43 protein-coding genes, 1 pseudogene and 1 riboswitch (2 of these 45 only partly in view) are annotated in these 57,671 nt (G+C 68.4%); of the genes and pseudogenes, 18 read left to right on the top strand and 26 right to left on the bottom strand.

Annotated elements, in window-relative coordinates:
- On the top strand, window positions 1–893 hold the 3' portion of the coding sequence (locus tag AACH06_RS07760; protein ID WP_341425077.1) for a S8 family peptidase. It extends 466 nt beyond the left edge of the window; only the last 893 of its 1,359 coding nucleotides appear in the window; the start codon falls outside the window, past its left edge; its stop codon occupies window positions 891–893.
- A gap of 358 nt (window positions 894–1,251) precedes the next feature.
- On the opposite strand, the gene AACH06_RS07755 is transcribed toward AACH06_RS07760, so the two are convergent.
- The 6 genes from AACH06_RS07755 to AACH06_RS07730 all read right to left on the bottom strand — a co-directional run bounded on the left by AACH06_RS07755 (window position 1,252) and on the right by AACH06_RS07730 (window position 7,412).
- The gene (locus AACH06_RS07755; RefSeq protein WP_341425076.1) at window positions 1,252–1,638 is read right to left on the bottom strand and encodes a hypothetical protein; all 387 of its coding nucleotides are present in this window, start codon (window positions 1,636–1,638) and stop codon (window positions 1,252–1,254) included.
- Between the two features lie 120 nt (window positions 1,639–1,758).
- The gene (locus AACH06_RS07750) at window positions 1,759–2,832 is read right to left on the bottom strand and encodes a sterol desaturase family protein (protein WP_423221992.1); all 1,074 of its coding nucleotides are present in this window, start codon (window positions 2,830–2,832) and stop codon (window positions 1,759–1,761) included.
- Between the two features lie 94 nt (window positions 2,833–2,926).
- On the bottom strand, window positions 2,927–3,562 hold the full coding sequence (locus AACH06_RS07745; RefSeq protein ID WP_341425075.1) for a histidine phosphatase family protein: 636 nt from the start codon (window positions 3,560–3,562) through the stop codon (window positions 2,927–2,929).
- Window positions 3,563–3,634: 72 nt separating this feature from the next.
- A complete protein-coding gene (locus tag AACH06_RS07740) occupies window positions 3,635–3,955 on the bottom strand; it encodes a DUF1840 domain-containing protein (protein ID WP_341425074.1) in 321 nt (106 codons plus the stop codon).
- A 47-nt stretch (window positions 3,956–4,002) separates the two neighbouring features.
- Window positions 4,003–6,114 (bottom strand): EAL domain-containing protein, encoded by a 2,112-nt coding sequence (locus AACH06_RS07735; protein ID WP_341425073.1) that lies wholly within the window; start codon window positions 6,112–6,114, stop codon window positions 4,003–4,005.
- Window positions 6,114–7,412, bottom strand: a complete 1,299-nt coding sequence (locus AACH06_RS07730; protein ID WP_341425072.1) for a cyclic di-GMP phosphodiesterase — start codon at window positions 7,410–7,412, stop codon at window positions 6,114–6,116. The genes AACH06_RS07735 and AACH06_RS07730 overlap by 1 nt, the downstream gene beginning before the upstream one ends.
- Window positions 7,413–7,707: 295 nt before the next feature.
- On the opposite strand from AACH06_RS07730, the gene pcaF reads away from it, so the two are divergent.
- Window positions 7,708–8,910 carry a 3-oxoadipyl-CoA thiolase gene (gene pcaF / locus AACH06_RS07725; protein WP_341425071.1) on the top strand — a complete coding sequence of 401 codons (1,203 nt, stop codon included), beginning with the start codon at window positions 7,708–7,710 and terminating at the stop codon, window positions 8,908–8,910.
- Window positions 8,911–8,953: 43 nt separating this feature from the next.
- Here the strand turns inward: pcaF and AACH06_RS07720 are convergent, their stop codons facing one another.
- Entirely contained in the window at window positions 8,954–11,074 is a 2,121-nt protein-coding gene (locus AACH06_RS07720; protein WP_341425070.1) for a putative bifunctional diguanylate cyclase/phosphodiesterase, read from the bottom strand.
- Between the two features lie 406 nt (window positions 11,075–11,480).
- Window positions 11,481–12,413 carry a helix-turn-helix domain-containing protein gene (locus AACH06_RS07715; protein WP_341425069.1) on the bottom strand — a complete coding sequence of 311 codons (933 nt, stop codon included), beginning with the start codon at window positions 12,411–12,413 and terminating at the stop codon, window positions 11,481–11,483.
- A gap of 95 nt (window positions 12,414–12,508) precedes the next feature.
- Between AACH06_RS07715 and pobA the strand changes: the two genes are divergently transcribed.
- Genes pobA through AACH06_RS07700 form a run of 3 tightly spaced genes read left to right on the top strand, consistent with a single transcriptional unit; the run spans window position 12,509 to window position 15,333 of the window.
- Window positions 12,509–13,693 (top strand): 4-hydroxybenzoate 3-monooxygenase, encoded by a 1,185-nt coding sequence (gene pobA, locus AACH06_RS07710; protein WP_341425068.1) that lies wholly within the window; start codon window positions 12,509–12,511, stop codon window positions 13,691–13,693.
- Between the two features lie 57 nt (window positions 13,694–13,750).
- Window positions 13,751–14,809 carry a homocysteine S-methyltransferase family protein gene (locus AACH06_RS07705; protein WP_341425067.1) on the top strand — a complete coding sequence of 353 codons (1,059 nt, stop codon included), beginning with the start codon at window positions 13,751–13,753 and terminating at the stop codon, window positions 14,807–14,809.
- Window positions 14,806–15,333 carry a cysteine hydrolase family protein gene (locus AACH06_RS07700; protein ID WP_341425066.1) on the top strand — a complete coding sequence of 176 codons (528 nt, stop codon included), beginning with the start codon at window positions 14,806–14,808 and terminating at the stop codon, window positions 15,331–15,333. Before AACH06_RS07705 ends, AACH06_RS07700 begins: the two co-directional genes overlap by 4 nt.
- A gap of 51 nt (window positions 15,334–15,384) precedes the next feature.
- On the opposite strand, the gene AACH06_RS07695 is transcribed toward AACH06_RS07700, so the two are convergent.
- On the bottom strand, window positions 15,385–16,626 hold the full coding sequence (locus AACH06_RS07695; RefSeq protein ID WP_341425065.1) for an HD-GYP domain-containing protein: 1,242 nt from the start codon (window positions 16,624–16,626) through the stop codon (window positions 15,385–15,387).
- Window positions 16,627–16,750: 124 nt separating this feature from the next.
- Entirely contained in the window at window positions 16,751–17,410 is a 660-nt protein-coding gene (locus AACH06_RS07690) for a hypothetical protein (RefSeq protein WP_341425064.1), read from the bottom strand.
- A 93-nt stretch (window positions 17,411–17,503) separates the two neighbouring features.
- A riboswitch (S-adenosyl-L-homocysteine riboswitch) is annotated at window positions 17,504–17,630 on the top strand.
- A gap of 69 nt (window positions 17,631–17,699) precedes the next feature.
- On the opposite strand from AACH06_RS07690, the gene metH reads away from it, so the two are divergent.
- Window positions 17,700–20,474: a methionine synthase gene (gene metH / locus AACH06_RS07685; RefSeq protein WP_341425063.1), complete on the top strand. Its 2,775-nt coding sequence runs from the start codon at window positions 17,700–17,702 to the stop codon at window positions 20,472–20,474.
- Between the two features lie 56 nt (window positions 20,475–20,530).
- Here metH and AACH06_RS07680 read toward each other — a convergent pair.
- The 4 genes and pseudogenes from AACH06_RS07680 to cysQ all read right to left on the bottom strand — a co-directional run.
- Window positions 20,531–21,364, bottom strand: a pseudogene (locus AACH06_RS07680) (capsular biosynthesis protein); the annotation flags it as partial.
- A 667-nt stretch (window positions 21,365–22,031) separates the two neighbouring features.
- Entirely contained in the window at window positions 22,032–24,167 is a 2,136-nt protein-coding gene (locus AACH06_RS07675; RefSeq protein WP_341425062.1) for a capsular polysaccharide biosynthesis protein, read from the bottom strand.
- The gene (locus AACH06_RS07670; protein ID WP_341425061.1) at window positions 24,151–25,704 is read right to left on the bottom strand and encodes an alkaline phosphatase D family protein; all 1,554 of its coding nucleotides are present in this window, start codon (window positions 25,702–25,704) and stop codon (window positions 24,151–24,153) included. Before AACH06_RS07670 ends, AACH06_RS07675 begins: the two co-directional genes overlap by 17 nt.
- A 55-nt stretch (window positions 25,705–25,759) precedes the next feature.
- Window positions 25,760–26,542, bottom strand: coding sequence for a 3'(2'),5'-bisphosphate nucleotidase CysQ (cysQ, locus tag AACH06_RS07665; RefSeq protein ID WP_341425060.1), 783 nt, complete (start codon window positions 26,540–26,542; stop codon window positions 25,760–25,762).
- Between the two features lie 1,094 nt (window positions 26,543–27,636).
- Between cysQ and cysD the strand changes: the two genes are divergently transcribed.
- The 9 genes from cysD to AACH06_RS07615 all read left to right on the top strand — a co-directional run bounded on the left by cysD (window position 27,637) and on the right by AACH06_RS07615 (window position 42,645).
- Window positions 27,637–28,536 (top strand): sulfate adenylyltransferase subunit CysD, encoded by a 900-nt coding sequence (gene cysD / locus AACH06_RS07655; protein WP_341425123.1) that lies wholly within the window; start codon window positions 27,637–27,639, stop codon window positions 28,534–28,536.
- Between the two features lie 119 nt (window positions 28,537–28,655).
- Window positions 28,656–30,557, top strand: a complete 1,902-nt coding sequence (gene cysN / locus AACH06_RS07650) for a sulfate adenylyltransferase subunit CysN (RefSeq protein WP_341425059.1) — start codon at window positions 28,656–28,658, stop codon at window positions 30,555–30,557.
- Window positions 30,558–30,704: 147 nt separating this feature from the next.
- Window positions 30,705–32,621 (top strand): DUF1800 domain-containing protein, encoded by a 1,917-nt coding sequence (locus tag AACH06_RS07645; RefSeq protein WP_341425058.1) that lies wholly within the window; start codon window positions 30,705–30,707, stop codon window positions 32,619–32,621.
- A 30-nt stretch (window positions 32,622–32,651) separates the two neighbouring features.
- Entirely contained in the window at window positions 32,652–34,184 is a 1,533-nt protein-coding gene (locus AACH06_RS07640) for a DUF1501 domain-containing protein (RefSeq protein WP_341425057.1), read from the top strand.
- A 75-nt stretch (window positions 34,185–34,259) separates the two neighbouring features.
- Window positions 34,260–37,169 carry a glycosyltransferase family 61 protein gene (locus AACH06_RS07635; protein ID WP_341425056.1) on the top strand — a complete coding sequence of 970 codons (2,910 nt, stop codon included), beginning with the start codon at window positions 34,260–34,262 and terminating at the stop codon, window positions 37,167–37,169.
- Window positions 37,166–40,078 (top strand): glycosyltransferase family 61 protein, encoded by a 2,913-nt coding sequence (locus AACH06_RS07630; protein ID WP_341425055.1) that lies wholly within the window; start codon window positions 37,166–37,168, stop codon window positions 40,076–40,078. Before AACH06_RS07635 ends, AACH06_RS07630 begins: the two co-directional genes overlap by 4 nt.
- Window positions 40,068–41,180: a DegT/DnrJ/EryC1/StrS family aminotransferase gene (locus tag AACH06_RS07625; RefSeq protein WP_341425054.1), complete on the top strand. Its 1,113-nt coding sequence runs from the start codon at window positions 40,068–40,070 to the stop codon at window positions 41,178–41,180. Before AACH06_RS07630 ends, AACH06_RS07625 begins: the two co-directional genes overlap by 11 nt.
- Window positions 41,177–41,977, top strand: coding sequence for a class I SAM-dependent methyltransferase (locus tag AACH06_RS07620; protein WP_341425053.1), 801 nt, complete (start codon window positions 41,177–41,179; stop codon window positions 41,975–41,977). The genes AACH06_RS07625 and AACH06_RS07620 overlap by 4 nt, the downstream gene beginning before the upstream one ends.
- Window positions 41,974–42,645, top strand: a complete 672-nt coding sequence (locus AACH06_RS07615) for an HAD family hydrolase (RefSeq protein WP_341425052.1) — start codon at window positions 41,974–41,976, stop codon at window positions 42,643–42,645. Before AACH06_RS07620 ends, AACH06_RS07615 begins: the two co-directional genes overlap by 4 nt.
- Before the next feature lie 34 nt (window positions 42,646–42,679).
- Here the strand turns inward: AACH06_RS07615 and AACH06_RS07610 are convergent, their stop codons facing one another.
- Complete coding sequence (locus tag AACH06_RS07610; protein ID WP_341425051.1) at window positions 42,680–44,122, bottom strand: aminotransferase-like domain-containing protein; 1,443 nt, start codon at window positions 44,120–44,122, stop codon at window positions 42,680–42,682.
- A 64-nt stretch (window positions 44,123–44,186) separates the two neighbouring features.
- The gene (locus AACH06_RS07605) at window positions 44,187–44,771 is read right to left on the bottom strand and encodes a LysE family translocator (protein ID WP_341425050.1); all 585 of its coding nucleotides are present in this window, start codon (window positions 44,769–44,771) and stop codon (window positions 44,187–44,189) included.
- Between the two features lie 168 nt (window positions 44,772–44,939).
- On the opposite strand from AACH06_RS07605, the gene AACH06_RS07600 reads away from it, so the two are divergent.
- A complete protein-coding gene (locus tag AACH06_RS07600; RefSeq protein WP_341425049.1) occupies window positions 44,940–45,908 on the top strand; it encodes a threo-3-hydroxy-L-aspartate ammonia-lyase in 969 nt (322 codons plus the stop codon).
- Between the two features lie 377 nt (window positions 45,909–46,285).
- Window positions 46,286–47,053: a hypothetical protein gene (locus AACH06_RS07595; RefSeq protein WP_341425048.1), complete on the top strand. Its 768-nt coding sequence runs from the start codon at window positions 46,286–46,288 to the stop codon at window positions 47,051–47,053.
- A gap of 23 nt (window positions 47,054–47,076) precedes the next feature.
- Here AACH06_RS07595 and AACH06_RS07590 read toward each other — a convergent pair whose 3' ends face one another.
- The 8 genes from AACH06_RS07590 to rfbC all read right to left on the bottom strand — a co-directional run bounded on the left by AACH06_RS07590 (window position 47,077) and on the right by rfbC (window position 55,786).
- Window positions 47,077–47,496, bottom strand: coding sequence for a sugar 3,4-ketoisomerase (locus AACH06_RS07590; RefSeq protein ID WP_341425047.1), 420 nt, complete (start codon window positions 47,494–47,496; stop codon window positions 47,077–47,079).
- Window positions 47,497–47,565: 69 nt separating this feature from the next.
- Window positions 47,566–48,537 carry a GNAT family N-acetyltransferase gene (locus AACH06_RS07585; protein WP_341425046.1) on the bottom strand — a complete coding sequence of 324 codons (972 nt, stop codon included), beginning with the start codon at window positions 48,535–48,537 and terminating at the stop codon, window positions 47,566–47,568.
- A gap of 44 nt (window positions 48,538–48,581) precedes the next feature.
- Window positions 48,582–49,367, bottom strand: a complete 786-nt coding sequence (lpxA, locus tag AACH06_RS07580) for an acyl-ACP--UDP-N-acetylglucosamine O-acyltransferase (protein WP_341425045.1) — start codon at window positions 49,365–49,367, stop codon at window positions 48,582–48,584.
- Window positions 49,368–49,402: 35 nt separating this feature from the next.
- Window positions 49,403–50,665: a porin family protein gene (locus tag AACH06_RS07575; RefSeq protein WP_341425044.1), complete on the bottom strand. Its 1,263-nt coding sequence runs from the start codon at window positions 50,663–50,665 to the stop codon at window positions 49,403–49,405.
- Window positions 50,666–50,725: 60 nt separating this feature from the next.
- Window positions 50,726–52,120: an undecaprenyl-phosphate glucose phosphotransferase gene (locus AACH06_RS07570; RefSeq protein ID WP_341425043.1), complete on the bottom strand. Its 1,395-nt coding sequence runs from the start codon at window positions 52,118–52,120 to the stop codon at window positions 50,726–50,728.
- A 121-nt stretch (window positions 52,121–52,241) separates the two neighbouring features.
- Window positions 52,242–53,696: a mannose-1-phosphate guanylyltransferase/mannose-6-phosphate isomerase gene (locus AACH06_RS07565; RefSeq protein WP_341425042.1), complete on the bottom strand. Its 1,455-nt coding sequence runs from the start codon at window positions 53,694–53,696 to the stop codon at window positions 52,242–52,244.
- A 168-nt stretch (window positions 53,697–53,864) separates the two neighbouring features.
- Window positions 53,865–55,214 (bottom strand): UDP-glucose dehydrogenase family protein, encoded by a 1,350-nt coding sequence (locus tag AACH06_RS07560; protein ID WP_341425041.1) that lies wholly within the window; start codon window positions 55,212–55,214, stop codon window positions 53,865–53,867.
- Between the two features lie 26 nt (window positions 55,215–55,240).
- Window positions 55,241–55,786 carry a dTDP-4-dehydrorhamnose 3,5-epimerase gene (gene rfbC / locus AACH06_RS07555; protein ID WP_341425040.1) on the bottom strand — a complete coding sequence of 182 codons (546 nt, stop codon included), beginning with the start codon at window positions 55,784–55,786 and terminating at the stop codon, window positions 55,241–55,243.
- A gap of 124 nt (window positions 55,787–55,910) precedes the next feature.
- Between rfbC and AACH06_RS07550 the strand changes: the two genes are divergently transcribed.
- Window positions 55,911–56,618 (top strand): helix-turn-helix transcriptional regulator, encoded by a 708-nt coding sequence (locus AACH06_RS07550; RefSeq protein WP_341425039.1) that lies wholly within the window; start codon window positions 55,911–55,913, stop codon window positions 56,616–56,618.
- Window positions 56,619–56,661: 43 nt separating this feature from the next.
- On the opposite strand, the gene rfbA is transcribed toward AACH06_RS07550, so the two are convergent.
- Together rfbA and AACH06_RS07540 are read right to left on the bottom strand one after the other, a co-directional pair.
- A complete protein-coding gene (gene rfbA / locus AACH06_RS07545; protein ID WP_341425038.1) occupies window positions 56,662–57,555 on the bottom strand; it encodes a glucose-1-phosphate thymidylyltransferase RfbA in 894 nt (297 codons plus the stop codon).
- Window positions 57,552–57,671, bottom strand: the end of a protein-coding gene (locus tag AACH06_RS07540) for a WecB/TagA/CpsF family glycosyltransferase (RefSeq protein WP_341425037.1). 777 nt of this gene lie beyond the right edge of the window; 120 of the gene's 897 nt are visible here — the last part of the coding sequence; its start codon lies beyond the right edge, outside the window; it ends in the stop codon at window positions 57,552–57,554. The genes rfbA and AACH06_RS07540 overlap by 4 nt, the downstream gene beginning before the upstream one ends.

Below are 57,671 nucleotides of genomic sequence, written 5' to 3'. Positions count from 1 at the left end.
AAGGCGCCGGCATTCGCGTGGCGGTGCTCGACACCGGCGTTGACCCCTCCCACCCGGCCCTGGCCGGCAAGCTGTTGCCGGGCCGCGACTTTGTCGATGGCGACAACGACCCGCGCGAAGAAGGCAGCACCGACAACGGTGGCTTCGGCCATGGCACGCACGTCGCGGGTTTGGTGGCGCTGGCCGCGCCCGCGGCGAAGATCATGCCGATCCGCGTGCTCGACCCCGATGGGCGGGGCGATGTCTGGAAGCTGGCCGATGCCCTGGCTTACGCGCTCGATCCGGATGGCAACCCCGCCACCGATGATGGCGCTCACGTCGTCAACATGAGCCTCGGCACGCTCGACCGCACCAGCATCCTCGATGCCGCGATGACGCTGGCGGCCTGCGCGATCCCGAAGCCCACCAACGACCCGGCCACCGATTTCACCGACCCCGGCTACGACAAGGACAAGGCGCGCTGCGCGACGTCCCAACGCGGGGCCGTGATCATCGCCGCCGCCGGCAACGATGGCAGCCGCGACGCACGCCAGTACCCCGCGGCAGAGAACGTCTATGGCCTGCTGCCCATAGGCGCCACCGCCGCCAACCACCGCTATGCCGCGTTCAGCAATACCGGCTCGTGGATCGACGTAGCCGCCCCTGGCGACCACATCACCAGCTCGGTGCCCGGTGGTCAGTACGGCACCTGGAGTGGCACCTCGATGGCCGCACCGCTGGCGGCGGGTGTCGCCGCGCTGGTGCGCTCGCGCTCACCGAAACTGAACCCGGTGGATGTCACCCGCCGGCTGGAGCGGACCGGCGCCGCCTTGTGCGGCAACGTGAAGGCCGTGCAGATCGACGCCTGGGCCGCCCTGAAGAACAAACCCGCGCCGGATCTGTCCTGCCTCTGACATCGACGCACCGACCTCTCCCGCACACAGCACGGGCCGCGAAAGCGGCCCGTTCCTTTTTGGGAACCAGCGTGACCGTCCGAGGGTGCGAGGTGAGCACTGCAGCGAAGTCAAGGAGGAGGCGGCGGCCGGCGGCCGTCGCCGGGGGACATGAGCGAAAGTGCTCCCCTCGGACCCTCCGCCCGCGCCGCCCTCCACCCCATCTCGCAATCACACCCGGGTCCTACCCCACCCGCCGCAGCAGTCCGATCGTTGCCGATCGCACAGACAACCTCGACCTGCATGGCCCCAAGCGCCCAAAAAGAACAAGGCGGCCCGCAGGCCGCCTTGTTCATCGAGCGAGTCGCGTGCTGTTCGATCAGCGAGCGCGGCAGGTGACGGTCTTGGTGGCGACGACCTTGCCGCCGGCGTCCAGCAGCGAGCCGGTGGCCGTGCCGCCGACGATGAAGTCCTTGGCGATCGGGGTGGCACCTTGCTTGATGTCGCGCTTGTTGCTGTCGAAGTCGAATTCGACTTCGTCGCCAACGGTGTGCTCCACCGGGCTCTGGGCGGTGTTGCTGCCCGAGCTGAAGACGGCAGAGTAGTTGCCCGAAGCCAGGTTCTGGCCATCCACCGAACCGCTCGAACGGCCGGCGCGGGTTTCACACTTGACGCGGATGGTGGCCGCAGCGGCGTCGACCGACACGACGCTCAGGGCGGAAAAGGCGGCGATCAGGGCCAACGAACGGTTCAGGGTCTTGCTCATGGTTTTCTCCGGTGTGGTTGCAGTGGGCCGAGGCCTTCGCTGCCCCGGTGACCCACAGAGCGGCCGCCGCGCGCCCTGATACGCCAGCCGTCGAAAAAATCTGCAACCGCGCGCCGCGGCCTATGTCGCCAGCGGTGGCGGCGAGCACGCCTTCCCGGCCATCCACAGCAACGCGAGCACCGCCACCGATGCGCCCAGCAGCCCGGCGAACGGCAACGTGTGGGCCCACCACAGCAGCACCAGCGTGCCGACCATCGCTGCGAGAAACAGGGTCACGGCGGCCACCTGGCGCGCCTTGGACAGCGGCGGGTCATAGGGCTGGCGGTGCAGATCGAACGGCTCACCGGGGAACATCACCGCCACATCGGCCGGCCGCCAGCCGGGCGGCGCCGCCCATCGCTTGAGCTTGTCGGCCCATGAACGGGTGTGCCACACATCGCGCAGGATCTCGCCGTAGAAGCTCCAGTTCGCGACGATCGGGTTCCAACTGCGCAATGGCTTGATGGTGCCGTAGACGCACGGCTCGGCGTCGTCTTCCTCGATGAAGCTGCCGAACAGCCTGTCCCAGATGATCAGGATGCCGCCGTAATTCTTGTCGAGGTACTTCTCGTTGACGGCATGGTGCACCCGGTGGTTGCTGGGCGAACAGAACCAGCGGTCGAACCAGCCGAGCTTGCCAATCTGCTGGGTGTGCACCCAATACTGGTACAGCAGGTCGACGAGGGCCACCACGCCGAACACCAACGGCGGGAAACCGATCACCGCCATCGGCAGGTAGAACACCCAGCCCGCGATCCAGCCGCTGGAGGTCTGCCGCAGCGCGGTCGACAGGTTGTAGTCCTCGCTCTGATGGTGAATGGAATGGGCCGCCCAGAACAGCGCCATCGTGTGGCCGAAACGGTGCAGCCAGTAGTAGCAGAAGTCGTAGGCCAGCAACCCCAGCCCCCACACCCACCACGCATCGGTGGGCAGGCGCGTCAACGCCGCATGCTCATACACCCAGGCATAGAGGCCAATCGCGGCCAGCTTGGTGAACAGCCCCACCACCTGGCTGAGCATGCCCAGACCGATGCTGCTGATCGCATCGGCCAGCCGGTAGGTGTTGCGCCCTCGTCGCCAGCCGACGAACCACTCGATCGCGATCAGGCCGAGAAAGACCGGCGTTGCCAGAACGATGACCTGGGCGGGCTGCATGCGACGATGATGCGGCCAAGCGGCCGGCCCGCGGCGGCCGCCCTGGGGAAAGCCCGCTCGGGACGATCGCGAGCCACCTCGCCCTGCGGCGCGCTCAAAGCTCGTCGAGCGCGCGGTCTTCCAGGTGTTGGACGTCCGCCCAACCCACCAGCGTGAAGCCTTCGCCGGTGTAGAGCAGGCGGTTGACGCCCGTGTTCGCCAGATCCCAGGTGCGCGGCGCGTTCAGCGGGATGCGCGAGGCGGCGCGGTACAGGCAATCCAGCACGCCGCCGTGGGTCACCAGCAGCAGCGTGCGGCCAGGGTGGGCGCGCGCCAGCCGCTCGGCGGTGGCCACGCAACGGTCGTAGAAACCTTGCAGCGTTTCGCCGCCCTCAGCGCCGAAATCCGGTTCGCGGCGCCGCCAGCGCGCGCTTTCCTCCGGCCACCGCTGCTCGACTTCGGCATAGGTGTGGCCTTGGAAGACGCCGAAGTGCCGCTCGCGCAGGCCGGTGTCGGTGGCCAGCGGCAGGCCGGTGCGGTCGGCCACCGCCTTCGCGGTGTCACGGGCACGCAGCAGATCGCTGCTGACGATGGCATCGAGCCCCTCGTCGGCCATCGCCTCGCTCAGGCGGCGGGCCTGCTCCTGGCCATTGGCATTGAGAGCAATGTCGATCTGGCCTTGCAGCCGGGTGTCGACGTTCCAGGCCGTCTCGCCATGGCGGACGGCAATGATTCGGGTGATGTCTTGCACAGGGTTCGGCGATCAGGCGCGGACAGGGGGCCGGAGGGCTAGGGCGTTTTCACACGACCTAGGCGACGGGGCTCAGACACCCCAGGTCACCGGCTGATCGGCGGCGTGCGCCCGCTTGAGCATCTCGACCAGCGGCCAGGCGCGCTGGCGCAGCGAGATCGCGTCGCGACCGGCTGATGCGGCCTGACCCTCGTCGGGCTTCTCCGAAGCCGCACGGGCCTCGTCGTCCGCCTTCACCGCGTCGGCCAGGGCCTGGATGGCCGCCGGCATCTGCGCGGGTTCGATGATGCCCTTGGGCGTGACGTCCTTGCCGATCAGGCCCAGAACCTTGTCGCCGGTCGGGCCCATCATGATGACGTCGCCCGCGGCCTTGCTTTTGAACTTGTAGATCATGGCCCGCCGATCATCGCACGCTGGCGAAGCCGTGCCGGGCCTGTGGATCAAGGCTTGACGCGCGCCAGCCCGCCGGATGACTTCTTCTCATGCGCCAGCCGCGCCGGCACACTGGCCGCGTCCAGCGGGCGACTGAACAGGAAACCCTGCCAGCCCGAGATGCCCAAGGCCAACAGCGATTGGCGATGCGTTTCGGTCTCGACGCCTTCGGCGTACACCGCCAGGCTGCAGGCCCGCGCCGCGCCAGCGAGCGCGACCGCCAGCCCGGCCTCCGGCGTGGCGCCGCGGGCCAGGCCATGCACCAGATCGCGGTCGAGCTTCACCGCATCGAGCGGGAAGCGCCGCAGCAGGTTCAGGCATGCATCGCCGCTGCCGTAGTCGTCGAGCACCAAGTGCACACCCAATTCACGCAATGCACGCAGTTGGGCGCGGGTCAACTCGGGGTCGGCCTGCAGCGCGGCTTCATGCAGATCCAGCTCCAGCAACTCGGCCGGCCAATCGGCCACTTGCAGTGCGGCCTCGACACGGCGGGCCAGCCCGGGCTGCAGGCACTGCCACGAACTCAGGTTCAGCGACACACGCCAGACGAAGCCGGCGGCTCGCCACCGCGCCGCCTGATGCAGCGCATGCTCCAACGCCCAGTCGTCCAGCGCCCCGGCCAGGCCGGCACGGGCGGCCAGCGGCAGGAACTGCGCGGGCGGCAGCAAGCCATGCTCGCCATCGTGCCATCGCAGCAACGCCTCGATGCACTGGACGCGGCCCGACACCGCATCGATGCGCGGCAGATAACGCAATCGCAGCGACTGGCCCGCCCCACCTTCGCGCAAGGTGCGGTGCAGGCGCGCGAGACGCTGCCCGTCATCGGTCGCGTCGAAGGCGTGCACGCGCCAGGCCGACGATCCCGCATGACGCGCCCGCTCCATCGCCTTCTCGGCGTGGTCGAGCAGATCTTCCGCGGACAAGCCCGCCTGGGGGTAAGCCGCGATCCCCACCGAGACCATCAAACCCGTGGTCGCCAGCAGACCATGGGCCGTGCGACCCTGATCAACGATGCGCCGCGCGAGCGCCTCGGCCGACGCTTCGCCGCATTGCCGCAGCAGCACACCGAAGCGCGCCCCGCCCAGCCGAGCCAGCTGATGCTGCACCGGCACCAGGGCCCTCAAGCCTTCAACCACATCGCCCATGGCGCGCACCTGCCCCTCGCCCTCGAGTGCAAACAGGCTGTCGCGATCGAACTCGATGCACAGCAGCGCCATGGGCGTGCCATCGCGCCGCGCCAAGCCCACGGCGTCATCGATCTGCGCCACGAAGCCATTGCGCTCCGGCCAGTGGCTGGATTCATCGCGCACGCCGCCGCGCTGCAGACGCGGCGCGCCGCGCCGCTGTGGGTTCAGCTCCCGAAACGAATACACGCGCCCGATCGGGCGGCCCCGGCTCCACTGCGGCTGGATGTGGCGCTCCAGCCGGGCGCCATCGAGCAGGTGCACCGTGTCCACCGCCGACAACAGCGCATGCGCCTCGATCTCGGCGAGTCGCGCCTGGTAGCTGGCGGGCGCCACGGTCTGCGCGCTCATCCAGCGGTGGATGGCCTCGTCGTCACGCTCTGCCAGCGCCGATTCCGGCAGTGACCAGAGCGCCGCGAAGCGCCGGTTGAAGGCCTGGATGCGGCCCTGAAGATCGGTCACCAGGATGCCGTCGGCGGTCGACTCCAAGGTGGCACGCAATTCCGCCAGCAGAGAGTCGCGCTGGCGCTCGGCACGGTACTCCTGGCTGCGATCCCGGAGCGTCACCAGAAACCCCCCGGGCATCTGGCGCCCTGGCAACGGCGTGCCGATCGGCATGATGCGGCGATGCGCCCAGACGATGCGCCCGTCGGGCCGCGTCAGCTCGGTCTCGCTGTTGAGCGCCACCACGACACCGTTTTGCACATCGGCCCAGAAGGCCGCGTCTTCCAGTGTCGTCAGCAGGCTGTCGGCGCGGCGGCCCGCCATCTGGCCCCGATCGACGCCGAACCAGTCGGCCGCCGCCTGGTTCGCGTGCAGCACCTGCCTGTCGTTCGCATCGACAAGCCAGGCCGGATCGTCCAGCATGTCGAGGAGTTCGGCACGCGCACTCGTCTGGCCGGTGAGCCAGGCGATGCCGGCGTCGGATCCGCTCATCACAACTGCTCTTCGACGGTCGGCGTGGCCGAGACATCGAAAAAGTACGCCACACGTTGCCGGGGGGCCAGCACCTCTGCGGCCCGTGCCGGCAGCTGGCTGGCGCGCAGGCTGCGGCGGATGCCGAGGTCGGGGCACTCTTCCAGGTTCAGGTGCAACGCACGCCCGTCTCGGGTCGGGTCGCACACGCGCACGTGGGGCTTGAGCGGGCGGGCCGAATTGACCGAGGTGACCATGGCGTAGCGGTCGTCCGACAGCTGCACCAAAGACCCCGGCGGGTAGATGCCCATCATGTGGATGAAGCCGCTCAAGATGGTCGCGTCAAACTTGTTGCGCGACTGGGCAAACATGCGCGACAGCGCCTCGTGCGGCGTGAGCGACTTCGACGGCGTTGCCGCGTTGCACAGGTTGTCGTAGTAGTTGACGAGCGAGACGATGCGCGAGCCCACCGACATGCGCTCGGCCGTCACGCCCTTGGGAAAGCCCGAACCATCGGCCAGCTCGTGGTGTTGCGCCACCACCAGCAGGGCGCCCGGGGCCAGGCCCATGCGGCGGCCCTGGGTGATGCCGAAGCCGACATGGTCACGGTACAGCGACGCTTCGGCGGAGGTGAAATCGTCATGCGGCAGGCGCACCCGATCGGGCAGCTCGATCTTGCCCATGTCGTGCAGCAGCGCACCGGTGCCGAGATCCGCCATGTCGGATTCGCTGAGCTTGAGCGCACGCGCCAGCAGCAGGGAAACGACGGTGACGTTGATTGCATGCGCCGAGTGGCGATCGCCGACGGGCTCGCCCAGCACACGCACACACAGCTCGGCATCGATCAGCATCTTGTCGAGCAGGGCACGCGCCAGCGCCTGGGCGCCGGCACGGGCGCGCTCGGGCTCGCCGCCGATCGCGTCGTTCACGCGGCGCAGGTCGCGGCAGGCTTCCTGGTATTGACGCTCGCACACCCGCAAAGAGGCCGCCTCCGCCTCGGCACGCGCCGCGGCGAGCCGCCGGGCCCGGGCCGCGGGGTCTTCCGGCGCGGACGAGATGACGACGATCGGCTCCTGCGGCGGCGCCTCCGGCACCGGCGCCTCGTCACCAGCCTTCGCCGTGGTGGCCGGCTCGGTGGGCAGATCACTGCGCTCGGGGCTCCAGCGCAGCTTCTTCAATCCGAGCGAGCGGATCGTCTGGATCTGCTCTTCGCTGCTGATCTTGAAGCTCGACAGTGGAAACGGGTGCGACATCCACCCGCCGTCCAGATGAATGAACATGCCGATGCGCAGGTCCTGCGGTTCAACAGTGCTGGTCATGTCGCAAATCGTCCCTGAGATCCTGGCAACGTCCGGGGTCTGTGGTTGGTGGAATCCGGTACGCCGCTGTTGGTGACATCGGCGCGAAGCGGCGCGGGTCGCGCCAGCCCGCACCGGGCCTCACACCGTCAACATCGGCACGCGTTCCGACCAACTTGAGCGTGGGGTCGGCGTGCCGCTCACACCTGCTTGCAGATGCCGGCCCGTTCGCGGCACGCGATAGCATCGCCCCACGCTGAAACAGCCACTTTTGTTCAACACTTCACGTTGGCCGCCTTTGGCGACCACCTCCACCATGACCCACGCCTACATCTGCGACGCGCTTCGCACCCCTTTCGGCCGCTATGGCGGCGCCCTGTCCTCGGTGCGCGCCGACGATCTCGGTGCGGTGCCGATCCGCGCGCTGATGGCCCGGCACCCGAACCTCGACTGGACGGCGATCGACGACGTGCTGTACGGCTGCGCCAACCAGGCCGGTGAAGACAACCGCAACGTCGCGCGCATGTCGGCGCTGCTGGCCGGCCTGCCGGTCGATGTGCCGGGCAGCACCATCAACCGTCTGTGCGGATCGGGCATGGATGCGGTGGGCTCGGCCGCTCGCGCGATCCGTGCCGGTGAGGCCGAGTTGATGATTGCCGGCGGTGTCGAGAGCATGAGCCGCGCGCCTTTCGTGATGCCCAAGGCCACCACGGCTTTCGCCCGCGACAACGCCGTCTACGACACCACCATCGGCTGGCGCTTCGTCAACCCGAAGATGAAGGCGCAGTACGGCATCGACTCAATGCCCGAGACCGCCGAGAACGTGGCCGCGGACTTCGGCATCTCGCGTGAAGACCAGGACAGGATGGCGCTGGCCTCGCAGCTGAAGGCGGTGGCGGCGCAGCAGCGTGGCTTCTTCGACGCCGAGATCGCCCCGGTGACGATCACGCCGAAGAAGGGCGACCCGATCGTCGTCAACCTGGACGAGCACCCGCGCGAGACTTCGCTCGAAGCGCTGGCCAAGCTCAAGGGGGTCGTTCGGCCGGACGGCACGGTGACCGCCGGCAACGCCTCGGGCGTGAACGACGGTGCCTGCGCGCTGCTGATGGCCAGCGAAGGGGCCGCATCGCGTCACGGCCTGGTGCCCCGTGCGCGGGTGGTGGCGATGGCCACCGCCGGCGTGCCGCCGCGCATCATGGGCATCGGCCCGGCCCCGGCGGCGCGCAAGGTGCTGGCGCTCGCCGGCCTGTCGCTGTCGCAGATCGACGTGATCGAGCTCAACGAAGCCTTTGCCGCCCAAGGCCTGGCGGTGCTGCGCCAACTGTCGATCGCCGATGACGACCCGCGCGTCAACCCGAACGGCGGCGCGATTGCGCTGGGCCACCCGCTCGGCGCCTCGGGCGCCCGACTGGTGACGACCGCGATCAACCAGTTGCATGCCACGGGCGGCAAGCGCGCGCTGTGCACGATGTGCATCGGCGTGGGCCAAGGCATCGCCCTGGTGCTCGAACGCGTCTGACGCGCATGGCGGCGAGGCGGACGACGCTCTCGCCCGCGCGCCCTTAGACGGGCGCGCCGCTCGCCGCCGCGGGCGTGGCCGGCTCGGCCGGCGTGCCCGCCGCAGTCGGCGCGGACGCCGGCGACCCCGCGGGCTGCTCCGCCTCGACGCGCGCTTCGGCCATCGGTGCCGGCGCGGCCTCTCCCGGCAGGTTCAGCCCCTCCAGCAGCTCCGCAATCGCATCGGTGGCATCGGCGATCGAGGCGTGGGTGAGTTGCTCCACCGGTTGTGGCCGCGCCAGCAGGAAGCCCTGGAATTCATCGCAGCCCTGGGCCCGCAGCGCCTGCAGTTGGGGCTCGGTTTCGACACCCTCGGCGTTGACGCGGATCTCCAGCGAATGCGCCAGCGAAATGATCGACTTGACGATCAGGTTGACCTTCTCGTCGCTGCCCAGGTGCTGGGTGAACGCGCGGTCGATCTTCACCTTGTCGAACGGGAACCGCCACAGGTAGGCCAGGCTCGAATAGCCGGTGCCGAAGTCGTCCATCGCGATCGACACGCCCATGGTCGACAGCGCCCGCAGCGTGCCGAGCACCTGCTCGGTGTTGCTCATCAGCAGCGACTCGGTGATCTCGATCTCCAGCCGTGACGCGGGCAGGCCGGTGTCGTCCAGCGTCTTGGCCACCAGCTCGGCCAGATCGTCGTGGCGGAACTGTGCGGCCGACAGGTTCACCGCGACGGCCAGGTTGTCGGGCCAGGTGGTCGCTTGCGCACAGGCGGTGCGCAGCACCCAGCGTCCCAGCGGCCCGATGAGCCCCGTGTCTTCGGCGAGCGGAATGAACTCGGACGGCGGCACCGGCCCGCGCTCGGGATGGTTCCAGCGCAGCAGTGCTTCGTAGCCGGTCAGCGTCTTGCCGTCGGGGCCCCACAGGGCCTGGTAGTTCAGGCTGAGCTGGGTGCCGCTGCCGATCGCCTCACGCAGGTCGCGGGTGAGCTGGCGCCGGGTTTCGAGCCGCTCGTCGAGCGAGGCGTCGTAGAAACTGAAGGTCGACCGGCCGGACGCCTTGGCGCGGTACAGCGCCAAGTCGGCCTTGTGCATCAGGTCTTCGTCGTTGTCGGCGTCGGTGCCGAAGATGGCGGCCCCCACCGAGCAGCCGCAGATCACCGTCTGGCCGCCCAGCTCGTACGGCCGGCCCAGCGATTCGACGATGCGCTCGGCCAGGCGGGTCACCGCATCGGGGCCATCGACGCCCGTCTGCAGCAGGGCAAATTCATCGCCCCCCAGGCGCGCCACCATGTCGCCATGGCGCACCAGGTCGCGCAGGCGGGCGGCCACCTGGCGCAACACCTCATCGCCGGCCGCGTGGCCCAGGCTGTCGTTGATGTCCTTGAAGCGATCGAGGTCGATGCACAGCACCGCGAAATCCGGCCCGCCGCAGGTCTGGCGCCAGGCGGCCTGGCGCAGGGTCTCGCCAAAACTCGCCCGGTTGAGCGAGCCGGACAACGGATCGTGCCGCGCCAGGTACCGCAGCCGCTCATCGGCCAGGCGGTCGCGCCGCCACTGCCGCCACACCAGGTGGCCGACGATCGCACCGGCGATGGCCAGCAAGGCAAACACCGTGGCGGCCACCCGCATGAAGGCCTGCCGGATGCGCCGCTCGCGTTCGACCTGGTCGACGTAGACCTCCACGACGCCGAGCACCTTGCCGCGCCGCAGCACGGGCACATAGGCTTCGCTGTACACCGCGGGCCAGCCGGCATGCGGGCTGCGCTGCAATTCGATGACGGGCGAGCCATCCACCACCATCTGCCGCACCTCGTCGTTGCCCTCGCCCGCGTCGTGCACCTTCTCATCCGGCCCGGCGGTGCCGGTCAGCTCGTCGGAGGTCAGCACCACGTGGCCCTGGCGGTCGTAGAGCTTGAAGCGGAAGACCTCCTGCGCCTGCAGCACCGTGCGCAGTTGCTGCCTGGCGGCCTCGCGCGCCGGGCCGCCGTCGAAGATGGTGTCGAGTTCAGGCACCGAGGCCTCCACCAGCCGGGCCCAGGCCATCGCCGTCTGCTCGGCATCACGCTCCAGCAGGTGGCCGGCGCTGGTGCGCAGCAAGACGGCCAGCAGCGCACCCGCCAGGCCCAGGCCGACCAGGCAAAGCAGCAGCAATCGACGCTGGTGAGACAAGAACTTCATCGGTGGCTTTTCCGGCGCCTGCCGAAACGGTGGCGCTTGCTACAGGCGACCCACGCGCCCGAATGGCGCGCTCATCGACCCGTTTTCGGCGCGGCCCACCGCCGGTTGAGGGTGGCGAGCCCGCCGCGGCAGTGGCATGCGCCGCGGAAAACGGGCTCAAGCGCCCGGCGGCGTGGCCGATCGCGAGGCCACCACCCGGGCTCGTCGCGGCCTGCGGGGTGGGGAGGCATGACGCCCCTCACGCACTCAGAGGCTGAGAGTTTTTCGGCGGTGCCCGAAAGGGGCACCCAGGCGACCCGGATCGAGGCGCAAAGCACAGCCATAGCTCGGGCTATGGCGAGCATTTGCAACGAAGAGCCGGGGCGTTTGGGGGTTCCAGACGGGCATCGGCGAAAGACTCTCAGCCTCAGCCCTGGTGGGCCTGTGCGCGCCAGGCGCTGGGCGACATGCCGCACAGGCGCTGGAAGAAGCGGGTGAAGTAGCCGGGGTCGGCAAAGCCCAGGTCCATGCCGATGCGTTTGACACTCTGGTGGGTGTAGGCGAGCTGGCGCTGCGCCTCGAGCGCGATGCGACCATGCAGCACATCGAGCGCACTGCGGCCCAGTTGAGCCTGGCATATGCGGTTGAGCTGGGTGGCGCTGATGCCCAGCTCGCCGGCCAGCGAGGCCACGCTGGGCTGCAGCCTGAATCGCGCGTCGACCAGTGCACGGTAACGCGCCAGGTGCGCCGGCGCGCCCGCTGGTGTGCCGGCAGACAGCGTGGGCTGCGCGCGCGCCAGGGCCAGCAGCAAGCGCGTCATCGCCGCGTCGATGGCGGCCTGGCGCCAGCGCTCATGCCCGGCGAATTCGGCCGCCAGTGCCTCCACCGCCAGCGCGGCGTCACGGGGCGAGCCCAGAGCCCGCGGCGCGTCGCCGTCGCCCGGCCCCCAGGCGAATGCCGCCGGGCGCTCGAACACCGGCCACAGCGCGGCGTCGCCGGCCAGAAGCTGGCGCACATGCGGCTCCTGCGCGGTGATGACCCACCCATCGATGCCCGGATCGAAGGCGAAGCCATGGGCCGTGGTGGCCGGCACCGTGACGGCGGCGGGGCCGACCAGCTTCGTCGCGGCGCCATCGAGCCAGGCCCGCGCACGGCCCCGAGCGATGTACAGAATTTGAAAGAGCGCTTCGTGGCGGTGGGGTTGGATTTCCCAATCGTGCAGCCGGCTGCGTGACGAGATCGTCTCCACATGCAGCCGCTCGCCGACCGATGACAGACCAGCCTCCCCATAGAGCTGGTAAGACGGCAGCGTGGCGCCGGCGCGGCGGCCGGCAGTGGGGGCTAGCGCAGATTCAGACATGTTCGAATTGTGCAAGCCTTGGCCGAAATTCTCCATTGTCGGCAACACCCCTGCAGCCTACGCTGGCGGCTCTTGCAGTCCAGGAGCGCTCGCCCATGAATCCCACAACCCGCACCCAGGTGGCCATCATCGGCGCCGGCCCCGCCGGCCTGCTGCTGGGCGCGTTGCTGCACCGGCACGGCATCGATCACGTCATCGTCGAGCGACAAACGCCTGAGTACGTGCTGGGCCGCATCCGGGCCGGCGTGCTCGAGCAGGTCGCCGTCGATCTGCTGGACGAGGCGGGTGTCGGCGAGCGCATGCACCGCGAGGGCCTGCCCCACGATGGCTTTTCGCTCAGCTTCGACGACCGGCACCACCGCATTGATCTGCACGGCCTGACCGGCAAACGGGTGATGGTTTACGGCCAGACCGAGGTCACGCGCGACCTGATGCAGGCCCGCCGCAACGCTGGCCTGACCACCGTGTACTCCGCCGAAAACGTGCGGATCGAGGGTTTCGACGGCGTGCGGCCCACGCTGCGTTACGCGCTGGAGGGCCGCGCCCACGCGATCGAGGCCGATTTCATCGTCGGCTGCGACGGCTTCCACGGCGTGGCGCGCGCCAGCGTGCCCGCCTCCGCGATCCAGACCTTCGAGAAGGTCTACCCCTTCGGCTGGCTGGGTGTGCTGGCCGATGTGCCGCCGGTGCACGAGGAGCTCATCTATGCCAACCACCCACGCGGCTTCGCGCTGTGCAGCATGCGCAGCAAGACCCGGGTGCGCTACTACGTCCAGTGCTCACTCGACGATCACGTCGAAGACTGGAGCGATGCCCGCTTCTTTGCCGAGCTGAAACGCCGGCTTCCGCAGGCCGATGCGGCCCGGCTGATCGAGGGGCCGTCGATCGAGAAGAGCATCGCGCCGCTGCGCAGCTTCGTCGCCGAGCCCATGCGCTTCGGCCGGCTGTTCCTGGCCGGCGATGCGGCCCACATCGTGCCCCCCACCGGTGCGAAGGGTCTGAACCTGGCCGCGTCGGACGTCGGCCTGCTCAGCCGCGCGCTGGCCGAGCACTGCCGAGGTTCGGATGCCGGCATCGACACCTACTCGCAGCGCGCCCTCGCCCGCGTCTGGAAGGCCGAACGTTTCTCGTGGTGGTTCACGTCGCTGATGCACCGCTTCCCCGAAACCGGTGATTTCGGCCGCCGCATGCAGCATGCGGAGCTGGACTACCTGGTGCAGTCCGAGGCGGCCATGCGGTCGATGGCCGAGAACTACGTGGGGCTGCCGCTCGACGCGTAAGCGGTCACGACCCGCGCGGCGCCGCGGGTTTCCATCGGGCTTCCTACAATGGCGCCCATGAAGCCGACCCCTGCCTACACCCGCGGCGCCGCATTGCCCGCCATCCTGGCCCAGCGCATCGCCATCATCGATGGCGCGATGGGCACGATGATCCAGCGCTACAAGCTGGGCGAGGCCGACTTCCGCCATGAGGGTCTGAAAGACCACCCGAAGGATCTCAAGGGCAACAACGACCTGCTGGTGCTGACTCGGCCGGATGTGATCGCCGAGATCCACGGCCAGTACCTCGCCGCCGGCGCCGACCTGATCGAGACCAACACCTTCGGCGCCACCTCCATCGCCCAGGAAGACTACGGCCTGGCGCACCTGGCGCGCGAGATGAACGTGGCGGCCGCCCGCCTGGCGCGCGCCGAGGCCGACCGCCACAGCACACCCGACAAGCCGCGCTTCGTGGCCGGCGCACTCGGCCCGACGCCGCGCACCGCCAGCATCAGCCCGGACGTGAACGACCCGGGCGCCCGCAACGTCACCTTCGACCAACTGCGGGATGCCTACAAGGAACAGGCGCAAGGGCTGCTCGAAGGCGGCGTGGATCTGTTCCTCGTCGAGACGATCTTCGACACACTGAACGCCAAGGCCGCCATCTTCGCGCTCGACGAGCTGATGGAAGAGACCGGCGAACGCGTGCCGGTGATCATCTCGGGCACGGTCACCGATGCGTCGGGTCGCATCCTTTCCGGCCAGACGGTCGGCGCCTTCTGGCACTCGGTGCGCCACGCGCGGCCGCTGGCCATCGGCCTGAACTGCGCACTCGGTGCGGCGCTGATGCGACCGTACATTGAGGAGCTGTCCCGCCTGGCGGATGACACCTACATCAGCTGCTACCCGAACGCGGGCTTGCCCAACCCGATGAGCGACACCGGCTTCGATGAGACGCCGGAAGTGACCGGCGGGCTGATGGAAGAGTTCGCCAAGAGCGGCTTCCTCAACATCGTCGGCGGCTGCTGCGGCACCACGCCCGACCACATTGCAGCGATTGCCCGCCGCGTGAGCACCTACCGGCCCCGCCACCGCAACGACCCGCTGCTGTCGCACCTGGTGGCACAAGCCGCATGAAGCAAGCGCTGTTGGTGATCGATGTGCAACGCGGGCTCTTCGAGCCGGCGCCGCACGAGGGCGAGGCGGTGATCGAGCGCATCAACCGCCTGGCCGATCGAGCCCGTGACGCGGGCGTGCCGGTGGTCTACATCCAGCATGAAACCCGGCAGGGGGCGCTGGCCCATGGCTCAGCGGGCTGGCAACTGGCCGAAGGGCTGCAGGCCCGCGAGACCGACCACCTGGTGCGCAAGACGACGCCCGACTCGTTCCTGCGCACCGACCTGGCCGAGAAGCTCTCGGCCTGGGGCGTCGAGCAGGTGGTGATCTGCGGCTATGCGTGCGAGTTTTGCGTTGACACCACCACCCGCCGTGCGGCCGCCCTGGGCTATCCCGTCATCTTGGTGGCCGACGCCCACACCACGCACGACAAGCCGCACATGAGCGGCGAACAAATCCGAGCGCACCACAACGCCACGCTGCCGAACATCAGCAGCTTCGGCGTGAAGATCTCCGCCGTTCCCGCGGACGACGTGGTGTGGTGAGCCCTGGGGCTGGGCGGCGCGCCCGGCCCTTCCGCGTGATGCGGTCGCGCGTCAGGCGACGCGCGACATCAGCGGCGACAGCCCGCCCGGCACCATCTTCTGCAGCGCCTCGAGATTGGGCTGCACGCGCACCTCGCCCGACGGCACGCCGGCTTCCACCTTGAACTTCGGCATCGCGGTGTTGCGCACCGCCGGCACCGCCAGCGGCAGTCCTTCGCGATTGACCAGGCTGATGACCGTCAGAGGCGCGGTCGGGTGGGACTGGCGCTTCATCACCAACGCGATCTCGCCGCAGGCCAGCTTCACCCAGGCTCCCGGCGGGTGCAGGCCGGTTTCGGCGAGCAGGGCCTGACCGGCTTCATCAGGCAGCCCGCCTTCGTCGAAGAAAGCGGCCTGGGCCGCCGCCTTGGCCGAGAGCGCGGCACGGTTGCGCCGTGTCGACAAACGCGCGGCATAGCGGTCGGCCCGTTGGATCAGCCGAGCCAGGCGAATCGCCGGCTCCAGCTTGGCGAGCGGGCCATTGGGCGCGTCATGGTGGTGGCGCATGGCGCCCAGCCACAGCGGGTCGTCCACGTCCGCGGCCTTCAGCATCTCGACGCCGCGCAACGCATGGGCGTCGACCTGAGCACGCTGCATCGGGCTCAGCGGCTGCGCCTGGCGCACCAGCTCTTGCTGCAAGGTGGTCATGCCGACATTCATCGACAGGGCGGCACGGGTCAGCGGGCGGCGCCATTCAGACTGCCAGCCCGGCAACCGTGGGCCCGCCAACGCACACAGCAGCATCACCAGGATGGCGTGATGCGTCGGGTAGTTCTCCGGCTGGTGGCCGGCCATGTGGATGAAGCGCAGCAGCGTCGCGTCGACATGACGCTCCAGGCGTTTGAGCATGTCGTCGGCGAGCTCGTCCAGTCGCGGCATCCAGCGCGCCGCCCGGGTGTCACCCAACAGCACGCGGGCTCGGCTTTCCAGGTCGGGCCACTCCAGCGGCGGCTCGACCAAGGGGGCGGGCTCGGTGGCGCGCTGGTCGTACTCTGGCCGCAGCGCGGCGATCTCGCCCAGCGTGGCGTCACCGGAGCGGAACATCTGGTCGACCTGCGCATTCAGCTGCCGTTGTGCGAGGCCCTTCTCGGCATCGTCGATGAACAAGGCCCGCGCGAGCAGATAGCCCAGTTGCTGCCGATCGGCGATGGGGGTGCCGCGCTGCACCAGCACGCGACCGTTCACGTCGCGCAGCGAGAAGGGCAGCGGGAAGCCGGGCTCCAGTCCGTCAGGGGAGATGGGAACGAGTTTCATGGTCGCGCAATCGCCACCGCCCGCACAAGAGGCGGACGCGGCTATGGCGCTTTTTCGACCGAAACGCGTGGGGCTTGAGGGCCGGGCGAGGAAAGCCGCCTGTCAGCGTGCGCCCACTGCGCAGCTATCGGCCAGTGGGATTGCTCCCCCGTCCTGACGCGGGCGGCGCCAGGGTGCCGTCTTCCTGCAGGCGCATGCCCACGGGCGGCGCCACCAGTCGCAACAACACCTGGTCGTCGGCGGGCGGCGCCGCGGCCGCCACGCGCCAGCCGGGCACGCCGCGGTTGGCCAGTTGGGTTCGCATGGCGGCCACGCGTTCGGCCGAGCGAGGGCCGGCAGGCGCCGCCGCCTGCAGCTTGGCGGTGGGTTGCCGCTTCAGGCTTTGAGACACCTTGTCCAGCACCGCCAACAACGGCGCTTTCGGTGCCACCGCCGCCTGGGCGCTGCCGGCACCGCCGCCGGGCTGGGCCGTGTCAAAGGCGTACTTCATAGGCACGCTCAAGCGCACGCTGCCATCGCGCTCACCCACCACCTGCACTGGTGTGCCGGCAAACAGCTCGGTCAACCATTTGGCCTCGGCCGCCAACGGCGAATCGCCCGGTGAAGGCGGCTTCACGGCGGGGGCAGGCGCTTCGGGCGCCGGCGTTGTGGCCACCGGCGTGGCGGGCGGCGAGGTCTGACAACCCGGCAAGCCGGCGGCGAGGGCCAGTACGGTCATCCAGAAGCGAAAGCGGGCGGGCTCTGCCGAGGTGGCGCTCGGGCGGCGCTGCGGGTATCTCTCCATGAGCCGATTGGAGCAAACGCGGCACCTGACAAAGTCCACGAGCTGTAACAGCGGTCAGCCGTGGTAAGCCCTCGCTTGCGTAGAATTCAGGCACCGTCCGAGGAGCGTTGCGACGGCCCGTCGGCACAGCGATCGCGTGCGCCGCGCGGCCGCCAGGCTCGGCACGGGCACGCCGCAGGTCCATCCGTCCTGCACCGTGCTTCAACGGCGCTCACCCGGGTCGTCCAGCGACCGTCGCGGTGAGTCGTGGCGGCCCGCGGCCCGTTTGTCCCGACTCCGCCCCGACGCCATGACCGACCGAACCACGCAAGCCGCCGCCGCCTCGCCCGTCAACCCGCCCCCGATGCGGCTGTCGGGGCTGGAGCCTGTCTCGATCGGCGCCGGTTCGCTGTTCGTGAACGTGGGCGAACGCACCAACGTGACCGGCTCGAAAGCCTTTGCGCGGATGATCCTCGCGGGCCAGTATGAAGAGGCCCTGGCGGTGGCGCGCCAGCAGGTGGAAAACGGCGCGCAGGTGATCGACATCAACATGGACGAGGCCATGTTGGACAGCCAGGCGGCGATGGTGCGATTCTTGAACCTGATCGCCGGCGAGCCCGAGATCGCGCGGGTACCGATCATGGTGGACTCGTCCAAATGGAGCGTGATCGAGGCGGGCCTGAAGTGCCTGCAAGGCAAGGGCATCGTGAACTCGATCTCGCTGAAGGAAGGCGAAGCCGAGTTCAAGCGGCAGGCCACGCTGGTGCGCCGCTACGGCGCCGCGGCCGTCGTGATGGCGTTCGACGAGCAAGGCCAGGCCGACACCTTCCAGCGCAAGACGGAGATCTGCGATCGGGCCTACCGCATCCTGGTGGACGAGGTGGGCTTCGCGCCGGAAGACATCATCTTCGATCCCAACATCTTCGCCATCGCCACGGGCATCGAGGAGCACGACAACTACGCCGTCGACTTCATCGAAGCCACGCGCTGGATCAAACAGAACCTGCCGGGCGCGAAGGTGTCGGGCGGCGTGTCGAACGTGTCGTTCAGCTTCCGCGGCAACGAACCGGTGCGCGAGGCGATTCACACGGTCTTCCTGTACCACGCGATCCAGGCGGGCATGGACATGGGCATCGTCAACGCCGGCATGATCGGCGTCTACGACGACCTCGATCCGACCTTGCGCGAGCGGGTGGAAGACGTGGTGCTCAATCGCCGCAAGGATGCCGGCGAACGGCTGATCGAGATCGCCGAAAGCGCCAAGGGCGCGGCCAAGGATGATTCGCAGCGGCTGGCCTGGCGCCAGGCGGGCGTCAACGAGCGCCTGAGCCATGCGCTGGTGCACGGCATCACCGAGTTCATCACCGAAGACACCGAAGAGGCGTGGCAAGCGATCAAGGCCGGCGGCGGCCGCCCACTGCACGTCATCGAAGGCCCGCTGATGGCCGGCATGAACGTGGTGGGCGACCTGTTCGGCGCGGGCAAGATGTTCCTGCCGCAGGTGGTCAAGAGCGCCCGTGTGATGAAGCAGGCGGTGGCGCATCTGCTGCCCTACATCGAGGCCGAGAAGGCGGCGATGGCCGAAGCCGGCGGTGATGTGAAGCCCAAGGGCAAGATCGTCATCGCCACGGTGAAAGGTGACGTGCACGACATCGGCAAGAACATCGTCACCGTCGTGCTCCAGTGCAACAACTTCGAGGTCGTCAACATGGGGGTGATGGTCCCGTGCCAGGACATCCTCGAGAAAGCACGCACCGAAGGCGCCGACCTGATCGGCCTGTCGGGCCTGATCACCCCCAGCCTCGAAGAGATGCAGCACGTGGCCGCCGAGATGCAGCGCGATGCGTGGTTCCGCGACAAGAAGATGCCGCTGCTGATCGGCGGCGCCACCACCAGCCGCGTCCACACGGCGGTGAAGATCTCGCCGCACTACGACGGGCCGGTGGTCTATGTGCCGGACGCCTCGCGCGCGGTCGGCGTGTGCTCGGAGTTGTTGTCCGAGGAGCGCTCGACCACTTACGTGGCCGAGCTGCTCGCCGACTACGAGCGGGTGCGCCAACTGCACGCGGGCAAGAAGGCCACGCCGTTGGTGCCCCTGGCGAAGGCGCGAGCCAACAAGACGAGGATCGACTGGAGCACGCCGCCCGCCGCACCCCGCTTCATCGGCCGCCGCGTGTTCAAGCAGTACGACCTCGCCGAGCTGGCCGCCTGCATCGACTGGGGGCCCTTCTTCCAGACCTGGGATCTCGCCGGCCCGTATCCGGCCATTCTTCAAGATGAGGTGGTGGGCGACGCGGCCCGCAAGGTGCTGGCCGACGGCCAGGCGATGCTGAAGAGGATCATCGATGGCCGGTGGCTGCAGGCCCATGGCGTGATGGGCCTGTACCCGGCCAACACGGTCGACGACGACGTGATCGAGGTCTACACCGACGAATCACGCCAGGAAGTGCTGTTGCGCTGGGCCCCTCTGCGCATGCAAAGCGAGCGTCCCGTCATCGACGGCGTGGCGCGCCCCAACCGCTCGCTGGCCGACTTCATCGCGCCGAAGGGCACCCAGCCTGACTACATCGGCTTGTTCGCCGTCACCGCCGGCCTTGGGGTCGACAAAAAGGCCGCCCAGTTCGAGGCGGCGCACGACGACTACAGCAGCATCATGCTCAAGGCGCTGGCCGATCGGCTGGCCGAGGCCTTCGCCGAGCGCCTGCACCAGCGGGTGCGGACCGAGCTGTGGGGCTATGCCGCGCAAGAGCAGTTGTCCAACGAGGAACTGATCGCCGAAAAGTACAGCGGCATCCGCCCGGCCCCCGGCTACCCCGCATGCCCAGACCACGGCGTGAAGGCCGACATGTTCCGGGCGCTGGCCTGCGACGAGATCGGGATGGGCCTGACGGAAAGCCTGGCGATGACGCCGGCGGCGAGCGTGAGCGGGTTCTACCTCGCCCACCCCGAATCGACCTACTTCAACGTGGGTCGCGTGGGCGAAGACCAGCTGGGCGCCTGGGGCAGCGCGCTGGGCTTGTCGGACGATGCAGCACGGCGCCGGTTGCTGTCGGTGATCGACGGCAACCCGGGTGCTTCGGCATAAAAGCTGGCGTTGAGCTGCGACTCTCGCACGAGGTAGGTGCGAAAGCGCTGGAACAGGTCGACATCCACCGGGCCCGGATCAGCCCAGAAGCTGTCCAGGGGCCCCGGGTGCACCAAGCCTTCGATCGCATACATGCATTCGCCCAGAGGGATCACTGGGGTGCCGTGGTACAGGGCCTGCAGGCCGGTGGTGCTGTTCACCGTGACCACCCCGGTCGCGTGCTTCAGCAACGTGGGCAGGTGTTGATCGTGGATGTAGTGCACGCGTTGCGCAATGCCCAAGCGCTCTGACTCGCTGGCGATCAAGCCGGTGTAGTCGTTGTAGGGGCGATCCAGCGGGTGATGCTTGAACACCAGAAGTTGGTCGGCCGGCGCATGCTGCGCAAACGACACCAGCACCTCATGGATGAACGCCGCGACATCCTTGTAGGGGGAGTGGCGCCGGATCTGGCTGTCGTTGTAGACCTGCAGGGGCACCAGGAAGAAGCGCTTGTGCTGTTCGGGTGCCGCGAGAAAGGCCTGCATGTCGCGCTCGGCGAAGCGGTACCACCACTTGCGCCAAGCCCCGTGGGCCCACTTCACACCTTGACGAAGCGGCGCAATGGAGCGGTGATGCCGGTAATGCGGGTAGCGCGAGTGGCCGAGCGAGCGAGCCAGCGAATAGGTGATCGCGGCACCGGCGACCTTGCTGAAACTCTGCCCGGTCGGCACCGGCGAGGGCACCGGCTCGGCGTTCAGCTGGCGGTAGAACGCCGGGTCGCGCGGGATCGGCGACGCGGCGTTCACGCCGCCCACTTCCAGCGTCACGTAGTCGGGCCGCACATAGCCTTCTTCGAACACGAACACGGTGACGCCCAGTTCGCGGGCCTCATCGATCGCGATCTGGTGCATGTGCCGTGACTGGCCGAACAGCACGATGGCGTCCAGGCGCAGTTCGGCGATCAGCTTGCGCACCTGCGCCGGCCACTGATCGAGGGGCTCGCGATACTGAATCACGCGCTCGTCGCGGTAGAACCAGTCGTCGCCGGCATTGAAATTGACCTTCCACACCTGCTGGCCGTGCGCGCGAAGCGTCCCGGCCAGTCGCTCGAAGAACGACCCCATCGGGCCCTGCAGCAACAGCGTGCGGCGCTGGCAGAGCAAGCGATCGAGTGAGGTGGGGATCATCAAAAGGTCAACGGATTGAACATCACCGCTGCACCAACGGGTGGATTACCCAGCGGCGCAACGCACAACAACTACCGGATGAAGCAACCCGCGTTCCCGCGGTGTCCTTCGCACATGCCACTGTGACGATCCACTGTGACACTCTAGGGAAAGACCGGGAATGTGACGATCCCACGAATGGGTGGCGGTCGTGGGCTGTTTTGATCTTTCTTGACGAACCGGCCGTCACCATCGTTGCCCGGGCTGCAGTGAGGAATTCTGCATGCCCCGCACCACCCAACCGCTCACGGACGTTTCTGCAGCGCCTTGCTGCAACAAATACTTGCCATTCCGGCCAGTTTGATCACCCGGGCCGCGCCTCGGGGTCGCCGCAGCTCCCGCCAGGTGCGCGTCAGGCCGCTTCGCCGCTCCACCAGCGGCGCAGGGCCACCACGTGGCGCAAGGTCCAGCGCCAGGCCCGCCGCCCCGCGGAGACCGGCCGCCGGCCCGCCGCACCCTCCTGGCGCCAGGCCTGCAGTTCAGCCAGGGCACGCTCGGCCGTGGTGAAGTGGCCGGTGACCCGGCTCACATAGGTGGGGTAGAGCAGCAGCACGCCCGCCACCAACTCGTCCAGGCTCAGCCGCCGGGCGCGACGCTCGATCGGCACGCGATCCTGTGTCAGGCCCCAGCCGGCATAGAACGGACAGCCCCAGCACACGACACTCTTGCCGCGCAGCAAGGCCTCGAAGCCAGCAAGCGAGGTCAGCACATGCACCTCATCCACCTGGCGCAACACCTGATCCATCGGCGCATCGACGACGATCTCGTCGCAGACTGAAGCGGCCGCCCCCTCGCCCCGCCCCGCTTCGCGAAGCTGGGCCACCACATCGGGATGGGGCTTGTAGATCAGGTGCGCATCAGGTCGCTCGGCCCGCACTGCTTTCAGCAGGGCCATGTTGGAGCGCAAGCCCGGTGCGCCCAGCCGGATCGACGCATCGGCCTCGACCTGCCCGGCCACCAGCACCACCGGTTTGCTCGTCCGGGGTCGCTGCCAGGGCGACTCGCCCACGTTGTACTTGGTCAGACCGGCGGCCAGGATCCCGTCGCGCAGCTGGCTGGCGCGCTGACGCAGGTGGTCGTCGAATTCGGTCTCGGCCAACAGCCGCTCGAGCGCAGACGGGGCGGTGGCGTCGTAGTACATCCCTTCACCGTCCATCACCCAGGACAGCGGCCGCACCAAATCAGCCCCCAGGCCGACCGAACGCAAAAAGCCATCCTCCAGACGAACCACTGGCGGGGTGCCGTCTTGGAGGGCCGCAGGCGGCACCGGCCGTCGCCCCCACAGAACCAGCCCCGCGCCCGGCGGCACGGGGCGCTTGAGGCTCTGGAAGCGCAAGTCGCTGCCGGCAAAGAACGCGCGAGCGATGGGCTTCTTCCAGCGGGAAAAGCCCATCGCGACCATCTGGGCCGGATACCGCTCGCGCATGCGGCGCTGCAAGCCCATCCACTCGAGCAGTTGCTCGGGCTCGCAGCGTCGGCCGGTTTCAGGGTCGACATAGCGCGGGTAGTCGATCAGCGCCGCGTGGCACAGCGCGTCGAAACCGACAGCGTGGCGGCGCGCCGGGGCGGGCAGCTCATCCGTCGACAGGCCCCATCCGGCGTAGAAGGGCAGGCCAAAGCAGCGCAGCGGACGCCCCCAGAGCAAGGCCTCGAAACCCATCTGCGAGGTGACGGTGTACACGGCGCCGGCCCGCTCCAGCAGGCCGCAGGGGTGGGCCGCGCTGGCCAGCAACTGCACCCGCGCCGCCGCCCCGGGCGACAACTGCGCGAAGTGGCCCCGCTTGCGGCCAGCGATGACATCCGGGTGGACCTTCAGCCACACCCGGGCCTGGGGGTGCTCATCGAGCGCCGCTTCCAGCATCCGGGTGAAGCTGGCCGGGGTGGACGCGCCGTAGGCGATGGATGCGTCGCCGAACGTCTGGTCGATCACCAGGACGTCGCCGTCCCCCACCAGCCCGTGCGCTTCGCGGGCATGGTTGTACTTGGAGACACGCGTCGCCTGCCACTGGGCAGCCAGCGCTCGTGCGCGGGCCTGCTGCTGCGCGTCCAGCGGTTGGGCGATCAGTTGTTCCAGCCGCGATGGGCCGCTCGCGTCGTAATAGATGCCCTGCGGATCGACCACCACGGACAGCGGCGGCTCGTCGGCCCCCAGCCCCACCGACCGCAAGAAGCCGTCTTCGAGCCGAATGATCGGCAAGCCACGCTCTCGGGCCCACGCCTCGGCCCGCTTGGCACTCGGCTTGCGCCCCCAGGCGAGCACACCGTCAGCCCGAACGGTATCCGCCTTGCGGGGGCCCACCAGTTGCAACTCCGGCAGCAACGCGGGCAAGGTTTGCTGGCGAGCCAGCAGCCCCGGGCCATGCACCACCGCCGCGCGCCATCCCGCCAGGGGTTGGTCGCGCGCCGCGACGGGAAGCCCATCGCGACCGGGGTCTCGATCGAACGGCTGGGCAGGTGAATGGGCGGGCGGACTACCGGAAGAGCTCAAGTTTCAGATCGGCAGGTGAACCGTCGGCAGCATAGCCGCGCTTCTGTACGCCATCGGCCGTCATCACCCGGATCGTCACTTGGCTGTTGTTCAAATCCACCCGCACGTAACCAGGGCCCTCGCCGCCCGGCAGCGGGAAGGGCGGCTGCGCCACCGGCGTCACGCGCTTCTTGGAATAGTCCATGCCGAGGCAGGCCACGGGCTCACGCTGGAGGTTGGGCTCCATCAGGCCACCCAGCATCCAGGTGCCCGGCGCGCTGACCAGCAGGCGGCTGTCGGCCGGATCGAGCCGACAGTAGGTGTCGACCCACGTGGACGGCATGTTGGCGTGCGGCACCGACACCTCGGGCAGCCCGGCGTTGCGGCCATCGTCGACGGCGCCGGACGAATGGATGTCGGCACTCAAGACGATCACGTTGCTGATCTGATGATCCTGGATGAAATTGAGCAGCTCCGCACGCTCCGATGGGAACGCTCCCCAGGCATCCCAGGGCTTGGTTCCCGGGTTGAAGGTGACCGGCGACACGATGAACTTCCACACCGCGGTGGAGCGAGACAGGCCGTCCAGCAGCCACTGCTTCTGGCATTGACCCAGCATCTGCCCGGCTGCTGCATTGCGATTGCTGCGCACATCGAGCATGAAGAAGCTGGCCAATTCGCCGTAGTTGAAGCTTTGCCAATCGCCGGTTTCGCCGCACAGCTGGTCACTGCGCAGGCCGTTGTCGGCGGCGGGGAGGAAATAGTCTCTGTAGACCGCGCGCGCCAGGTCGCCGAACGGGCAGCCGATGTCGGCGTTGTTCATGCAGTAGTCGTGATCGTCCCAGGCGTAGTACAGCGGAATCTGCAGCTGCTGCGCCGTTTTCGAGGTGACGAACGCCTTGACGAAATCCGCCCCGAGCGGGGTGGAGGGGTCGCGCATCGCGCGGCGCATCACCCGCAGGTTATGCAGCACCGTATCGGCCTGCTCGATGGGGTAGTACGACTGGGTGTTGGGCTGCCGCGCCGGGTCCGAATGATCGAGGTCACCGACGATGAGCACGAAGTTCGGGCGAGGCGTCGCCGCCGTCCGCAGTGCCTTGCTGGCGCGCTGGCGGGTCATGAAATCACCGAGAACCGAGAAGCTCAGGGTGGTGGGCAGCGTCGGCAGCGTCTTGAAATACGACGAGGCGTTGCGGGTGATCTGGCCCGCGGCTTCGGTGAACTGCAGCGTGTAGCTGTAGGTCGTGCCAGCGGCCAGCCCGGGCAATTCGAAGCGGCCGGTGAAGTCGTGATCGGCGGTGATCTCGATGTCGGGCCCGTCGATCGCGGGCCCTGGGCCGGAAGCCTTGTAGGTGATGCGGGCCGTTCCGGGGCCGTTCCAACGGGCCCACACCGCCGCGCTGTCGACGGTCACGGCGCCCACCATGGGCCCGTGACTGGGCAGCCCCGGCGTCTGGGCCACGGCGGCGGCCCCGAGCAAGCATCCCAGCATCAGCGCCGCCATGCGGCGGCGCCACCCTTGCGGAGCAGGCTCCGCGCCATCAGACCATGTTTTCATGGCCATCCCCCCGTTCTTTTTCGGGCCCGCCGGCCCGCCTGGACGCCCCGTTGCGTCAGGCCAAGCCGCTTGCAGCGAAATGCGGATTGTCAAAACCGGGCTTACCGTAGCGCAAATCGGCGCCGTCGGCTACCACGGTGACCCTGCCACCTGCGGCACGTAGCACGGCATCGCCGGCTGCGATGTCCCATTCCATGGTGCGACCCAGGCGCGGATACAGATCAGCCTCGCCGGCAGCGACCAGGCAGAGCTTCAGCGACGACCCGGCATTGGTGCGCGAAGCGACCTTGCGGCCATTCAGGAACGCATCCAAAGCGGTTTCATCGCCGTGCGACCGGCTGGCCACCACCGTCAACCCGTCCGCCGGAACGGCGCGGCAGCGGATCGCCCGCTTGCCCTGGCCGTCTTCCACCCAAGCGCCGAGGCCCACCGCACCGCTGAACAGGCGGCCCGCCGGGCCACCCACGGCCGGCGCGTAGACCAAACCCAGGACCGGCTTGCCGTTCTCGATCAAGGCGATGTTGACGGTGAATTCGCCATTGCGGCTGATGAACTCCTTGGTGCCATCCAGCGGGTCCACGAGGAAGAAGCGGTCGCTTACATCCGGAATTTTCCCCGCGGACACGGCCTCTTCGGCCACGACGGGGATATCGGGTGCGATCTTGGCCAGGCCGGCCAGGATGACGTTTTCAGCCTTCTGGTCGGCTTGCGTGACGGGCGAATCGTCGCCCTTCTTGGTCACGTCGAAGTCGGTCGCATAAATGTCCATGATCACCTTGCCGGCGTCCCGGATCAGCGGCGTCAGTTGCTCAAGCAAGGCAGCGGCAGAGATGTTCATAAGTCACATATCCAAATGAGGGATTCGCCATTGTGCCCGGCGCGTGCCACAATCCAATCCCCTAAAACATTTTCTGACCGTGATTCGTGACCGCACCCACACCCGACATCGCTGCGCTGAACGCGCGTCGTCGACGTGCGGTCGAATTGCGCATCGACGGTCGGAGCCTGAGCGAGATTCATGCCGAGACGGGGCTGAGCGTGCCGACGATCATCCAGGCCTACCGGGCGTTCGAGTCCGGCGGATGGACGGCGATCGCGGTCGGCGCCCGGGGGCGGCCGAAAGGCGACGGGCGGGTATTGAGCCTCGAGCAAGAGCAATCCCTGCGGCTCGCCGCGATCACCGACATGCCGGAGCGGCACGGCCTGCCGCCCGCACTCTGGACGGCCGCATCCCTGAAGACGCTGGCGGCTCGGCACTTCGGCGTGACGCTGGAGCCTCGGGCGGTTTCGCGCCTGGTCGAGCGCTGGGGACTGGCGCTGATGTCGCTGCGGGACTCGAAGGCCGCCAAATCACCGGCCGAGGCCGAGTGGCTGCACACTACTTGGCCCGTCGAGGTGGAACAGGCACGCGCGGCCGGTTCGCAGTTGGCCTGGGCCGGCGCCATCAGCCATCCCGACCGGCCAGCGCCGGGCGGCGTGCTGGTGGCCAGCCGGCCACGTGGCAGCCTGCTGTGGTTGCCGGTCGGCGGCTCGTTGGCGTCCGCCGACACCTATCTCGATTTTCTGGCGCGTCTGCTTCGAAGCGCCCAGGGCACCTGGCGCGTGTTCCTGCACGGCCCGGACTTCCGGCGCGTGCCCAAGGTCCAGCAGTGGCTGGCCGCGCACTCTCGCCTTCAATTCTTCCCGGGGCCGCTGGCACCGCGGGTGAGGCAGCCGGCCGAGCCGGCCTCGCCCGCCGTGCCGCTGCCCCCTTCACCGCCGGCCCGTGCGCGCTCGCCAGCCGCATCGGCGCCCACATCCATCACGAATTCGCCGCCGACCGAAGCCGGGGCGGCGAACGACGCTGCGATCATCGCGGCGCCGCTCAAGGCCCGGCCGCGCGCCGCATCGGTTTCTCTTTCTTTCCCGCCTGAACCAACGGACTCAACTCCCATGAACTTGACCCACCTGCAACGGCTGGAGGCCGAAAGCATCCACATCATGCGCGAGGTCGTCGCCGAGGCCGAAAACCCGGTGATGCTGTACTCGATCGGCAAGGACTCGGCCGTGATGCTGCACCTGGCCAAGAAGGCGTTCTTCCCGTCGCCCCCGCCGTTCCCGCTGCTGCACGTGGACACCACCTGGAAGTTCCGCGCGATGTACGAGATGCGCGACCGCATGGCCAAGGAATTGGGCATGGAACTGCTGGTGCATCACAACCCCGAAGCGATGGAGATGGGCATCAACCCCTTCACGCACGGCTCGCAGATCCACACCGACATGTGGAAGACCCAAGGTTTGAAGCAGGCGCTGGACAAGTACGGCTTCGACGCCGCCTTCGGTGGCGCCCGCCGCGACGAAGAGAAGAGCCGCGCCAAGGAGCGCATCTTCTCGTTCCGTTCGGCGCAGCACCGTTGGGATCCGAAGAACCAGCGCCCCGAACTCTGGCGCCTGTACAACGGCCGCAAGCAAAAGGGCGAGTCGATTCGCGTGTTCCCGATCTCGAACTGGACCGAACTCGACATCTGGCAATACATCTACCTTGAGAACGTGCCCATCGTGCCGCTGTATTTCGCGGCAGAGCGCCCGGTCGTCGACCGCGACGGCACGCTGATCATGGTCGACGACGACCGCATGCCGCTGCGCGAAGGCGAAGTGCCGATGATGAAGAAGGTGCGCTTCCGCACGCTGGGCTGCTACCCGCTGTCGGGCGCCGTCGAGTCGGAAGCCGACACGCTGCCGTCGATCATCCAGGAAATGCTGCTGACCAAGACGTCGGAGCGCCAGGGCCGCATGATCGACCACGACGCTGCCGCCTCGATGGAGAAGAAGAAGCAAGAAGGCTATTTCTGACGGCCCCCACGCTCCCTGCCGGTCGCTTCCCCCCGAGGGGGCTCGCGCAGCGGACCGGCGGAGCCGGACCCGCGCACGCCACTTGGTTTGAATACCTGAATACCTTTTGAGGAAATGTCATGGCCCACCAATCGGACCTGATCTCCGTCGACATTGAAAAGTACCTGAAGCAGCACGAGAAGAAGAGCCTGCTTCGCTTCATCACCTGCGGCTCCGTCGACGACGGCAAGTCGACCGTCATCGGGCGCCTGCTGTACGAATCGAAGATGCTCTTCGAAGACCAACTGGCTGCCATCGAGAACGACTCGAAGAAGTGGGGCACCCAGGGCGGTGACATCGACTTCGCGCTGCTGGTCGACGGCCTGGCCGCCGAGCGCGAGCAAGGCATCACCATCGACGTGGCCTACCGCTTCTTCTCCACCGACAAGCGCAAGTTCATCGTCGCCGACACCCCGGGCCACGAGCAGTACACACGCAACATGATCACCGGCGCCTCGACGGCCGACGTGGCCGTGGTGCTGATCGACGCGCGCAAGGGCGTGCTGACCCAGACCCGTCGTCACAGCTACCTGGTGAGCCTGATCGGCGTGCGCAAGGTCGTGCTAGCCATCAACAAGATGGACCTGGTCGACTACTCCGAGAAGGTCTTCAAGCAAATCTGCGAGGAGTACCTCGACTTCGCCAAGCAGATCGGCCTGAACGACGTCACGCCGATTCCGCTGTCGGGCCTGAAGGGCGACAACATGCTGGTCGCCAGCGAGAAGACCCCGTGGTACCACGGCCCCACGCTGATGGGTTTCCTGGAGACCTGCGAAGTCGACGAGACGCGCCTGCAGCAAGAGCCCTTCCGCCTGCCGGTGCAGTGGGTCAACCGCCCGAACCTCGACTTCCGCGGCTTCTGCGGCGTCATCACCGCCGGCATGATCAAGCCGGGCGACAAGATCCGCGCCCAGCCGTCCGGCCGTGAGAGCAAGGTCGCGCGCATCGTCACTGCCAACGGCGACCTGCCGCTGGCCGTGGCCGGCCAATCGGTCTGCATCACGCTGGAAGACGAGATCGACATCTCGCGCGGCGACGTCATCTCGGGTTCGGACTCGCCGGCCGAAGTGGCCGACCAGTTCGAAGCCTCGCTGGTGTGGATGCACGACGAGCCGATGATGCCCGGCCGTTCGTTCCTGATGAAGATCGGCACCCAGACGGTCACCGCTTCCATCACCGAGCCCAAGTACAAGGTGAACGTCAACACGATGGAGCACCTGGCCGCCAAGAAGCTCGATCTGAACGAGATCGGCGTGGTCAACCTGGCCCTCGATCGTCCGATCGCCTTCGACCCGTACACGTCCAACCGTGACACCGGCGGCTTCATCCTGATCAACCGCCTGACCAACAACACGGTCGGCGCCGGGATGTTGCACTTCGCGCTGCGCCGCTCGCACAACATCCACATGCAACACGTGGATGTGGACAAGGCCGCCCGCGCCGCCGCCAAGGGCCAACGCCCCGGCGTGCTGTGGTTCACGGGCCTGTCGGGCGCCGGCAAGTCGACGATCGCCAACCTGGTCGAGAAGAAGCTGCAGGCGATGGGCCGCCATACCTACCTGCTCGACGGCGACAACATCCGCCACGGCCTGAACAAGGACCTGGGCTTCACCGAAGCCGACCGTGTGGAAAACATCCGCCGCGTTTCGGAAGTAGCGCGTCTGATGGTGGACGCCGGCCTGATCGTCCTGACCGCGTTCATCTCGCCGTTCCGCTCGGAACGCGCGATGGCCCGTGGCCTGGTGGGCGAGAGCGAGTTCATCGAGATCCACGTCGACACCCCGTTGAACGTGGCCGAAGACCGCGACGTCAAGGGCCTGTACAAAAAGGCACGCCGTGGCGAAATCGCCAACTTCACCGGCATCTCCAGCCCGTACGAGGCGCCGGAACGGCCTGAGTTGCGTCTGGATACAACCCAGATGAGTGCGGAGCAAGCGGCTGACTACGTCATCGCCCGCATCCGCGATCTGGGCATGATCTGAACGTAAACCAGAAGTAAAGAAGGGGCGCGCTGCCCCTTCGAAGTGCACTTTGGAACACCCTCGGCTTAAACACCGGGGGCCCCTGCCGATATCTCCTGACAGAACGGTGCGTCATCGCACCTTTGTTTTGTTTCAGCCGAGATATCCATGTCTGCACTCCTCGCCCGGGCCTTGCCCCGGCGCACCCAGCTTGCTGCCCTGATCGCCTCGTTGGCCTTGGTCGCCTGCGGCGGCGGTGGTGGTGGCGACGAGACATCTGCCCCCGATGCGACCGGCGGTGGCCCGGTCGGTGATTCCAGCCAGACGGGCGGACAAACCAGTGGCCAGACAGGCGGCCAAACCGGCGGTCAAACTGGGGGCCAGGTGGGCACCGATACCAGCGGCCAGGTGGGCACCGACACCGCCCAGAGCCAAGACGTCAACGTTCCCGCAGGCACGACCCGCGCGGACGCCTTTCGCCTGCTGACCCAAGCCACCTTCGGGCCGACCGAGGCGGAAGTCACGCGCACGATGACGCTCGGCGCCGCCGGCTGGGTCGACGAGCAGCTCGCCAAACCGGTCAAGTCGGTACATCTCACCCGCTGGAACAACGACGACGCTGCCGCCAAGGCCAAGGATGCCAAGGCCACGGCCGGGGCGCCCAGTGTGGTCTCGTCGTTCTACCAACAGGCCCTTCAGGCTGATGACCAACTGCGTCAGCGCGCCGCCTATGCGCTCTCGCAGATCTTCGTCGTCTCGACCACCGATCTCTCCAGCGAGCGCGCCCAGGCCGTGGCCTCGTGGATGGACATGCTCGGGCGCAACGCCTTCGGCAATTTCCGCACACTGCTGCAGGACGTGGCCATGCACCCGGCGATGGGGCTGTACCTCTCGCACCTGAAAAACAGGAAAGAAGACCTGACCCTCGGGCGCGTGCCGGACCAGAACTTCGCACGTGAAGTGATGCAGCTGTTCACCATCGGCCTCATTCAGCTGAATGCCGATGGCACGCCGAAGAAGGACGGCAACGGCGCCTTGCTCGACACCTATGGCACCGGCGACATCGAAGGCCTTGCCTCGGTGTTCACCGGCTTCTCCTGGGGCGGTCCGGACACCCTGAACAGCCGCTTCGCCGGCAACACGCAGGATCCGAACCGCCTGGTGATCGCCATGCAAGGCTATCCGCAGTACCACTCGATGCTGCCGAAGAGCTTCCTCGGCACCACGGTGGCGGCACAGAACCCGGCAGACCCCTCCGCCAGCCTGAAGGCCGCGCTCGATACGCTCTTCGTCCACCCGAACGTGGGCCCCTTCATCAGCCGGCAACTGATCCAGCGTCTGGTCACCAGCACGCCGAGCGCCGCCTACGTCGGCCGCGTGGCGGCAGTGTTCAACAACAACGGTTCGGGCGTGCGCGGCGACATGAAGGCTGTGTTCCGTGCCATCTTGATGGACAACGAAGCCCGATCGGCGTCGCTTGCTGCGGGCAGCAAGTACGGCAAGGTCAAAGAGCCGGTGTTGCGACTCACCGCCGCGCTGCGCGCTTTCGGCGCCAAGAGCGACAGCGGCAAGGTGCTGATGAACTTCACCGACGACCCGGGCCTGCAACTCGGGCAGACACCGCTGCGCTCACCCAGCGTCTTCAATTTCTATCGGCCGGGCTACATCCCCTCGGGTGGCGAAGCTGCCACGCTGGGCATGACGCTGCCCGAGATGCAGATCACCGACGAGACCAGCATCGCCGGCTACGCCAACTACATGATCACCGCGGTCAAGTCGGGCGTCGGCCAGAAAGGTGTCGACGGCAAGGCCGCCCGGCCCGACCTGCAGATGAACTACACCGCGCTGCTGCCGCTCGCGACGGACCCGACCGCCCTCGTCGACAAGGTCAACAACCGCTACTTCGGCGACACGGTCGGCACCGCCTTGCGCACCGAACTGATCAATGCCGTCACCTCGATCAAGGTGCCGACCCTCAGGCCCGATGGCAGCAACAAGGACTTGGTCGAGAAGGCCAAGACCAATCGCGTCTGGACCGCCGTGGCCATGCCGCTGGTGACGCCTGAATTCATCGTCCAGAAGTGACGCGCCCAAGACCTGCCTAGAACGACTGCCATGACCCGTCCCCTTTCAAATCCCACCCGTCGCGAACTGCTGCGCCGCGGCGTCGCCCTCGGCCTGAGCCAGCCGGCCTTGTCGGGCCTTGGCGGCCTCGGCCTCAGCCTGGCTGCCATGGGCCCCGCGGCAGCGGCCAATACCGGCGGCTACAAGGCGTTGGTCTGCGTGTTCCTGCCGGGCGGCAACGACGCCTACAACACCTTGCTGGCGACCGACAGCAGCTCGTGGGCCGCGTACTCGGCCGCAAGAGAAACCAGCGACGAGGGCATCGCGTTGGCCGCCCCCGGCACGCCCGCGCAGGCCGGCTCGCTGCACGCCCGACTGGGTGGTGTGCTGCCCATCAGCCCGATCAACGCCCAAGGCCGCACGCTGGCCGTGCACCCGGTGTTGGGCGCGGTGCGCGACCTGTTCGCGGCACAACGGCTCGCGTTCATCGCCAACGTCGGGCCGCTGTCCGGCCCGACCACGAAGACCGCCTACCTCGCTGGCACGGCGCCCAGACCGCCGAAGCTCTTCTCGCACAACGACCAGGTGTCTGTGTGGCAATCGTTCTCGGCCGAAGGCACGACACGCGGCTGGGGCGGCTTGATGGCCGATCGGGTGCTCTCGGCCAACACCCAGTCGATGTTCACGTCGATCAGCGTGAGTGGCAATGCGGTGTGGTTGTCGGGCCAGGGTGCGCGGCCGTACCAATTGGCCCCCACCGGCGCCATCCACATCGGCGGCAGCGACGGCACGGTCTACGGCTCGGCCACCGTGCGTGAGCGCATGGTCGCACTGATGCGCAACACCCGGGTCGACAGCGTGCTGCACCGTGAGCACGCGGCCGTGGTGGGCCGCTCGGTGGACGCCGATGTGCTGCTCTCAGGCGCGCTGCCCGGCGCAGGCGCGGGGCCTTGGGGCACCTCGGGCCTCAGCGAGGGCCAGGTCGATCCCAAGCTGCAGTTCCTTGACCCTGAGACCAACACGCTCATGCCCAATCCGCTGGCCGCGCAGTTGCAGGCGGTGGCACGGATGATCGCGGCACGCAGCACGCTCGGCATGGCTCGCCAAGTCTTCTTCGTCACGCTGCCAGGCTTCGACACGCATGACCTGCAGCCCTCGCGCCACACCCGGCTGCTGGCGCAATTGGCCCATGGCCTGAAGTACTTCGATACGGTGACCACGGCAATGGGCGTTGACGACTTCGTCACCACCTTCACCGCCAGCGACTTCGGCCGCACGCTGGCCGCCAACGGCGACGGTTCAGACCACGGCTGGGGCGGACACCACCTGGTGATGGGCGGCGCGGTCAAGGGAGGCGACATCTACGGCCGCATCCCCGCATATGGCTTGTCGGATGGCAAGGGAGGCTTCAACAGCGCCGACCAGCTTCAAGGCGGCGCCCTGCTGCCCACCACCAGCACCGAGGCGTACGCGGCCACGATGGGCAAATGGTTTGGCCTGTCCGACAGCGAATTGCTCAGCGTGCTGCCGGGCTTGTCCGCCTGGAACAACAGCCAGCGCAACCTCGGTTTCATGGCCGCTTGACCAACGGCACAGACGACAGGGCGAGCGGCCGACGCAGACCCTGTCAAGCGCTGCGGGCTGTGGTGTACTTCATGGGTGCTCCCGCTCGATGTCGACGTTCCCCCCCTTGTTCAACCGCCCCTGCCCGACGCGCTGCTCGCGCGCCTGAAGGCCTTCGCCGCGCACCACGGCGGCGCCCTGCCGGGCGGCGAAGCCTTGCACGCCAAGCTTGGCAAACCGGGTGCCCCCGCGGCGGCATGGACGCGCATGGCGCAGGCCATGCACCAAGAGTGGATCAAGCCGCGCAGCCTCTCGGGCGACGAGCTGCACGGTCTGTTCATCGCCACCGTCGCGCTCGGCTGGCGGGATCTCCCCGAAGCCGAACGGCTGCGCGGCGGCCTCTACCCCGCCGTGATCCGCGCCTTAGGCGCGCAAGGTGACGCGGACGCGCTCTCCGGTCTGGCGTCACGGCTGGCACCCTTCGCCGCCGATCCGGCGGCGGATGTGGCCTTGTCCACGCTGCTGCGCCAACTGCGCCAGCACCACCGGCCCGGCGCGCTGGCAGCCTTGCTCGATGCGCTGCAACCCGCCTTCAACCCCGAACGCGCATGGAGCGGCCCGGTGCTCTCGTGCGTGCTGGCGCTCACCCGCGACGCCGACGACTTCGCCACGCTGCGGCGTGCTGCATCATGGCTGCCGGCCTTGTTCGACGCGGCCGACCAAGCGGCCACCGACGACAGCCCACCCTGGCGTGATCTGGGAAAGCTGGCCCTGCGGGTGCTGCAGGTGCCGGCGATGCAGCGGGCCGGGCAGGCCCTGCTGAACGACCAGGGCCTGGCCCACGCGGACACCCAGCCGCTGCTGCTGCAACTGCTGCTTCAGCTCGCCGGTTTCGCCCCCGACGCGACGACACGCGGCCTGCTGTCCCAGGCGGCCACCCAGCACCCCGGCCACCCCGCGATCCAGCTGGCCCGCGCCCGCATCGCTCATCGCGAAGGCGCAGCGATGGCCGATATCGAAGCACTGCTCGATGGGCTCGATGACGGCCTCGCCGCCTGGCCGCATGCAATGAGCTGGCTGGCCAGCACGCGCTTCCACGACGGCGACGAAGCCGGCGCGATGGCGATCTACCGTCAGTTGGCCGCCCGCGGCGCGCTCTCGGTGGCCGATCGCCTGCGGATGAACCACATGTCTTCGCGCGAGGACAAGCCGGCTGACGAGCCTGCCTCCGCCTCCAGCGACCCGACACCGCCCGAGCCGGTGCACGCCTGGGCCGGCGAAGCGGTAGAACCGTTCATCGGCGTGCTCGGCCCGCTGATGGCCTTGCTGGACAGCCCGCCGCACCACGATGCCGCGCTGACGCTGTCCGAGCTGCAAGCCCAGGCGGAAGCGGCGCTGGCCCATTGGCGCGACGCGTTGCCGCAGCTCAATGAGCTCAGCCTTAAGGCCAGCCTGCGCTTCGCGCGCCACCTGCGGCAGTTGGAGGCCGGCGCCTTCGCCCACCACACGCACTGGGTGACCGCTTTTCCCTTCGAGCTCGGGCCGGCGTACGGTCGGGTCGATGCGCAACGCTGCCGGCTGCTGAGCCACACGGTGCAGCGGCACATCGTCGCGCTGTGCGATGTCGCGCTGCAACGCCCCCGAGCGCTGCGCGGCGGCCCAGGCCAGGCGAGCCTGCGGCATGTGCTCGACCTGGCGGAACAACGCGCTGAATCGCAATGGGCGCTCGGCGAACCCGCCGATGCGGCTGCTGCGCTGGAAGCCCTCGGCGAGACCTTGGGCTCGATGGGCGAGGTGCCGCTGCGCGAGCTCAAGGCGCGCGCGGCGCTCACGCAAGGCCGCCTGTCGGACGCCGCGGCGCTGCTCGGCACCGATGATGAGGTGCTGCCGCTGCAGGACTGGGACGCCTGGCTGGCCACCGAGGGCCTGCAGCCCCAGACCTTGATCGACGATGCGGCCATCGACGGCGATTACGAATCGGTGACGATGGACGGCGTGGTACACCGCTACCGCCATCGCGTCGTGCGCACGCAAATGACGGTGGTGCACCACACGGACCTTCGCGTGCGCGATTCCCATCTGCTGATCGGCCCCCTCGGCGGCATCTTGCGGCCGGGCGCCTGGCACCTCAGCATGGGCGACTACCCGTACGAGCACCGCCACGTGCGCCTGCGCGGCGGGGGCCTGCGCTCGCAGGGCGCAGTGCTCCGGCGCGCCTGCTGGCAACGCATCGAGACGCCGGTGGTGGTGCTCGCCAACATGGACGCCACCTACCACCGCAACTTCTATCACTGGATGCTGCTGCTGCTCGCCCGGATCGAGGCCGTGCGCGCGCGCGGCCTGCTGCTGGGTGGCCGACAGTTGCTGCTGCCGCGTGAGCTGTCAGGCTGGATGCGCTCGTCACTCGCCGACATCGGCATCACGGATGAGCAGATCCTGTCGTATGGCGACAGCGACGACCTGGTCTGCAGCGATGCCCTGCTGGTCTCGCCGATCGACTTTGCCTGCCCGTCGCTGGTCGAAGGTCTGCGGCAAACCCTGTGGCGATGTGCGGGGCTGGATCCCGATGTCCCACCGGCTGCCACGCGACTGCTCTACATTTCACGCCGCGGCGAAGGGCGCCGCCCGCTGGTCGATGAAGCCCGGATTCAGCAAGCGGCCGAAGCCATGGGCTTCGACGCGGTGTCGCCCGAAACGCTGACGCTCGGCGAGCAGGTGCGCCTGTTCGCCACCGCGCGTGGCATCGCCGGGCCGCCCGGCGCGGCCTACACCAACCTGTGCTGGGCCCAGCCCGGAACGCGCGTGCTGTCGATTTTCAAAGAGGAAGCCAACTTGCCGACCTTCATTGACCTGTCCCTCATCCGCGGCCAGTCGCACCGCTGGCTGCTGGGTCGCAACTTGGCCGGTTATGCGTTGATGTCCATCGTCAACGCGCCCTTCAGCGTCGACCTGTCGCTGGCCGAACGCGAGCTGGCCTGGGTGGCCGGAGAAAGTGAACAGCCATGAGCAGCGCTCTCCAAGCGGTGTTGCCGGCGCTGAGCCGGCTGTGGTTCAACGAGCTGCGCGCGAAGTGCGACAAAGAGGGCATCACGCTGCCCGGTGGTGAGAACCTGCACCAGAAGTTCACGCTGGCTGAAGTGCCCGTTGGCGCGCGCGGCAAGCTGGCGCAGCTGCTGCACGTCGAGTGGGTGAAGGGCCGCACCGATGTGCCGGCCTGGCAACTGCAGGCACTGGTCGAAGCGATCGAAGCCTGGTGGCAACAGCTGCCCGAAGGCACCACGCCGCTGGGTGCCGGGCTGGCGCCGGCCTGGGTGCGGGCCCAAGGCACGCTGGGCCACATCGAGCCCCTGGCCCAGGCCGCGATGCGCTGGCACGCCCAGTTGGCCGAGCCGGACCATGAAGCCGTGGCGCTGGGCCTGTTGCGGCAACTGCGGCGCCTGAAGGGCGAGGCCAGCATCGAGTCCAGCCTGACGCTGATCGACGCGCTCGGCGCCCGCTGGCAGCCCGACGTGGGCTGGACCCAAGAGGTGGTGGGCACGCTCGCGATGGTGGCGCGCGCCGCAGACACCCTGCCCCTGCTGCAGCGCGTGTCGGCCTGGTTGGATCGACTGGTGCCGCACGTGCGCCGGCCGGATGCGCACGGCTGGCTCGCACCGCTCACCGCCGCAGCGGTGCGGTGCGCCGCGCTGCCCACCCTGCGCGCCGTCGCCGAAGCCATGCTGGACGACGAGGAGCCGGACCCGGGCAGTGCCTTCTCGCTGGCCGCCGCACTCGAGGCGCTCGGTGAGCTTTCGCCCACGCCCGAGGTGCATGCGCTGGTGGCACGGGCCGCGAAGGCCTGGCCCAAGCAGCCCACCATCCAGGTCGAACACGCCAAGCTGCGGCGCGCCGAAGGCGCCACCGTGCCACAACTGGCCGGCCCGCTGCTCGCGCTCGAAGCCAGCCACCCGGCCACGCCAGCGGCCTGGCGCTTGTTGGCCGAGTACGCCTTCCACGACGGTGACATCGCGCTCGCCAAGGAAACCTACCAACGTCTGGCCGATCTGGGCCAGCTCGACGAGCACTCACAGCTGCGCCTGGATCACCTCAGCCTGAACCAGGCGGGTGCGGGCGCTGCGCCGTCCGCCCTGCCCGCGGTGCTGCCCGAGGCCGGGCCGGCGATGCTGGATGCCGAATCGCTCGGGCCTCTGGCCGCCGCCTTGGCGCCTCTGGGCGCGGTGCTGGCGGTGGCGCCGCGCCACGACAGCACCGTCAGCCTGGCGGACACCGAGGCCCGATGCGCGCAGGCGCTGGCCGGCTTCGAAGCCGCCCTGGCCCAGTTGCCCGACTTGACCCTCAGCCAGATCGGCGATGCGGTGGGCCAGCTGTGGGTGGTGGCCAATGCCGGTGCGCTCGATCTGGCGCACTGGGAAGGCGTGTTCCCCTTCGAGGTCGGCCCGGCCTTTGGCGTGCTGGATGGCCATCGCTGCCGTGCCCAGTGCCATGGCGTGCTCGGCCATCTCGTGGCCCTGTGCCGGCACGCGCTGCGACGTGAGCGGCCCCTGCGTGGCGCCCCGGGCGAAGGCAGCCTCGCGATGCTGCTCGACTTGCTGCGGCAGCAGTTCGAGACCCAGCTGGCGATGAAGCAGCCCGAACAGGCGTTGGCCGACATCGAAGAGGCCATCACCCGCCTGGGCGGCCTGGGCCGCAGCGCCACCACCGGCCTGCGCGAACGGGCGCTGCTCTCGGCCGGCCGCATCGACGCACTGCGCGCCGAGCTGGAAGCGACACACCCGACCGCAGACACGCGCGACCCGCGCCGGCCCGAAGCCTGGCCCCTGCGCGAATGGGACGACTGGCTGCGCGCCGAGGGCGTGACCGCCCACACCCTCCTCCACGACGAGCCGCTGGTCGGCAACTTCGACGTGGTCGAGGTGTCGGGCCGCGTGCGCAGTGAACCGCACGAGATGGTCAGCACCCAACTCAGCCTGGCGCGGGTGACCGACCTGCGCGTGCGCAACGTGCACCTGCTGGTGGGTTCGCAAGGCGGTGTGCTGAAGCCGCACCCGTGGCACCTTCAGATGGGCGAGTTCCCGTACCCGCATCCCAACGTGCTGGCACGTGGCTCGGCCGGCACGGTGCTGCGCGGCGCCGGGCTGTGGAAGCGGCTGGACGAACCGCTGGTGGTGCTGGCCAACATGGATGCGCCGTTCCATCGCAACTACTACCACTGGATGGTGCTGACGCTCACCCGCATCCAGGCCCTGATGGCACGCGGCATCCTGAAGACGCGCAAGCTGCTGCTGCCGCGCGAGCTGACCGGCTGGATGCTTCGCTCGCTGCAAGACATAGGCCTCGATGAAGCCCGCATCCGCTGGTACTCGGCCGAAGACGATCTGCGGCTCACCGACGCACTGATCGCTTCGCCCAGCGAATTCGCCAGCGCCACGATGGTCGAGGGTCTGCGACGCCACCTCACCCAGGCGGCCGGCCTCGACCCGGACGCCGAAGAGCCCGGCGACCGGTTGATCTACCTCGCTCGACGCGGCGAAACCCGCCGGCCGATGGCCGAGGCCGAGCAGGTGATCGACATCGCCGAATCGCTGGGCTTCGAGATCGTGGCCGCCGAGACACTGAGCCTGCTCGACCAGGTGCGGCTGTTCTCCAGCGCCCGGGGCATCGCCGGGCCGCCGGGCGCTGCCTTCACCAACCTGATGTGGGCACGGCCGGGCACACGCGTGCTGACGATCTTCAAGCAGGACATCAACGGCCCCACCTTCTTCGACCTGTCGTTCCTGCGCGGCCAGCAGCACCGCTGGCTTCAGGCGCGCAGCATCGCCGGCTTCGAGTCGGTGTCGATCGTGACATCGCCGTTCTCGGTCGACCTGGCGCTGGCGCGGCGCGAGCTGCAATGGGTGCGTGGCGATGAAGACTGACGTGAAGTTTCTCGATCTGCAGGCGATCTACCGGCAAGACCAGGCCGCCTACGACGCGGCCTACCGGCGTGTGATGGACAGCGGGCGCTGGATCCTCGGGCCGGAGCTGGAGGCCTTCGAAGCCGAGTTCGCGGCCTACGGCGGCCGGCGCCATGCGATCGGCGTGGGCAACGGGCTGGATGCGCTGGCGCTCGCGCTGCAGGTGGCCGGCATCGGGCCGGGCGACGAGGTCATCGTGCCCGCCCACACCTTCATCGCCACCTGGCTGGCGGTTCGCCAGTGCGGTGCCACGCCCGTGCCGGTGGAGCCTGCGGCCGGCTCGTACAACATCGACGCCGCCGGCGTGGCCGCGGCGTTGACTCCCCGAGCACGCGCCGTGATGCCCGTGCACCTGTACGGCGCGCCGGCCGACCCGGCAGCCATCCGTGCGCTGTGCGCCGAGCGCGGCCTGCTTCTGCTGGAAGACGCAGCCCAGGCCCATGGCGCCCGGCACCGCGGCGAGGCCATCGGCGGCTTCGGCCGCATGGCCGCCTACAGCTTCTACCCGGGCAAGAACTTAGGGGCCTTCGGTGACGCTGGCGCGCTGGTGACCGACGACGACGCGCTGGCCACGGCACTGCGGGCACGCCGCAACTACGGCAGCGCCGTGCGCTACCAGCACGACAGCGAAGGCGTGAACAGCCGGCTCGACGAGCTGCAGGCCGCGTTCCTGCGGGTTCGCCTCGCGCGGCTGGACGCCCACACCGGCCAACGGCGCGCGCAGGCCGCCCGGTATGCCGAGCACCTGGCCGCTGCGCCGGGCCTCTTGCTGCCCGCGGTGCCCGATGGCGACGAGCCAGTCTGGCATCTGTTCGTCGTGCGCCACACCCGGCGCGATGACCTACAAGCTGCGCTGAAGTCACAGGGCATCGAGACCTTGATCCACTACCCCAAGCCGGTGTATCGCTTTCCGCCGTTTGCCGCGCACGCGCCGGCCGGCCGCAGCGTGGCCGACACCGTTTGCGACGAAGCCCTGAGCCTGCCGATCGGTCCGCACTTGACGCTGGCGGACATCGACCGCGTCGCCGAGGCCGTGGCCGCGTTTTGCCGGGGCGGCGCATGAGCCACACCCTGCCCCCGAGCGGCAAGCCGCTGGACGCAGACGAATACGCCGCCCGCCACGATGCCGAGCTGGATTTCGAATCGGTGTGCCTCACCGCGCGTCAGCAGCACAACCTGGCCCAGGTGCGCGCCCTGCAACCGGCCACGGTGTTGGAGGTCGGTTGCGGGCCGGAGCTGTTGAGCCTGCAGGCCTTGGCCGATCCTGAGCACCGCATCACCCAATGGGTGGCCGTGGAGCCCGCCCAACGCTGGGCCGATGCGGCCCGCGCCGAAAGCGCCCGCGAGCCCCGGCTGGCGGTGGTGCATGCCTACATCGAGCGTGCCGATGCCGCGCTGTCGGCGCTGTGGGGCAACGCACCGGGCGCCGACCTGCTCATCGTCTCGGGCGTGATCCACGAAACGTCCGAGCCCGAGACCTTGTTGCGCGCCGGCCTTCGCTGGCTGAAGCCGGGCGGGCACCTGCTGGTGAGCGTGCCCAACGCGCTGTCGTTCCACCGGCTGCTGGCGGTGCAGATGGGCCTGATGGAGGCGCCCGAGGTGCTGAGCGAGCGCAACCGCCTGCTGGGCCAGCCGCGCGTCTACCGCCCCCAAGACCTGCGCGATCTGGTGCTGGGCCTGGAGCCCGGCCTGGCGGAAGTCGCCCTCGATGGCTACCTCTTCAAGCCCTTCACCCACGCGCAGATGGCCACGCTGCTGCCATCGCTGGGCGAGCCCGGCGTGCAGGGCCTGATCGAACTGGGCCGCCGGTTCCCGATGCAGGCGGCCGAGATCGCCCTGCTCGCACGCAAGGCCGGATGAGCCCGACCGCCCCACACGCCGTTCGCCGGGTGCAGGCCGTGCTGCTGGATCTGGACGACACCCTGTTCGATGAACGCGGCACCGCCCGACGCGCGTTCTCGCAATGGCAAGGGGCGCTCGGGCTGGACGGCACCGAACCGCCGGCCGATGCCTTCACGCGCTGGCAGGCCACCACCGTCCGGCATTGGCAGCGCTATGCCGATGGTGAGATCGGCTTTCTCGACCAACGACGCGAACGCCTGCGCGAGTTCACCGGCCGCCCGCTGCCAGACAGCGAAGCCGATGCGATGTTCGAGCCCTACCGCCTGGCCTATGAAGCGAACTGGTCGATCGTGCGCGACGCGGCGGAATTCCTGCAGCGCTGCGGCCACCTGCCCAAGGTGATCGTCAGCAACGGCCCGCTGCCGATGCAGCGCCGCAAACTGCAGGCATTCGGCCTGGACGACCATTTCATCGGCTTTTCCACCCCCGATGTCTGCGGGCACGCGAAGCCGCGGCACGAGATCTTCCACCATGCGATGGCCCAGTTGCGGCTGCCGGCCGCGGCGTGCCTGATGATCGGCGACGACTGGCGCTGCGACATCGAGCCCGCTGCCGCGCTGGGCATGGCCACCTTCCACGTGCGCCCCGAAGCCGGCAACCTGCTCGACGCACTGGCGCTGCTCTGACCTGGCCCGCATTTTGTGCGAGCCCTCCGGTCGCTCAGCGCGCGCGCGCGGCGGCCCGGTGGATCAGCTGTTGCGCCTGGGTCGAGGCACTCAAGCGCGGCGCAAGGAATTCGGCCAGCCGCGGGTGCTGCGCATGGACAACGTTGAAGCGCAGGTGGCAGGGGTCGCTGCCCCCCGCATCGAAGGCCGATCCGGCCAGCAGGATGTGGTGGCGGTACGCCTCCTTGACGAGGGCATCGCCATCGACACCGGTGGGCAGGCGGCCCCAGAGGAACAGCCCTCCTTCGGCGGGGCGCTCGACGAGCACGCCCGCACGGCGCAGCTCGCGCAGGCTGGACTGTCGGGCCGTGGCGAGCTTTTGCTGCAAGCGGTCGACGTGCTTTCGCCAGCGGCCCGTGGCCAGCAGCTCGACCAGCACGTTTTCGTTGAGCGTTGCCGTCGTCAGCACCGACCGGATCTTGGCCCGCAGCAGCGGCTGCAGCAGCGCCGGCTCCGCGGCGATGTAGCCCACCCGAAGCGCGGGGCTGAGCGCCTTGCAGAAGCTAGAGTAGTAGATGACGCCGCGCAGGTCCGACAACTGGGCCAGGCGGGTGGGCGATGCGGGCATGAAGTGGCCATGCACATCGTCTTCGGCGAGCAGCATCTGGTGGCGCTCGGCCAGCATCAGCACGCGGTGCAGAGTGGCCGCACTGCTGCCCCATCCGGTGGGGTTGTGCAGCACGCTCTGCACGAAGAACAGCCGGGGCCGGTGCTCGACGCAAGCCGCCTCGAGCTCGTCGAGATCCGGCCCCTCGGGCCGCCGGGTGATGCCGATCATCGTCACCCCGGCTTCGCGCAGGCGGTCAAACAGCAGGTGGTACCCCGGCGTCTCGACCAGCACCACGTCGCCAGGCCGGAGGAACGCGCGGCAGACCAGATCGATCGCGTGGGTGCCGCCGAAACAGGTGAGCAGGCGATTCGCGTCGACCGCCACCCCTTGCGAACGCATCAAGGTGGCCAGCCGCTCGCGCAGATCGGCCAAACCCTGAGGCGGGCAGCGGGCCGCCATGCCGCCCACGTTGCGGGCCAGGCCGCGCTGCACGACAGTCGCCGGGATCGCGTCCTCCAGCCACGACACGGGCAGCGCGCCACTGCTGACGGGCAGCAGGCTCGCGCGCTGGTCGTGTGCCTGCTGCACCAGCCAGACGGCGTCGTGCTCGGCACCCGCCTCCAGCGCGCCGGACAGCCCCTCGGCCGGTGCGGCGGAATCGGCGACGAAGAAGCCTGCTGTCGCACGCGACTCGACCAGGCCCTGCGCGACCAGCCGGTCGTAGGCCGTGATCACGGTGTTCGCACTCACGCCCAGCTGCCCGGCCAGCGCCCGGATGGACGGCAGGCGCACACCCGGCGGCCATTGCCCCGCGGCGATCTGCGCCGCCAGGCGCGACTCGATCTGGTCGGCCAGCGGGGTGGAAGACGAGCGGTCCAGTGGGGCCATGGGGCTGGATGATGGGAGCAGCAACTGCGGTGACCTGGAAGCGCCGCTCCGCTCGTCGATCGACTCAGGCGACGAGCAGGACGGCCAGCACCACCAGCGAAGCGCCCATGATGGCATTGAAGACGCGCTGGCGGCGCGGATCGGTGAGCAGGCGCCGGATCGCGACGCCGAACAGCGCCCACATCGACACGCATGGCATGCCGATCGCGATGGCGATGGCGCTGACCAACGCCGCCGCCGGCAGCACCGGCATGCCCGGCGGCATGAAGACGGTCGCCACGGTGATGGCCTTGACCCAGCTCTTGGGGTTGACCGCCTGAAAGACGAGCGCCTGCCAGAAGGTCATCGGGCGGCTCAACTCGGACCGGCCGATGGCCGATCCGGCCAGGCGCCAGGCCAGATAGAGCAGGTACGCCGCCCCCACCCAATGCAGGATCTGATGCAGCACCGGGAACGCGACAAACAGGGTGCCCAGCCCCAGGCAGCAGACGAAGATCTGCGGCCCGTGGCCCGCTGCGATGCCCAGGATGTGCGGAATGGTGCGCCGGTAGCCGAAGTTCGCGCCGGATGCGGTGAGCATCAGGTTGTTCGGCCCGGGGGTGCTGGACATCACGAACGAATAGGTCATCAACGGCAGCAGTTCGGTCATGGCAATAGGCGGCGGGTGGCGGTGAAAGGCGGTGAAAGGCAGGTCCACGCAGCTTAGGCAGCGCCGCCACGCCCGTGAAGCCACAACAGGCGCCCGCTGCGAAGGCACTGTGCCCATGACCCCGGCCACACAGTTTCATCAGCGGGGACGCGTGATAGCTTGGCGGCCATGACCACTGACCTTTCCATCGCCTACGAGGATGTGGTCCAGGCACACCAGCGCCTGGACGGCATCGCCCATCGCACCCCCGTGATGCGCTCGCGCACGGCCGACGAACGCTGCGGCGCCAACCTGTTCTTCAAATGCGAGACGCTGCAACACATCGGCGCCTTCAAGATCCGCGGGGCCTACAACGCCATCGCGCAGTTCACGCCCCACCAGCGCGAAGGTGGCGTGGTGACCTTCTCCTCCGGCAACCACGGGCAGGCGATTGCACGGGCAGCGCAACTGCTGGGCGTGCGCGCGGTGGTGGTGATGCCACTGGACGCGCCGGCGATGAAGGTGGCGGCGACCGAGGGCTATGGCGGCGAGGTCGTCCGCTACGACCGTTATGCCGAAGACCCGTCGCAGATCGTCGCCGCGATTGCCGAAGAGCGGGGCATGACCTTCATCCCGCCGTTCGACCACCCGCATGTGATGGCCGGCCAAGGCACCGCCGCCAAGGAGCTGTTCGAAGAGGTGGGGCCGCTGGACATGATCGTCACACCGCTGGGTGGTGGGGGCCTGCTGTCGGGCACCGCCGTGGCGGCGAGGCATTTCGCCCCGGGCTGCGACATCGTCGGCGTCGAGCCTGAGGCGGGCAACGACGGGCAGCAGAGCCTGGCCAAGGGCGAGATCGTGCGCATCGCCACGCCGGTGACGATCGCCGATGCGGCCCAGAGCCGCTCACTGGGCCGGCACACCTTCCCGGTGCTGCAGCAACTGGGCGCCCGGGTCGTGACCGTGACCGACGATCAACTCGTCGACACGATGGCGTTCATGGCGGCACGGATGAAGCTGGTGGTCGAACCGACCGGCTGCCTGGCCGCGGCGGCGGTCTTCCACGGGGCCGTGGCGGTGCGAGGTCTCCGCGTCGGCATCGTGCTCTCGGGCGGCAACATCGACCTCGCCCGGTTTGCCAAGCTCATCGGCAGCTGAAGCGCCGGGCAGGCAGGGCGTTGACAGCCGAGCGCCCGGACGCCTATAACGGGCCACCAGCGCCCCGACCGACACACCATGCGCGTGTACGCACGCCGGCCGCGTCGCTGGATCTGCGAGGGGCGTGCACGATGAGGCTGCGCAGGCGCACGGCGGGGTTGTGGGGTGGGTTCGCCCTGGCCGCCGGTGTGCAAATCAGCCCGGCCCCGGTCCTGCCGGTGGATGCCCCAAGCACGCCGGTTGCCGCACCCTACATGTCGGACAGGATGACGCCCGCGCCCCCCGCACCGCCGTCATCGCGCTCTCGCCCCCCGCGCTTGCTGCCCCTGCCCGCCACCACGGCAGAGCCTGTGGCTGCACCCACTTCGCCACGATCCTTGGCCCGGTTGCTGCGTGACGCCGTCGACTTGCGGGCCTTCGCCCTCGAAGCTCGGCGGCATCCAGAGGCCGGAGGCTACTTCTACGCCGCGCGGGCGATGGCCGAGTGCCGGTTGCATCCAGCCGCTGCCGCCGATGGCGAGGGCGAGGGCGCCAGCGACCCGATGACCGTCGACGCCGAGCCGGGTGGCAGCCACCGCCGTTTGCAGGCGCTGGCCGCACAGCACGTACGTTGGGCCCGACGCTGTGCATCGTTCTTGCCACAAGAACTCTCGGATGCAGCCATGGCGGCTCTCTGGCGCGATGCGCGCCAGTCGGCCGACCCGCTGGCGGCACTGCTGCGGCGCTGGCAACAAGCTGTGCTGGCCGATGATGCGCGGGCGCTGCACCCGATTTGGCAGGCCATCGTCGCCACCGGCGAGCCGGCGCTGCTCGACGGGGCGGCAACGCAAGCCGGCGGGCTTTTCGGTGCCACATTGCGTGAGGTGGACCCGGCCGGTGAAGACACGCGGCGCGTCGATCGCCAGCAAGTGTGGGCGGCCGTCATCTGCGAAATGGGCGGCGGCTGCACGCCGCCACATGGCCCCGCCGACAGCCTGTGCGCGGCCCTGCCGGGGTGTGCTCGTGAACGTTGGGACACTGACGCCGAGGAGCTGCCGGCAGGCCACAAACTGGCCAGCACGGTGGGCGAAGTCCAGCACCTGCTGCAGGCCTTCCAGCGGGGCGAGGCGCCCCCGGTCGGTGCCCTGGCGCTCGCCTGGCCCTGAGGCGGGCTTGGCCCTCGGGAGACTCAGCGGCCGCCCGTCTGCACCCAACGCATGAAATCGGCGTGCTCGCGGATGTAATCGGCCTCGTCAAAGAGCTCGGAGGCCAGCACCAGCAAGCACGCGTTGGATGAGAAGCCGTGCAACTCACGCCAGATGCCCGGCACCATCAACAGCCCTTCGCTCGGGTGGCTCAAGGTGACCACGCGCTGGTTCACGCCGTCGTCCATGTGGACCTGGAACGAGCCCGAGATCGCCACGTAGAGCTGCCGCAAGTTCAGGTGCGCGTGGCCAGCGCGCGAGGCGCGCGAAGGGACGTCGTACGTCCAATAGGCGCGCTTGATCGGAAACTCGAAATCGACGCCCGATTCGACAAACGAGATGGAGCCGCGGTGGTCGTAGACCGTGCGCAGTTCTACCGGGCGGCAATCGTCGACGTGTGCCAAGACGGGTTCCTTTCAGCGGCCAGTACAGGAGGTGATCGTGGATCGTGCCTGCCGTGGGGCAGGCAGCGCTCAACAGGTTAGCAGGTAGTGATCGTGCACCACCGTGCTGGCGCCGAAGCTCTCCTTGTAGAACGCCAACCCACCATTGACCGAGCGGCCTTCGTCTTCGTTCGAGTGCCCGAAATCGAACCAGGCACTGGCCGCCTGGGCACCCGCGATGGCCTGCTCCAGCAGCAGATCGAGTGCGGCGCAGCGCCGGCCCTGTTCACCTGCGGCCATGTACTGCAGGTGGCGCACCGTCGGGGTGTCGAACAGCACCAACCCGGCAACGACCTGCCCTTCCCACCGCGCCAGCCGCAGGCCAATCTGCGACGGAAAGCGCTCGGCCAGCAGCCGGATCTCGGCCAGCGTGTGCACCGGCCGGCTGCCATGTCGGGCCTGCAACTCTTGATCGAGCAGGGCCCAGAAGGCGGCCCAATCGTCAGCCGCCTCGGCCGGGGCGCCAGCGTGCTCGACAAAGCTCAGCTCGCGTCGCTGCCGCGTGGCTTGGGTGATGGCGCGACGGCGCTTGGCCGGCCAGTGTGCCGGCGTCGGGCCGATGACCGAGAGCGCCTCGCGCCGCACCAGCTGCGCACCACATCGCCACAAGGCCCAGCGGTCGTCTTCGCAAGGCAGGCGGTGATAGATCGCCGGCACGGTCTTGTAGAGCAGCTCACGCACGCCCTGCCCGCGCCAGTGCTCCTGCAGGGCCTGCATCAGATGGCAGGTGGCCTGCGCGCCCAACGGGCCGGCCATCACCAATCCACCATAGCTCAGGCCGCGGTGGCTGGCGACCATCTCGCCTTGTCGGTGCGCGGGCAGCACAGCCACCAGCCTGCCGCGCCGTTCGATGAGCAGCGAAGCGTCTTCAAACCGATCGGCGTGATAGTCCATGAAGCGCCGGTCGATCAGGAAGGTGCCGTTCGGGCTCGACGCCACCAGGGCATTCCACGCGGGCTCGTCGGCGGTGCTGTAGGCACGGAAGTGGAAGGTGTCGGCCATGCGGCGGGCAACCGGTGAAGCGGCAGGCGCGTGGGCGCTGCCCGTCAGCGCAGAACGCCGTGCGGCGATGGCGTGCGGGCGAACTCCAGCACGTGGCGCACGATGGCGTGGTTCGGATCGAAATCGGCCTCGATGCCGGACAAGACCTCGGCGAATGGCCGCTCCGTGCCCTGCAACCGGGCCAGCACCTGGCGCGCCGTGTCCATGTCGTCACGCGAGAAGCCATGGCGCTTCAGGCCAATCAGGTTCGCGCCGCGCAGGTGGATCGGGCCTTCGGTGCCATAGGCGATCGAATACGGCAGCACATCCTGCGTGACCGCCGACATGCCGGAAATGAAGGCATACGCTCCGACCCGTATGTACTGCTGCATGCCCACCATGCCGGCGATCACGGCGTGGTCGCCGATCGTGCACAGGCCGGCGATGCCGGTGTAGCTGGTGATGCGGGTGTGATGACCCAACACCACGTCATGCGCGAGGTGCACATAGGCCATCACGAAGTTGTCGTCGCCCAGCACGGTGCGGCCGTCGCGCCGGCGGGTGCCTCGGTGGATCGTGACGAACTCGTAGATGTGGTTGCGGTCGCCGATGACCACCTCGGTGTCGTCCTCGGGCTTGAACACCTGGTCTTGCGGCATGCCGCCGATCACCGCATGGGCCCCGAACACGTTGTCGGCCCCCACCGTCACCCGCCCCTGCAGCGACACGCCGTTCATCAGCCGCGTCCGTGGCCCGATGGTGATGTCGCCTTCGATCACGCACCACGGGCCGATCTCGGCCGTCGGATCGATCTGGACGTTGCCGCTGATGACGGCGGTGGGGTGAATCATCGGAACACGCCTTGTCGTGGCGGACGGGCAGGCCGTCAGCGGAACCAGAATTCCAGCTTGCAGCCGGCCGTCATCGAGTCGTAGGGGCGGGTGAGTGCGCTGGCAGACTCACCACTGACCTCGCGGGTCTGATGGCCCAGGTCGCAGCCCATGTCGAGCGCACGCAGCGGCGAGTAGCGCAAGCCCAGCGCGAACGCGGTGGTGCGATCTTCCAGCGACGTGCCGGCCACCTGCTCGGTGAAGCGGCGCTTGGACCATTGGGCCGAGCCGACCACATTGATCTTGGCCGTAGCCGCCCATTGCGCAGACCACAGGAACGCATCGCGCAGCTGATCGCCAGCGGATGCCACCGGCATCGTGGCCTCGGGGCTGGCGACGTTCCCGCTGCCGCCTTCGGTGTCCCGCAGGAACTGGGTGCGCAGCCTCAGCTTGGCGCTGGGCATCCAATCCCATGCCACACCGCCCGTCCAGAACTGGCGGTCCTCGAGCACGCTGTGCTTTTCTTCGGAGCGGGTCAGCCGAACGTCGAAACGGCTGGCACCGCTGGCCTGCCAGACGAGACCCAGCTCGATGTCTCGCCGCGCGACGTCATCGCCGAATCCCAGGTCTGAATCAGGCCGCGAGATGCGGGTGTAGCGGCCCAGCAAAGTGGTGCCCAGGTCCGGGCTGGGCCGGTAGCCGACGCCGCCTTGCACGCTCCACTGCGACAAATCGTTGAGCTTGGCGAAGGCATCGGCGGAGTACTCGCGACGCAGCGCCTCGCCACCGGCCTGCAACGCCCACTCACCCAGGCCGCCCAGGCGTGCCTGGAAGAAGCCCGATTGGGTGCTTTCGATGTTGCGTCCATCCGAGGGCGTGGTGCTGTCCAGGCCGTACCGGTATTGATGGCGGGCCGACTGGACCCCGAGCGCGCCCGAAAGATTGGCAATGGTCTCCCAATCCAACTGCAGCCCCACTTCGTGGCCGGTGTTGTTCAGCTCGTCGTGTTCACGATAGCGATTCGCCTGCAAGGCCGCGGTGCCCTTCAGGCGTTGCCGGCCGAGTTGCTGGTCGAGGGCGAAGTTCAGGGCCGTGGTCGAGATCCAGTCGGCTTCTTCATCGCGTTCGGCGCGGAACAGGTTCGATTCATGGATCAAGCTCTGCGAGGCGCCGATGCTGATGGGCTGCGCCGAGCTGGCGGTTCCGACGCCCGGAGGCGGTTCCGATTGGGCCTGGGCGGCTCCAGCCAGCCCACCGGCCGCGGCGGCAGCCAGCAGTTGCACGGTGAAGCGTGTACGGAAAGAAGAAGTACCTGTCATGGGCGCCCTCGTGTCGTTGTCGTGGCCGCCCTGGCCGGGCGGCGGTGCCGGCAGGGCGGATCAGTACGCCTTGCGGTCGAAGAACATCAGCTTGGCGGTCCGGGCGATGATCAACAGATCCAGCCCGAGCGACCAATTGCGCAGGTACTCCAGATCGTACTCGACGCGCCTCGCCATCTTGTCCACTGTATCGGTCTCGCCGCGCAAGCCATTGACCTGGGCCCAGCCGGTGATGCCGGGCTTGACCTTGTGGCGTGCCATGTAGGCTTTGACGATCTTGCGGTACTGCTCGTTGTGGGCCACTGCATGCGGCCTTGGGCCCACGATGCTCATCTCGCCCCGCAGCACGTTGACGAACTGCGGCAGCTCATCGAGCGAGGTCTTGCGGATGAACGCACCGAATTTGGTGATGCGCGGGTCGTTGCGGGTGGCCTGCTGCACGACCGGGCCGTTGTCCTGCGTGACCATCGAGCGGAACTTGAAGACTTCGATGATTTCGCCGTCGAGGCCAGTGCGGCGCTGGCGAAAGATGATCGGGCCCGGCGAGCTCAGCTTGACGCCGATCGCCACCGCCGCGAGCACCGGCGAAATCAGGATCAGGATCAGCACCGCCAGCACGATGTCGCTGGCGCGCTTGAGCAGGCCGTTGATGCCGGTGAACGGCGTCACGTGCAGGCCCACGACAGGCACGCCCCCCATGTCCTCGAGCCGGCCCTGGATGATGCTGACACCGAACACATCGGGCACGAAGTGCACCGAGGCTGTCGAGTTCTGCAGTGTTTCCATCAGCTGCAGGATGCGGGGCTGCGAGGTCAATGGCAGCGTGATGAAGACGTCCTTCACACCGTGCTGCTCGATGAATTCGGGCAGCTCGTTCAGGCCACCCAGCAGGGGGTCGGCGCCGGGCAGCTCCAGCCGTTCGGCAGAGCGATCGTCAAAGAATCCCAGCAGGTCGTGCCCATACCCCTTGCGGGCCTGCAGCATCTCGGCCACACGCTGGCCCATCCGGTGCGCGCCGACGATGACCGCCGGGCGGCGGAACTCCGGCAGTGCCGCACGATGGCGCATGTAGGCGGTGCCCAAGACCACGCAAAGCCAATGCACCAGCGGGGTGGCGATGGCCCAGCCCATCAGCAGCCTCGGCTCGAACGCGCCCAGGCCGCCGGTTGCGTAGCCCACCATCAGCAGCACGACCAGCACGCCGATCCACGACAGGATGATGTCGATGCCGACGCCGAGGCCCGTCTTGCCGAAGCGGTTGAGCCCCGGGAACATCAACACCAGCAGCAGAATGGCCAAGGCCATCGCCGGACCGCCGAAAGGTTCGCCGAAGATGCCGTGGAAAACCGCCAGGCTCACCGCGGCGAGCACCGGCTCGAGCACCGCGGCAATGGCCGACGGCACGCTCGGCGGCGCGCTCAGGAACTGTTTTCGGACGGTTCTTTCTTCAAACATCGGTCAGGCGCAGCGGTTTCCGTGCGGGGCACTTCGGTCGCCGCCGGGCCGCCACCGGCCGGCTGCTCGCCTGCGCCTGTGCGCAAGGCGGCGTGGCCGGTGGCGCTAGGGGGCTCTGTCGTCAGGCCGTGCGGCCGTACGTGTCCTCGTAGCGAACGATGTCGTCTTCACCCAGGTAACTGCCCGACTGAACCTCGATGATTTCGAGGTCGACCTTGCCGGGGTTCGCCAGACGGTGCACCTCACCCAAGGGGATGTAGGTGCTCTGGTTTTCCGACAGCAGGATCTTGCGCTCGCCGCAGGTGACTTCGGCGGTGCCGGTCACCACGATCCAGTGTTCCGCGCGGTGGTGGTGCATCTGCAGGCTGAGCGATGCACCCGGACGCACCATGATGCGCTTGACCTGGAAGCGCGGGCCGGCATCGATCGAGTCGTACCAGCCCCAGGGGCGGTGCACCTTGCGGTGCAGCAGGCCCTCGCCGCGGCCATGGGCCGACAGCTTGTTGACGATCTTCTTGACGTCCTGGCTGCGGCTCGCATCGGCCACCAGCACCGCATCGGCCGTCTCGACGACAACGAGGTTGTCGACGCCGACGGTGCTGACCAGACGCCCGGAAGCATGCACCAGCGTGTTGCGGGTGTCTTCCAGCATCACGTCACCCACCGTGGCGTTGCCGGCGGCATCCTTCTTGGACACCTGCAGCACGGCGTCCCAGGCGCCCAAGTCGTTCCAGCCGGCAGCCAGCGGCACCATGCGGATGTCGAAGTCGCTGCCGGGGCAACGCTCCATCACGGCATAGTCGACCGACTCGGCCGGCACCTGCTCGAATTCCTTCTTGCCCGGGCGGACGAACTTGGCGTCCGCACGCTTGGCGTCCCAGGAGGCCTGGGTGGCTTCGAGGATGTCGGGGCGGAACGATTGCAGTGCCTTCAGCCAGACCGAGGCCTTCAGCACGAACATGCCGCTGTTCCAGTAGTAGCCGCCTTCGCTGAGGTAGCGCTCGGCGGTGGGCAGATTCGGCTTCTCGACGAACTGGGCCACGGTGGCAAGCTCGCTGCCCTTCGCGCCCGGTGAGACACGGATGTAGCCGTAGCCGGTTTCCGGGCGATCCGGCGTGATGCCGAGGATCACGATCGAGCCGTCGGCAGCGCCGCGAACGGCGTTCTGCAGGGCGTGGCGGAAGGCGGCCGAATCGGCCACGGTCTGGTCAGCGGGGGTGACGACCAGCACCGGATCGGCACCGCCCTCACGGGCCTGCAGGGCGGCCAGCGTCAGCGCGGGCGCGGTGTTGCGGCCAGAGGGCTCCAGCACCACGGCGGTGCTGTCCATGCCCAGCTCGCGAAGCTGCTCGAGCACCATGAAACGGTGTTCGGCGTTGCCGACCACGACGGGCGGCTCGACGGCGATGTCGTCGCCGGCCAACTGGGCCACACGCTCGGCGGCCTGCTGGAACAGGCTGGTCTCCCCGGTCAGCACCAGGAATTGCTTGGGATAGCCCGCGCGCGACAGCGGCCAGAGCCGGGTGCCGCTGCCGCCGGCCATGATCACCGGCAACACGGAAATGGATCGGGACATGACAACCTCATTAGAAAATCAGAATCAGCACCGGGGCGTCAGCCGCCGCGGCGCAAGTGCGGGCTATTGTGGCAAAGAACCCCTCACCGCCCGGCCCCCTAGTAGGCAAGGATCGGGCCGTGTTATATGGGTATTACGTCACGGCCTGATGACTGGCGTGACGGGCGGTCAGCTCCGGCCGATCGAGCGGTAATCCAACCCGAAACCGCGCACCAGCGCCGGGTTGTAGAGGTTGCGCCCGTCGAAGATGCGGCGATCGGCCAGGGCTTGCGCCAGCGCTTCAAAATCGGGCGTGCGGAATTCTTTCCACTCGGTGACGATGACCAGGGCATCGGCTTGGGCGAGCGCCGCCGTCGCAGACGAAACAAAGCGCAACCGGTCCCGCGTTTCCGGCTTTTCGTCGCCCAGATCCAACGCAATGACCCTTCTCGCCTCATCGGCCGCCACCGGGTCGTAGGCCTGCAGGGTGGCCCCCCGGCGCAGCAACTCGGCCACGATCACGCGGCTGGGCGCCTCGCGCATGTCGTCGGTGTTGGGCTTGAAAGCCAGCCCCCACAGAGCAAAGGTCTTGCCGCTCAGATCTTCGCCGTACTGGGCGACGATCTTGCGGACCAGAACCAGCTTCTGCTCTTCGTTCACCGCCTCCACCGCGGCCATCATCTTGCTGGGAAGGCCGGCCTCGGCCGCCGTGCGCGCCAGCGCCTTGACGTCTTTCGGGAAACAGCTGCCGCCGTATCCGGCCCCCGCATAGAGGAAGTGGGTGCCGATTCGCGGGTCGGAGCCGATGCCCACGCGGACTTGTTCGATGTCCGCCCCCAGCGCTTCAGCCAGCCGCGACAGCTCGTTCATGAAGCTGATGCGGGTGGCGAGCATGGCGTTGGCGGCGTACTTGGAAAACTCGGCGCTCTTCACATCCATGACCAGCAACCGGTCGTGGTTGCGGACGAACGGCGCATACAGGGCCCGCAGCAGCAGGGTCGCGCGCTCGTCGTCGGTACCGATGATGATGCGGTCCGGCCGCATGAAGTCTTCGACGGCGGCACCTTCCTTGAGGAACTCAGGGTTCGAGGCCACGGAGAACGCCAGGTCGACACCACGCCGGGCCAGTTCGTCCGCCACGGCGGCGCGCACCTTGTCGGCCGTGCCGACAGGCACCGTGCTCTTGTCGACGATGACCTTGTGGTCGGTCATCAAGCGGCCGATGTTGCGCGCTGCGGCGGTGACGTACTGCAGATCCGCCGAGCCATCTTCATCGGGCGGCGTGCCGACGGCGATGAACTGCAGCGTGCCGTGCGCGACGGCGCGCGGGATGTCGGTCGTGAACTCCAGCCGGCCCGCGGCGGCGTTGCGCCGCACCAGCTCCTGCAGCCCCGGTTCGTGGATGGGGATGCCGCCGGCGTTGAGGATCTCGATCTTGCGGGCGTCGACGTCCAGGCAGACCACGTGGTTGCCCATCTCGGAGAGACAGGCGCCCGTGACCAGGCCGACGTAGCCGGTGCCGATGACAGTGATTTTCATGGTGGGAAGAGTCGGACCGGCCGGCTTCAGGCCGTGAATTCGCGCAGGCTGGGCGCCGCCGCATCCTTGGATGACAGCACCGGTGCCACGCCGGCATCGGGCCAGCGGATGGCGATATCGGGATCGTCCCAACGCAACGAGCCCTCGGCCTGCGGAGCGTAGTAGTCGGTGGTCTTGTAAAGGAAATCGGCGGAATCGCTCAGCACCAGGAATCCATGCGCCAAGCCCGGTGGGATCCACAGCTGGCGATGATTCTCGGCACTGAGCTCGACGCCCACCCAGCGCCCAAACGTGGCACTGCCGGGCCGGATGTCGACCGCCACGTCGAAGACACAGCCGGCGGCCACGCGCACCAGCTTGCCCTGGGCGTGCGGCGCCCGCTGGAAATGCAGCCCGCGCAGAACGCCCCGCGCCGAGCGCGAATGGTTGTCTTGCACGAACGTGGCCGGCGCGCCCACCGCATCATCGAACAGGCGCTGGTTGAAACTTTCCATGAAAAAGCCCCGTTCGTCGCCGAACTGTTTGGGCTCGAACACCAGCACGCCGTCGATGGCGGTTTTCTCGATCTTCATGTGGCGGGATTCTCCCACGCACACCACGTCGGCCGGGGCGGCCACCACTTGTTCACGCTTTGCGCGGCACCCTCCCCTCCAGCTTCTGGGCGGCTGGCCGAAGATCAGGTGGCCAGGAATCCGCATGTCAGCCCATCGCAAGAACGCCCCCATGAACTACGAGTTGGCCGCACTTGAAAACGAACTCGCTTACCGTGGCCCGGAGCGCCGCGGCGGCGAGAACGCCGGGCTGGTCCGGCTGATGGCCTGCATCCTCGACGAGGTCGACTACGGCCTGATGCTGCTGTCGGCCAATGCGCTGGTGGTGCATGCCAACCATGCGGCCCTGCGCGAACTGAATTCCACCCACCCGCTGGAACTGCGCAGCCGCCGCCTGCGGGCCCGCGACACGCAGGAGCAGCAGTCACTGTCCGATGCGCTGGACGCGGCGCGGCACCGTGGCACGCGCTGCCTGCTGAACCTGGGTACCGTGCCCGCGCGGATTGGCCTGTCCATCGTGCCGTTGCCGCTGCCCTTGTCCAACCATTCGTCGGGCCATGCGGTGCTGCTGACCCTGCAACGGGCGCAATTGGTCGAGAAGCTCTCGGTGGGGGCCTTCGCCCGCGCCCGTGGGCTGTCCCAGCGGGAAGAAGAAGTGCTGACGGCCCTGTGCGAGGGCCTGCGGCCCACGCAGATAGCCGAGCGCATGGGCGTGGCGGTGGCCACGGTGCGCAGTCACGTGCACAACCTGAAAGAGAAGACCCACTGCAACAGCATGGTCGAACTCGTCAAACAGGTCGCCCTGCTGCCGCCGCTGGTCACGGCCCTGAAGACCAGCTCCGTCTCGAACTGAGGCTCTGGCGAGCCGGGTGGCCGGGTTCGGCCACCGAGCGCCTTCAGAACACGCGGTCGCGCAGCACCTGCTGCAGGTACTGGCCGTAACCGCTCTTGGCCAGCGGCGCGGCCAGGGTCGCCAGTTGCTCGTCGCTGATCCAGCCTTGGCGCCAGCAGATCTCCTCGGGGCAGCAGGCCTTGAGGCCCTGGCGCTTTTCCAGCGTCTGGACGAAGGCCCCGGCTTCCAGCAGGCTGTCGTGTGTGCCGGTGTCGAGCCAGGCATCTCCCCGGCCGAAGATCTGGACGTCGAGCTGGCCGGCCTCGAGATAGCGGCGGTTCAAGTCGGTGATTTCCAACTCGCCGCGCGCACTGGGCTTCAACGCCTTGGCGTGCTCGACGACACGGTCGTCATAGAAATACAGCCCGGTCACCGCATAGCGGCTCTTCGGCTGGGCGGGCTTTTCTTCCAGGCTCACGGCCCGACCCGCCTGATCGAATTCGACCACGCCATAGCGCTCGGGGTCGGTCACCGGGTAGGCGAACACGGTGGCGCCATCCGGCCGCAGCGCCGCTGCCTGGAGCCGGCGGCCCAGATCGTGACCGTAGAAGATGTTGTCGCCCAACACGAGGGCGCTGGGCGCGCCGGCGAGAAACTGCTCGCCGATCAGGAACGCCTGCGCCAGCCCATCCGGGCTCGGCTGGACGGCGTACTGCAGCGAGATGCCCCAGCGCCGGCCATCACCCAGCAATTGCTCGAAACGCGGCGTGTCTTGCGGGGTGCTGATCACGAGGATGTCGCGGATGCCCGCCAGCAACAGCGCCGACAACGGGTAATACACCATCGGCTTGTCGTAGACCGGGATCAACTGCTTGCTGATCGCCAGCGTGGCCGGGTGCAGGCGCGTGCCGGAACCACCGGCCAGGATGATGCCCTTGCGGGCGGGCGAGTGTGTCATCGAGGGTCTCCGGGTCGCGGCGCGGGGGCCGCCTGCGGGAAGGGGTCTTGGTACTGGCCGGCGCGCGCCTGCGCCATCCACCAGAGGAAGCGGGCATTGCGCAGGTACCGCATGCC

This window comes from Ideonella lacteola, from assembly GCF_038066555.1.
Classification (GTDB): domain Bacteria; phylum Pseudomonadota; class Gammaproteobacteria; order Burkholderiales; family Burkholderiaceae_C; genus Ideonella; species Ideonella lacteola.
Note: the sequence above shows the minus strand (reverse complement) of the source record. Positions and strands in the feature narration are given on the sequence as shown.

Coding starts and splice junctions, on each gene's coding strand:
- AACH06_RS07755 (WP_341425076.1), bottom strand. CDS start 1,638: ATGAGCAAGACCCTGAACCGTTCGTTGGCCCTGATCGCCGCCTTTTCC.
- AACH06_RS07750 (WP_423221992.1), bottom strand. CDS start 2,832: ATGCAGCCCGCCCAGGTCATCGTTCTGGCAACGCCGGTCTTTCTCGGC.
- AACH06_RS07740 (WP_341425074.1), bottom strand. CDS start 3,955: ATGATCTACAAGTTCAAAAGCAAGGCCGCGGGCGACGTCATCATGATG.
- AACH06_RS07735 (WP_341425073.1), bottom strand. CDS start 6,114: ATGAGCGGATCCGACGCCGGCATCGCCTGGCTCACCGGCCAGACGAGT.
- AACH06_RS07730 (WP_341425072.1), bottom strand. CDS start 7,412: ATGACCAGCACTGTTGAACCGCAGGACCTGCGCATCGGCATGTTCATT.
- pcaF (WP_341425071.1), top strand. CDS start 7,708: ATGACCCACGCCTACATCTGCGACGCGCTTCGCACCCCTTTCGGCCGC.
- AACH06_RS07720 (WP_341425070.1), bottom strand. CDS start 11,074: ATGAAGTTCTTGTCTCACCAGCGTCGATTGCTGCTGCTTTGCCTGGTC.
- AACH06_RS07715 (WP_341425069.1), bottom strand. CDS start 12,413: ATGTCTGAATCTGCGCTAGCCCCCACTGCCGGCCGCCGCGCCGGCGCC.
- pobA (WP_341425068.1), top strand. CDS start 12,509: ATGAATCCCACAACCCGCACCCAGGTGGCCATCATCGGCGCCGGCCCC.
- AACH06_RS07705 (WP_341425067.1), top strand. CDS start 13,751: ATGAAGCCGACCCCTGCCTACACCCGCGGCGCCGCATTGCCCGCCATC.
- AACH06_RS07700 (WP_341425066.1), top strand. CDS start 14,806: ATGAAGCAAGCGCTGTTGGTGATCGATGTGCAACGCGGGCTCTTCGAG.
- AACH06_RS07695 (WP_341425065.1), bottom strand. CDS start 16,626: ATGAAACTCGTTCCCATCTCCCCTGACGGACTGGAGCCCGGCTTCCCG.
- AACH06_RS07690 (WP_341425064.1), bottom strand. CDS start 17,410: ATGGAGAGATACCCGCAGCGCCGCCCGAGCGCCACCTCGGCAGAGCCC.
- metH (WP_341425063.1), top strand. CDS start 17,700: ATGACCGACCGAACCACGCAAGCCGCCGCCGCCTCGCCCGTCAACCCG.
- AACH06_RS07670 (WP_341425061.1), bottom strand. CDS start 25,704: ATGAAAACATGGTCTGATGGCGCGGAGCCTGCTCCGCAAGGGTGGCGC.
- cysQ (WP_341425060.1), bottom strand. CDS start 26,542: ATGAACATCTCTGCCGCTGCCTTGCTTGAGCAACTGACGCCGCTGATC.
- cysD (WP_341425123.1), top strand. CDS start 27,637: ATGAACTTGACCCACCTGCAACGGCTGGAGGCCGAAAGCATCCACATC.
- cysN (WP_341425059.1), top strand. CDS start 28,656: ATGGCCCACCAATCGGACCTGATCTCCGTCGACATTGAAAAGTACCTG.
- AACH06_RS07645 (WP_341425058.1), top strand. CDS start 30,705: ATGTCTGCACTCCTCGCCCGGGCCTTGCCCCGGCGCACCCAGCTTGCT.
- AACH06_RS07640 (WP_341425057.1), top strand. CDS start 32,652: ATGACCCGTCCCCTTTCAAATCCCACCCGTCGCGAACTGCTGCGCCGC.
- AACH06_RS07630 (WP_341425055.1), top strand. CDS start 37,166: ATGAGCAGCGCTCTCCAAGCGGTGTTGCCGGCGCTGAGCCGGCTGTGG.
- AACH06_RS07625 (WP_341425054.1), top strand. CDS start 40,068: ATGAAGACTGACGTGAAGTTTCTCGATCTGCAGGCGATCTACCGGCAA.
- AACH06_RS07620 (WP_341425053.1), top strand. CDS start 41,177: ATGAGCCACACCCTGCCCCCGAGCGGCAAGCCGCTGGACGCAGACGAA.
- AACH06_RS07615 (WP_341425052.1), top strand. CDS start 41,974: ATGAGCCCGACCGCCCCACACGCCGTTCGCCGGGTGCAGGCCGTGCTG.
- AACH06_RS07610 (WP_341425051.1), bottom strand. CDS start 44,122: ATGGCCCCACTGGACCGCTCGTCTTCCACCCCGCTGGCCGACCAGATC.
- AACH06_RS07605 (WP_341425050.1), bottom strand. CDS start 44,771: ATGACCGAACTGCTGCCGTTGATGACCTATTCGTTCGTGATGTCCAGC.
- AACH06_RS07600 (WP_341425049.1), top strand. CDS start 44,940: ATGACCACTGACCTTTCCATCGCCTACGAGGATGTGGTCCAGGCACAC.
- AACH06_RS07585 (WP_341425046.1), bottom strand. CDS start 48,537: ATGGCCGACACCTTCCACTTCCGTGCCTACAGCACCGCCGACGAGCCC.
- lpxA (WP_341425045.1), bottom strand. CDS start 49,367: ATGATTCACCCCACCGCCGTCATCAGCGGCAACGTCCAGATCGATCCG.
- AACH06_RS07575 (WP_341425044.1), bottom strand. CDS start 50,665: ATGACAGGTACTTCTTCTTTCCGTACACGCTTCACCGTGCAACTGCTG.
- AACH06_RS07570 (WP_341425043.1), bottom strand. CDS start 52,120: ATGTTTGAAGAAAGAACCGTCCGAAAACAGTTCCTGAGCGCGCCGCCG.
- AACH06_RS07565 (WP_341425042.1), bottom strand. CDS start 53,696: ATGTCCCGATCCATTTCCGTGTTGCCGGTGATCATGGCCGGCGGCAGC.
- AACH06_RS07560 (WP_341425041.1), bottom strand. CDS start 55,214: ATGAAAATCACTGTCATCGGCACCGGCTACGTCGGCCTGGTCACGGGC.
- rfbC (WP_341425040.1), bottom strand. CDS start 55,786: ATGAAGATCGAGAAAACCGCCATCGACGGCGTGCTGGTGTTCGAGCCC.
- AACH06_RS07550 (WP_341425039.1), top strand. CDS start 55,911: ATGTCAGCCCATCGCAAGAACGCCCCCATGAACTACGAGTTGGCCGCA.
- rfbA (WP_341425038.1), bottom strand. CDS start 57,555: ATGACACACTCGCCCGCCCGCAAGGGCATCATCCTGGCCGGTGGTTCC.